Here is a 55,948-nt window from a genome sequence, read left to right on the forward strand (position 1 = left end):
ATCACGTCGGCTGCTACTACCACCTTCTGGAACTACCCCACGGACGCCAACGGCGACCCGACGCCAGAAACCAAGCAGTACAAAATCAACCTGATTGATACCCCCGGCCACGTTGACTTCACCGTAGAGGTTGAACGCTCGCTGCGGGTGCTCGACGGTGCCGTCGCTCTGTTCTGCGCCGTTTCGGGCGTAGAGCCGCAGTCGGAAACCGTATGGCGTCAGGCCGACAAGTACAAAGTGCCGCGCATCTGCTTCGTCAACAAGATGGACCGCGCCGGTGCTGACTTCTTCAAGGCCGTAACCGAAATCAAAGACAAGCTGGGCGCCAACCCCGTGCCCCTGCAGATTCCGATCGGTGCCGAAGACACCTTCAAGGGCGTAGTTGACCTGCTCACCGGCAAAGCCATCGTGTGGGACGACGCAACCCAGGGCAAATCGTACCACGAAATCCCGGTTCCCGAGGATCTGGTGGAGACGGTAGCCGAGTGGCGCCAGAAGCTGGTAGAAAGCGTAGCCGAATACGACGACGCCCTGCTGGAGAAATTCTTCGAAGATCCGGACAGCATCACCCGCGAGGAAATGATGGTCGTTATCCGCCAGGCGGTAATCGACATGAAGTTCTCGCCCGTAATGTGCGGCTCGGCCTTCAAAAACAAAGGTGTGCAGTCGATGCTGGACGGCGTAATGGCCTACCTGCCCTCGCCGCTCGACATGCCGGCTATCATCGGTACCAACCCCGACACGGGCGAGGAAGTAGAGCGTCACCCCGACAACTCGGAGCCGTTCACCGCCCTGGCGTTCAAGATTGCCACCGACCCCTTCGTGGGCCGTCTGTGCTTCTTCCGCTGCTACTCGGGTCAGCTCGAGTCGGGTTCGTACGTGTTCAACAACCGCACGGGCAAGAAGGAGCGCATCTCGCGTCTGATGCAGATGCACTCCAACAAGCAGAACCCCATCGACAAGATCCAGGCTGGTGACATTGCCGCCGGCGTGGGTTTCAAGGACATCAAGACCGGTGACACGCTGACGGAAGAGAAAGACCGTCTCGTACTCGAGTCGATGTCGTTCCCCGAGCCCGTAATCGGCTACGCTATTGAGCCGAAGACCCAGGCCGACGTGGACAAGATGGGTATGGCCATTGCCAAACTCGTGGAAGAAGACCCCACCCTGACGGTATTCACCGACCCCGAAACGGGCCAGACGGTACTGCGCGGCATGGGTGAGCTTCACCTGGAAATCATCATCGACCGGATGCGTCGCGAGTTCAAGGTTGAAATCAACCAGGGTGCTCCGCAGGTAGCCTACAAGGAGATGATTACCAAAACCATCGAGCACCGCGAAGTCTACAAGAAGCAGACGGGTGGTCGTGGTAAGTTCGCTCACATCGAGTTTGAACTGGGCCCGAAAGAAACCGAGCCGGAGAAACCCGGTCTGGAATTCGTCAACGGCATCACCGGTGGGGTTATTCCGCGCGAATTCATTGCCCCGATCCAGAAGGGTTTCGAAGAGGCCATGAAGAACGGCGTACTGGCCGGCTTCCCCATGGACTCGATGCGCGTGAAGATCTTCCACGGCTCGTACCACGATGTGGACTCGGACGCCCTGTCGTTCGAAATGGCGGCTCGTCTGGGCTACAAAGAGGCGGCCCCGCGCTGCGCGCCGAAGCTGCTCGAGCCCATCATGGCCGTTGAAGTAGTGTCGCCGGACGAGTACACGGGCCCGGTAACGGGTGACTTGAACCGTCGTCGTGGCATCATGAAAGGCATGGACACGAAGGCTGGTGCCCAGGTTATCAAGGCTGACGTTCCGCTGTCGGAACTGTTCGGCTACGTAACCGACCTGCGCACCATCTCCTCGGGCCGCGCTTCGGCTTCGCTTACCTTCTCGCACTACGAGCAGGTGCCGATGAACCTGGCCGAGGGCATCATCGCCAAAGTAAAAGGCGGTAAATAATCGTTGCTTTCCCAAGCTGACATCATGAACCAGAAAATTCGCATCAAACTGAAGTCCTACGATCATAACCTCGTCGACAAGTCGTCGGAGAAGATCGTAAAGGCGGTGAAAGCAACCGGTGCCATCGTAAGCGGCCCGATTCCTTTGCCCACTGAGAAAGACAAGTTCACCGTTCTCCGTTCGCCCCACGTGAACAAGAAGGCCCGTGAGCAGTTCCAACTCTGCACCTACAAGCGCCTCGTGGACATCTACTCGACTTCGTCGAAGACGGTAGACGCCCTGATGAAGCTGGAACTGCCCAGCGGCGTTGACGTAGAAATCAAAGTCTGAGGCTAGCTTAGCCCGATAGCAAAACACCCCGCTGGTTTTCCAGCGGGGTGTTTTTGTTTACAACCATTAGCCGAAAAGCGGACTCATGAGGCCGAGCCGGTTGGATCGGCGTACAACCGCTGGTCCGGCGGGCTGGCACGAAATAAGTAACTTGCGTTTCGTCTCACCCGTGCAGCCTGGGCTTCACGCTTTATGTCTTTGCTTATTTTCACTGCTTCTTCCGTTCCGCCCTGGTGGTCTGTTGAGCGCGTGCAACTGGCCGCGAGCATCAGCTGCGGCCTCATCATCACGGGGCTGTTCACCGTTCCGTTTTTCCGCGCGCTGTCCAGCATTGGCTTGGCGGCGCTGGCGCTGACGGGCATTGGGTACGCGGTGGTTTACCGGCAAATAGGTCAGCAGCAGAAGTGGCCGGTATACGCCGCCCTGGCTCTGGTATTTGCCTTGCACCTGCTCACGGGGCTGAACACCGAAGCCGCGCACGCCAAGCTGTTCTGGACCGACGTTGTACTGCAGCTGCCGTTTCTGCTGCTGCCCCTGGCTTTCTGGTTGTTGCCGCCGCTGCCCACTGCTCACCTGCGCCGACTTTACGGCCTGCTGCTGGCGCTTACCGTCTGCTCGGCGCTGGGCAGCACGGGCTATTACCTGTTGCACGCCCGGGAAATCAACGAGCTGTACACGCATTCGCAGGTAATGCCCACCGTGCCCGACCACATTCGGTTCAGCTTGCTGGTGGCACTTTCGATAGTGGTGGGGGCCGTGTTGCTGGAGCAGGGCTGCCTGGCGGGTCGGGCGCGGCAGTTGGTGCTGGTGGCTACGGCTTTTCTGGTCGGGTACCTGCACTTGCTGGCCGTGCGCAGCGGGCTGATGGCGTTCTACGCCCTGGCCAGCGTGGGCCTGCTGGTAGTGTTGCGGCGGCGCGACTGGCCGCGCGTACTGCGCCTGGGCCTGTTGCTGATTATGCTGCCGGTGCTGAGCTACTGGCTGCTGCCCACCTTCTACAACAAGTACCACAATACCCGCGAGGATGCCGGTAAGGTGGAGCACACGCGCTCGGCCAACAACTATTCCCTGGTAGGGCGGGTCTACTCTTATCAGGCAGCGCTGCACATCGTGCGCGACCATCCCCTGATTGGGGTGGGCAAGGCCGATATGGAAGCAGAAATGGCCGCCCGCTACCGTCGGTATTTTCCGCAGATCGGCGCCGAATCCTACATCAAGCCCCACAACCAGTTTCTGTACTACCTGGCTGCTTTCGGGGGGGTGGGGCTACTGGCCTGGCTGCTGTGCTTTTACTTTCCGCTGTGGTGGGTGCGCTGCCAGCCGGCTCCGTTGCTGCGGGCCCAGTACCTTATCGTTACCCTCTCGTTCTTGGTTGAGCCCACGTTGGAAACTCAGACGGGCATCACCTTCGGCTTGTTCTTCCTACTGCTGCCCTTGAGCAGCCTGCCGCCCCAGACCGCGGCCACGAACGGACCCGGCGGCGCCTGGCGCCCGGTTTAAAGGCCAGTGGGGCGGCTCCACAAATTATTGACCATTTCCGCGTTCGGCGCCGGCAGGGCCCATTGCCAACTGCGCCGGCCCACCACCGAACGTGCTGACTGCTAGCCGCAAGTCAGCCCCCGGCTCCTGGAAATTATTTCAGAAGCGGTTGCAATTTTGTCTTTACAATTGCCTAGCTTTGCACTCCCTTTCCGAAAACGCCATTCGGGCGTTTTCTACTGTGTCTTTTTCCCAAACCCCATTCGAATGCCTGGCATTATCGGTAAGAAAATCGGTATGACAAGCCTCTTCACTCCGGACGGCAAGAACGTGCCCTGCACGCTCATCCAAGCTGGTCCGTGCGTAGTGACGCAGGTGAAAACGCTCGAGAACGACGGCTACACGGCCGTTCAACTCGGGTACGGCGACAAGAAGCCCAAGAACACCAACAAACCGTTGGCAGGGCACTTCGCTAAGGCGGGCGTTACCCCCCGCAAGAAACTCGTGGAATTCCGCACCGACGACGTGGCTTCGTACACGCTCGGCGCCGAAGTGAATGCCGAGTACTTCGTTGAAGGCGACTTCGTCGACGTGGTTGGTACTTCCAAAGGCAAGGGCTTCCAGGGCGTTGTAAAGCGCCACAACTTCGCCGGTGTAGGCGGTCAGACCCACGGCCAGCACAATCGCGGCCGTCACCCCGGTTCGATCGGTGCCTGCTCCTGGCCCTCGCGCGTGTTCAAAGGCATGCGTATGGCTGGCCGCATGGGCGGCGACCGGGTGAAGGTGCAGAACCTGAAGGTGATGCGCGTGATGCTCGAGCACAACCTCATCCTGGTGAGCGGCTCGGTGCCCGGTGCTAAAAACGGTTACGTGATTCTGGAGAAATAGGCGCGATGGAACTCTCTGTATTGACGATCAAAGGTGAGGACACCGGCCGCAAGGTGACGCTGTCTGACGCCATCTTCGGGCTGGAGCCGAACGAGCACGCCATGTACCTCGACGTGAAGCTGTACTTGGCTAACCAGCGCCAGGGCACGCACAAATCGAAGGAACGTGCTGAGGTAGCCCGCACGACCAAGAAACTGAAGAAGCAGAAAGGCACCGGCGGTGCCCGTGCTGGTTCGATGAAGTCGCCGGTGTTCATCGGCGGTGGCCGCGTATTCGGTCCCAAGCCGCGCGACTACGGTTTCAAGGTGAACAAGAAAACCAAGCAGCTGGCCCGTCTGTCGGCCCTGTCGGTACTGGCCCGCGAAAACCGCTTGGCGCTGGTGGAGAACTTCAGCATCGAAACTCCCCGCACCAAAGACTTCCTCAACATCCTGAGCGGTCTGAAGCTGAACAACGGCAAGAAGACCCTGCTGGTAACCGGCGAAGTAAACAAGAACGTGGTGCTGTCGGCCCGCAACATTCAGAAGGTGAAAGTGGCTACGCCCGTTGCCCTGAACACGCACGACCTGCTGAACACGGACACCCTGCTGCTGTCGGAAGACGGCCTGCAGGCGCTCAACCAACTTTACACGGCCGCTGAGTAATGAGCACGATCAAGAAGCCCATCGTGACCGAGAAGGCCACGGCGCTGAACGAGAAAGGCCAGTACGCCTTCTCGGTAGAGCGTACCGCCAACAAGGTTCAGATCAAGAAAGAAATCGAGCAGCTGTACGGCGTGACGGTGGTGAGCATCAACACCATCCGCACCAACGGCAAGCTCAAGTCGAAGTTCACGAAGACGGGTGCTGTGATTGGCCGCCGTCCGCATGGCAAAAAAGCCATCGTGACCGTGAAGGAAGGCGACGTAATCGACTTCTACAGCGGCATCTAAGCAGCACCATCGTTTCGTGCGGGGACGCCCCCCGCAAGAGCATTTCAGCTAAGCAATGGCACTCAAAAAACTAAGACCAACATCACCGGGTCAGCGCTTCCGCATCGCCCCGGCCTTCGACGAGATTACCACGTCGACGCCGGAGAAGTCGCTGTTGGCACCCCTCAAAAAATCCGGTGGCCGGAATGATTCCGGAAAAATGACCAACCGCTACATCGGCGGTGGTCACAAGCAGAAGTACCGCGTAATCGACTTCAAGCGCAGCAAGCACGATGTGCCGGCTACCGTCAAGTCGATCGAGTACGACCCCAACCGCACGGCCCGCATTGCCCTGCTCAGCTACGCTGACGGCGAGAAGGCCTACATCATCGCTCCGGCTGGTCTGACGGTGGGCGCTACGGTAGTAGCTGGTCCCTCGGCTTCCCCGGAAGTGGGCAACGCCCTGCTGCTGCGCAACATGCCGCTGGGTACCATTGTCCACAACATCGAGCTGCAGCCCGGTGCTGGTGCGGTAATGGCCCGCTCGGCTGGCACCTACGCCCAGCTGGTGGCCCGCGAAGACAAGTACGCGACGCTGAAACTGCCCTCGGGCGAGATGCGCATGGTACTGGTTACCTGCATGGCCACGGTTGGCACGGTATCGAACGGCGACCACATGAACGTACGTCTCGGCAAAGCCGGCCGTAACCGTTGGTTGGGTGTTCGTCCGCGCGTACGTGGTGTGGCAATGAACCCGGTTGATCACCCGATGGGTGGTGGTGAAGGCCGCTCGAGCGGTGGTCACCCGCGCAGCCGCAAGGGTCTGCTTGCCAAGGGCGCCAAAACCCGCAACAAGAACAAGTACTCTGAGCAACTCATCGTTTCGCGTAAAGGCAAGAAGTAATGGCACGTTCGCTTAAAAAAGGCCCGTACATCGACTTCCGCCTGGAGCGGAAGGTGCAGGTGATGGAGGAGTCCAACAAGAAATCGGTGGTAAAGACCTGGTCGCGCCGCTCGATGATTTCGCCGGACTTCGTAGGGCATACCTTCGCCGTACACAACGGCAATAAATTTATCCCGGTGTACGTGACCGAAAACATGGTCGGTCACAAGCTCGGTGAGTTCGCGCCCACGCGCAACTTCCGCGGCCACGTCGCCAAAAAAGACAAAGGCAAGCGCTAAGACATGGAAGCAGTAGCCAAACTCCGTAATGTTCCGACCTCGCCGCGCAAAATGCGCCTCGTGGCCGGCCTCGTACGCGGCAAAAGCGTTACCCGTGCCTTGGGCTTGTTGAAGTTTGAGGCTAATTCGGGCGCCGAGCGCATCGAGAAACTGCTCCTGTCGGCCCTGGCCAACTGGCAGCAGAAGAACGAGGACGAGCGCATTGAAGACGCCAACCTCTACATCAAAGAGATTTTCGTGGATGAAGGCCGTCAGCTGAAGCGTCTGCGCCCCGCCCCCCAGGGCCGTGGCCACCGCATCCGCAAGCGCAGCAACCACGTCACGCTGATCATTGATTCGAAGGTGGAAGCCATTGGCAGCCGCCAGGGTCTGAAGGACGCCGCCGCCAAGCAGGAAACTGCGCCCGCCGCTGCCGTTGCTCCGGCTGCCGAAGAGGCTCCGAAGAAGACGACGCGTCGCTCGACCAAGAAAGCTGATACCCAAACCGCGGCCGACGCCACCGAATAAGTATTATGGGACAGAAAGTTAATCCGGTAGGTTTCCGCCTCGGCATCATCAAGGGTTGGGATTCGAACTGGTACGGCGGCAAAGACTTTGCTGACAAACTGGTCGAAGACGAAAAAATCCGCAAATACATCCTGGCGCGCATCCCCAAGGGCGGCATCTCGAAGATCATCATCGAGCGTACCCTCAAGCGCATCACCATCACCATCAACACCGCCCGTCCGGGCGTGGTAATCGGTAAGGGTGGTCAGGAAGTTGATAAGATCAAGGACGAACTCAAGAAGCTCACGAGCAAGGACGTTCAGATCAACATCTTCGAAATCAAGCGTCCGGAACTCGACGCCAAGCTGGTCGGCGAAAGCATCGCCCAGCAGCTGCAGGCGCGTATCTCGTTCCGTCGCGCCATGAAGCAAGCCATTCAGGCCGCCCTGCGGGTAGGTGCTGAAGGCATCAAGGTGCAGTGCGGCGGCCGCCTCGGCGGTGCTGAAATTGCCCGTTCGGAACAATACAAGGAAGGCCGCACCCCGCTGCACACCCTCCGCGCTGATATTGACTACGCCCTCTCGGAAGCCCAGACGGTGTATGGCAAAATCGGCATCAAGGTGTGGATCATGCGCGGTGAGGTATTCGGCAAGCCCGACTTGTCGCCCAACCAGCTGCTGACCCAGCAGCAGGGCCAGGGTGGCAACGACCGGGGCCCGCGCGGCGAGCGTGGTGACCGCGGCGAGCGGGGCGACCGTGGTGGCCGTGGCGGCGACCGGGGCCCGCGTGGTGGTGGTGACCGTGGCCCGCGTGGCGCCGGTGACAGCCGCGGCGGCTTTGGTGGCGGTGCCGGTGGCAACCGTGGCGGCCAGGGTGCCGGTGGCAACCGTGGTGGCAACCCGGGTGGTGGCGGCGCTGGCCGTGGCCCCCGTCGTTAGTCCTTCTCTTCCACTTCTTTTTCGAGACTAAGACATGTTACAACCGAAAAGAACCAAGTATCGGAAGATGCAGAAGGGCCGCGTACACGGCCTGGCCTACCGCGGTAGCTCCATCGACTTCGGTTCGTTTGCTATCAAATCCCTGGAGCAGGCCTGGATTACGGCCCGCCAGATTGAAGCAGCCCGTATTGCCATGACCCGCGCCATGAAGCGTGAAGGTCAGGTTTGGATCCGCATTTTCCCGGACAAGCCCATCACCAAGAAGCCCGCTGAGGTGCGTATGGGTAAGGGCAAAGGCTCGCCCGAGTACTGGGTAGCCGTAGTGAAGCCCGGCACCATCCTGTTTGAATCGGACGGTGTTTCGTTGGAACTGGCTCAGGAGTCGCTGCGTTTGGCAGCCCAGAAACTGCCGGTTCGCACCCAATTTGTGGTACGTCGCGACTACGTTGAGGCCAAGTAAAGATGAAGAACGCTGAAGTCCGTGCCCTTTCGCTCGAGGAGCTGAAAGAGCAAATTAAAAAGGAGCAGACGAACGGCCAGACCCTGCGGTTTGCCCACGCCATCTCGCCCCTGGAAAACCCGACCCGCATCAAGCACGGTCGGCGCAACATCGCCCGCTTGCTCACCGAGCTGAAGCGCCGCGAGCAGGAGCAAAACTCGTAGTAGCCGCTGATAAGTAAGCAATGGAAAACAACGCAGAACAGCAGGGCGTCGCTACGGAAGAGCGTAACCTGCGCAAAGAGCGCGTCGGCCGCGTAACCAGCAACAAGATGGATAAGACCATCGTGGTGGTGGTTGAAAGCAAAATGAAGCACCCGATTTACGGCAAATTCGTGTCGAAGTCGACCAAGTTCACCGCTCACGACGAAAACAACGAGTGCGGCGAAGGCGATACGGTGCGCATCATGGAAACCCGCCCGCTGAGCAAGCGCAAGCGGTGGCGTTTGGTTGAAATCGTAGAGCGAGCCAAGTAAGATGATCCAGCAAGAATCCCGTCTGACGGTAGCCGACAACAGCGGCGCCAAAGAAGTGCTCTGCATCCGTGTCCTCGGCGGCACCGGTAAAAAGTACGCTTCGGTAGGCGACAAAATTGTCGTAGCTATCAAGTCGGCCATCCCCTCGGGCAATGCCAAGAAGGGTGCCGTATCGAAAGCTGTGGTAGTTCGCACGAAAAAGGAAGTACGCCGCAAAGACGGTTCGTACATTCGCTTCGACGACAACGCCGCCGTGCTGCTCAACAACAACGACGAGCCGCGTGGCACGCGCATCTTCGGGCCGGTGGCCCGCGAACTGCGCGAGAAGCAGTTCATGAAAATCGTGTCGCTGGCTCCTGAAGTTCTCTAAGCAATGGCAACGAAACCCAAAGCAGCGCCCGTGAAGTTGCACGTGAAAACCGGCGACAACGTCCTGGTTATTGCCGGTGACGAGCGTGGCAAGACCGGCGTTATCAAGTCGGTAAACCGTACCACCCAGCGCGTAATCGTGGAGGGCCTCAACCTGGTGACCAAGCACAACAAACCCAGTGCGAAGGCTCCCCAGGGCGGCATCACCAAGATCGAAGCTCCGATCCACGTGAGCAACGTCAAGCTGGTTGATTCTAAGAAAGCCTAATCAGGCCCCAAGACAATGGCTCGACTCAAAGACATATACAACAAGGAGATTCGCCAGCAGCTGCAGGAGAAGTTCCAGTTCAAGAGCACCATGCAGGTGCCGCGCATTACCAAGATCTGCATCAACCGCGGCATTGGTAAGGCGGTAGCCGACAAGAAGCTGGTAGACAACGGCGTGGACGAGCTGACCATCATCACCGGTCAGAAAGCCGTGCCGACCATTGCCAAGCGTTCGGTGTCGAACTTCAAGCTGCGCGAAGGCATGCCCATCGGCGCCCGCGTAACGCTGCGCGGCGAGCAGATGTACGAATTTCTCGACCGTCTGCTGACCGTTGCCCTGCCCCGCGTACGCGACTTCAAAGGCATCAGCGACAAAGGCTTCGACGGCCGCGGCAACTACACCCTCGGTGTTAAGGAGCAAATCATTTTCCCGGAAATCTCGATCGACAAGATCAAGGAAATCTCCGGTATGGACATCACCTTCGTGACGACGGCTGAAAACGACGAGCAGAGCTACGAGCTGCTGCGCGCTTTCGGGATGCCGTTTGCCAACGCCAAGAAATAAGCTGAACAATGGCTAAGGAATCTGTAAAAGCAAGAGAGCGGAAGCGCGAGGCGCTGGTTATCCGGTTCGCCGAAAAGCGCAAGGCTCTGAAAGCGGCCGGTGACTACGAAGGTCTCGACAAGCTGCCCCGTAACGCCTCGCCCGTGCGCCTGCACAACCGCTGCAAGCTGACCGGCCGTCCGCGTGGCTACATGCGCAAGTTTGGCATCAGCCGTGTAACGTTCCGCGAAATGGCTTCGGCCGGCAAAATTCCCGGCGTAACCAAAGCCAGCTGGTAGTCCGCTACCGCTAGCAACGCTCAGCAAAACTGCTCAGCTGAAACTCTCCCGGGAGTTTGGGCTGAGCAGTTTTCTTGTTGAGGTGTTCGGACTAAGCTGCCGGCGAACTTTTTACCAATTAAGCACTTACGTCTATTGTTTTTCTCTCAGGCGGCTGCTTATCTTTGCACCCCTGAATGCTCTAGGGCCGTGGGGGACGCCCCACATCATTTGGCAGGTTGCCACAAGAAACCATTGGCTGCAGCGGCGACGCTGTGCAGGTCAAGTAGTCTTAACCGAGGATTTCGCTGTCATAGGTAGACTAACTTATGGCTGCGAAATTTTCTTACCTTTGCGGTTCCCTAAACGCGGGTGCCTTTTTAACATCCAAATGAACACAGATCCGATTGCCGATTACCTTACCCGGGTGCGCAATGCCATCAAAGCAAGCCACCGGGTAGTGGAGATTCCGGCCAGCAACCTCAAAAAGGAAATCACGAAGGTGCTCTACGAGAAAGGGTACATTCAGAGCTACCGTTTTGATGACTCATCGGTACAGGGCACGATCAAAATCGCGCTGAAGTACCACCCGGTCACCAAGAAGCCCGCCATCCAGAAGCTGGAGCGCATCAGCACGCCCGGTCTGCGGACGTACGCCCACGTGGAGAACCTGCCGCGCGTACTGAGCGGCTTGGGTATTGCAATTCTGTCGACCTCGAAAGGGGTGATGACGGAGAAGGAAGCCAAAACCCAGAACGTGGGCGGCGAGGTGCTGTGCTACGTGTACTAAGCGAGAGAGAAGAGAAGATATGTCCCGCATTGGTAAACTGCCGATCAGCCTGCCCACGGGCGTGCAGCTGACCGTCGGCAACGACAACGAAGTAACGGTGAAGGGCCCCAAAGGGGAACTGAAAACCACCGTAGACCGCGACATCACGGTGCGCACCGAAGATGGCAACATCCTGGTGGAGCGCCCCACTGAGCAGAAGCGTCACAAGGCCATGCACGGCCTGTACCGCTCGCTGATCAGTAATATGGTAAACGGCGTGAGCAACGGCTTCACCGAGCAGCTCGAGCTGGTTGGTGTAGGTTACAAGGCCACGGCTGCCGGCACCACGCTGGAGCTGGCCCTGGGCTACTCGCACAACATCTTCCTGGCTCTGCCCAAGGAAGTAACCGCAACGGCTGTGACCGAGAAGGGTAAGAACCCCATCATCACGCTGACCAGCATCGACAAGCAGTTGATCGGTCAGGTAGCCGCCAAAATTCGCTCGCTGCGCAAAGTTGAGCCTTACAAAGGCAAAGGTGTGCGTTTCGTGGGTGAGCAGATTCGTCGCAAGGCTGGTAAGACCGCCTCGAAATAACCGAGCACAATGGCTGTAACTAAAGCAGAGAGAAGACTTCGGATCCGGCGCCACATTCGTAGCAAGGTGGCCGGCACGTCCGAGCGCCCCCGCCTGTCGGTATTCCGCAGCAACACGGGCATCTACGCGCAGATTATCGACGACACCGCCGGCCGCACCATCGTGGCTGCTTCGTCGAAGCACGTAACCGCCGGCGAGACGCCGGTAGCTACGGCAGCTGCCGTGGGCAAGGAGCTGGCCTCCCGCGCCCAAGAGAAAGGTATCACGCAGGTAGTATTTGACCGTTCGGGTTACCTCTACCACGGCCGCGTGAAGTCATTGGCAGAAGGTGCCCGCGAAGGCGGCCTCAAATTCTAAGCTATGCGCGAGCAAAATAAACCCACGGTGAAGGCGGCTGAGTCGGATCTGAAGGAGAAAGTAGTTGCCATCAACCGCGTAGCGAAGGTGGTAAAAGGTGGTCGGCGCTTCAGCTTCTCGGCCATCGTAGTAGTAGGTGACGGCAACGGCACCGTAGGCCACGGCCTCGGCAAAGCCAACGAAGTAACCGACGCCATTGCCAAGGCAATCGACGACGCCAAGAAGAACCTGGTGAAGGTGCCGATGTACAAGCACACGGTGCCCCACAAAATGGAAGGCAAGTACTCGGGCGGCTTCGTCCTGGTACAGCCGGCCGCGGCGGGTACCGGCGTAATTGCCGGTGGTGCCATGCGTGCCGTGTTCGAAAGCGCCGGTATCAAGGACGTACTGGCTAAGTCGAAAGGCTCGTCGAACCCCCACAACGTGGTGAAGGCTACCTTCGACGCCCTGAATAAAATGCGCGACCCGATGCAAGTTGCCCAGCAACGCGGCATCAGCCTCGACAAAGTGTTTAACGGCTAAGCGACGATGGCACGGATCCAAATTAAGCAAGTGCGCAGCGTGATTGACCGCCCCGAGCGGCAGAAGCGCACGATGAAGGCCCTGGGCCTGACGAAAATCGGCGCCGTCCGCGAGGTGGAAAACACCGCGGCCGTAGCCGGCATGGTAGCCAAAGTTGGCCACCTGATTGAAGTAACCGCCCTGTAGACGACCTTTCGATCATGAATCTCAGCAATCTTAAGCCCGCTGAAGGCTCGGTACGCAACAACAAGCGTCTGGGTCGTGGTGAGGGCTCGACGCGCGGCGGTACCTCGACGCGTGGTCACAAAGGCGCCAAGTCGCGTTCGGGTTACTCCAAGAAGTCCGGCTTCGAAGGTGGCCAGATGCCCCTGCAGCGTCGCATTCCCAAGTTCGGCTTCAAGAACATCAACCGCGTCGAGTACAAAGCCATCAACCTCGATGTGCTGCAAGCTCTGAACGAGAAAGGCCAGACGGCCCTGATGGACTCGGAGTACTTCGTATCCAACGGTCTGGCGTCGAAAAACGCCAAGATCAAAGTTCTGGGCCGCGGCGAAGTTACCGCCGCCCTGGAAGTACACGCTCACGCTTTCTCCAAGTCGGCTATCGAAGCCATTGAGAAAGCCGGTGGCAAAGCAGTGACGCTGTAAGTCCGTTCGGCATGAACAAGTTTTTCACAACGGTTAAGAACATCTTTGAGATTCCGGACCTTCGGGCCCGGATTCTCAATACCTTGTTTTTCATTGCCATTTACCGGCTTGGTTCTTACGTTGTGCTGCCGGGCGTCGATCCGAGCCGTCTGGATTCGGAGTCGGGGGGAGTCTTTGGTTTGCTGGACACGCTGCTTGGCGGCGCGTTCAGCAACGCCTCCATTTTCGCCCTGGGCATCATGCCGTACATCTCGGCTTCCATCGTGCTGCAGCTGCTCACGATAGCCGTGCCGTATTTCCAGAAGCTCCAGAAGGAAGGCGAATCGGGCCGCAAGAAAATCAATCAGTACACCCGCCTGCTCACGATTCCCATCGTGCTGGCGCAGTCGGTGGGCTTTATTGCGACCATCAATCAGAACGCCATTGTTGACTCCGGGACTTTCTTTACGGTTTCGACGATGATCATTCTCACCGCCGGCACCCTGTTCTGCATGTGGCTGGGCGAGAAGATTACCGATAAAGGCATCGGCAACGGCATTTCCATGCTGATCATGATCGGTATCGTATCGCGCTTTCCCGGTGCTATCCTCGGTGAGGCGGCAGCCAAGGGTATGCGCGGCTCCCTGATTTTCCTGATTGAGTTGGCGGTGCTGTTCTTCGTGGTGATGGGCGTTATCATCCTCACCCAGGCCGTGCGCCGCATTCCGGTGCAGTACGCCAAGCAGGTGGGCGGCGTCAGCCAGCTGAACGCCCAGCGGCAGTTCATTCCGCTGAAGGTCAACGCAGCCGGCGTAATGCCGATCATCTTCGCCCAGTCGCTGATGTTCGTGCCCGCCATAGCGGCCTCGGCCTGGAGCCAGGAAAGCGAAACGGCTACCTACATCGGGCAGAAGTTCTCGGACTACACCTCGTGGCAGTACAACGTGGTTTTCGCCACGCTGATCATTCTCTTTACTTACTTCTACACGGCCATCAGCGTCAACCCCAAGCAAATTGCGGATGACCTGAAGCGCAGTGGCGGTTTTGTGCCGGGTGTAAAGCCGGGCGAAGCTACCTCGGAGTACATCGATGAGGTACTGACGCACATCACGCTGCCGGGAGCCATTGCCTTGGCCCTGATTGCAATTTTTCCGGCCATTGCGTTGTTGTTTGGCATCACTCGTCCGTTTTCCGCTTTCTACGGCGGCACATCGCTCATCATTATGGTAGGCGTGGTACTCGATACCATGAACCAGATTGAAAGCTACCTGCTCATGCGTCACTACGACGGCATGATGAAAACGGGCAAGCTGAAAGGTCGCGCGCAAAATATCGCGCTGGCTTCCTAAGCATGATACTGTACAAAACCGAAGAAGAAATCGACCTCATCCGAGCCAGCGCGCAAGTGCTGGCTCAGGCGCACGGAGAAGTTGCGGGCATGATTCGGGAAGGAATTACGACGCGTGAGCTGGACCGCCGCGCCGAGGAATTCATCCGGGACCATGGCGCGCAACCTTCTTTTAAGGGGTACAACGGCTTCCCGTTCAGCTTGTGCATCTCGCCCAACGAGGTGGTGGTGCACGGCTTTCCGGGCGACTACGTCCTCAAAAGCGGCGACGTCATTTCGGTAGACTGCGGCGTAAAGCTCAACGGCTACCACAGCGACAGCGCCTACACTTACCCGGTAGGGGAAGTGAAACCCGAAGTGACGGCTCTGCTGGAAGCCACCAAGGCGTCGTTGTACGCCGGCATCGAGCAAGCCGTAGCCGGTAACCGCATGGGCGACCTGGCCTTCGCTATCCAAGATTACGTGGAGAAGCGCGGCTATTCGGTGGTGCGGGAACTGGTGGGGCACGGCATCGGCAAAAGCCTGCACGAGCGGCCCGAGGTTCCGAACTACGGCAAGCGTGGCTCGGGGCTGAAGCTGCAAAGTGGACTGGTGCTGGCCATCGAGCCAATGGTAAACCTGGGCACCAAAGGGGTGTTTCAGGAAAAGGACGGCTGGACCATCCGCACCAAGGATCGGCAGCCCTCGGCGCACTTCGAGCACACCGTCGTAATCCGACAAAACAAGGCGGAGATTCTCACCTCCTTTGCTTACATAGAAAAAGCTTTACAGCAGCAACCGCAGCCATATGGCCAAACAGTCGTCGATTGAGCAGGACGGAACCATCTTGGAAGCCCTTTCGAACGCCATGTTCCGCGTGGAGTTAGAGAACGGGCACCAGTTAATTGCGCACATCTCCGGAAAGATGCGCATGCACTACATCAAGATTCTGCCTGGCGACAAAGTAAAGCTCGAAATGTCGCCCTACGACTTGTCGAAGGGCCGAATCGTGTACCGTTACAAATAACCCCGCGACATGAAAGTCAAAGCATCGGTCAAGAAGCGCAGCGCCGACTGCAAAGTGATTCGTCGTAAAGGCAAACTTTACGTGATCAACAAAAAGAACCCGCGTTACAAGCAGCGTCAGGGTTAAGCCACACTAGCAGCACAAGAACATGGCACGTATTGCAGGGGTAGACATCCCGGACAAAAAGCGCGGCGAAATCGCCCTCACGTACATCTTCGGCATCGGCCGTTCGGCCTCGCAGGCCATCCTCACCAAAGCAGGCGTTGACCTGAACAAAAAGGTGAGCGACTGGACGGAAGCCGAAGCTGGTGAAATCCGTAGCATCATTGCCGCGGAGTACAAGACGGAAGGCGTTCTGCGCTCGGAAGTACAGCTCAACATCAAGCGTCTGATGGACATCGGTTGCTACCGTGGCCTCCGTCACCGCAAAGGGCTGCCGGTTCGGGGTCAGCGTACGAAGAACAACACGCGCACCCGCAAAGGCAAACGGAAAACCGTTGCCAACAAGAAGAAGGCTACCAAATAAGCACTAGCGGGAATCGGTGCCCGGCCTTCCCTAATCCACGGGCACCAACACCTCTCGCCTTTTCTGCGATAACCAAATGGCACAAAAGAGAAAAGACAAAGCCAAGAAGCGCGTCGTCCAGGTGGAAGCCACCGGTCAGGTGCACATCAAGGCTTCGTTCAACAACATCATCATCTCGGTTACGAACAACAACGGCCAGGTGATTTCGTGGGCTTCGGCCGGCAAAATGGGCTTCCGTGGCTCGAAGAAGAACACCCCGTACGCTGCCCAAACGGCGGCCAACGACTGCGGCAAGGTTGCTTACGACCTGGGCATGCGCAAAGTCGAGGTGTTCGTGAAAGGCCCGGGCGCTGGCCGTGAATCGGCTATCCGCACGTTCCAGAACATGGGCATGGAGGTAACGACTATCCGCGACGTGACGCCGCTGCCGCACAACGGCTGCCGTCCGCCCAAACGTCGCCGCGTCTGAGTAACGGCAGACGCGTGGCTACGCTCGCCCCGTGAGGGAGCCAGCGCGCTGGCCAGGCAGTTCACTTTTCTTTCCAGAAAAATCACCTCTCTGAAATGGCACGTTATACCGGCCCAAAAACCAAGATTGCCCGTCGCTTCGGGGAAGCCATCTTCGGCCCGAGCAAGGCACTCACCAAGAAAGCATACCCTCCGGGCCAGCACGGCCGCGGCCGCCGCAAGAAGCAGTCGGAATACGCCGTGCAGCTGATGGAGAAGCAAAAAGTTAAGTACCTCTACGGGGTGCTGGAAAAGCAGTTCGCTAACCTCTTCGACAAAGCCGCTGGCAAGCCGGGCATCACCGGCGAAAACCTGCTGGCCTTCCTGGAGCAGCGCCTCGACAACGTGGTGTACCGTTTGGGCATCGCCCCGACGCGCCGCGCCGCTCGTCAGCTGGTGTCGCACAAGCACATCACCGTGGACGGCGAGGTGGTAAACATTCCCTCGTTCCACGTGAAGCCGGGTGCCATCGTGGCGGTTCGCGAAAAGTCGAAGTCGCTGGAAGCCATTACCACCAGCCTCTCGGTGCGCAACGCCCGGGCTTTCGGCTGGCTGGAGTGGGACGGCAAAGAGCTGGCCGGCAAGGTCATCTCGGTGCCGCAGCGCGACCAGATCCCCGAGAAGATCGAGGAGCAGCTGATCGTCGAACTGTACTCGAAGTAAGCCTGACAGTGAGCCGGTTGCTGCCCGAGAGCTTTCTTGGGCAGGGCCGGCTCCTGCATTGCCTGCTTCTTCCATTCAACATCCCTTACATCCGCATCTATGTCAATTCTCGCTTTTCAAATGCCGGAGAAGGTCGTGATGGAGAAATCCGACGACTTCTACGGAACGTTTGAGTTCAAACCGCTGGAGAAGGGTTACGGCGTGACGATCGGCAACGCGCTGCGGCGCATCCTGCTCTCGTCGCTCGAGGGCTACGCCATCACGTCGGTACGCACCAACAGCGTACTGCACGAGTTCCAGACCATCGAGGGTGTGATTGAAGATATGTCGGAAATCATCCTGAACCTGAAGCAAGTGAGGTTCAAGAAGGTCAACGACGTTATCGAAGACAAAATCACGGTGCGCATCAGCGGCCAGGATACCTTCGCGGCCGGCGACATCAACAAGTTCACCAACGGCTTCGAGGTGCTCAACCCCGAGCTGATCATCTGCCACGTGGACCCCAGCGTAACCTCGCTGGAGTTTGAGTTTACGGTGCAGAAGGGCCGCGGCTACGTGCCCGCCGAGGAGAACAAGCCCAACGACCAGATCTTCGGTCAGATTGCCATCGATGCCATCTTCACGCCCATCAAGAACGTGAAGTACTCTGTGGAAAACACCCGCGTGGAGCAGCGCACCGACTACGAGCGTCTGCTGCTCGAAATCCAGACCGACGGCTCCATCCACCCCGAGGACGCGCTGAAAGGCGCCGCCAACATCCTCATCCAGCATTTCATGCTGTTCTCCGACAACACGATGACCTTCGAGACTTCCAAGCCGGAAGAAGAGGAGAGCGTGGACGAGGAAACGCTGCACATGCGCAAGGTGCTCAAGACGCCGCTGCAGGACATGGACCTCTCGGTGCGTGCCTACAACTGCCTCAAGGCCGCCGACATCAAGACCCTGGGCGACCTGGTACAGCTGGACCTGGCCGACATGATGAAGTTCCGCAACTTCGGCAAGAAGTCCTTGACCGAGCTGGAAAACCTGGTGGAGGAAAAAGGCCTGCACTTCGGCATGGACGTGGCGAAATTCCGCCTCGAAGAAGACTAGCATTCAATGGTTGGATGACTGAATGACTGATTAATCAGCCGGCATTCAATCATCCAATCATTCTTTCATTCAACCCTTTTCATTCCGGGGTGCCCTCGGGGCGGCGGTTCAAATGAGGCTTCGGCCCGCCGTGGTCGTCGTCCGCAAGCACTCCACTAACTTTTCTTGACCAATGCGTCACGGTAAAAAAGACAACCACCTGGGCCGGACCACCGCCCACCGCCACGCGATGCTGTCGAACATGGCTTCGTCGCTGATCCTGCACAAGCGCATCACCACCACGGTGGCCAAAGCCAAGGAGCTGCGCAAGTACGTCGAGCCCATCCTGACCCGCTCGAAAGACGACACGACCCACTCGCGCCGCATGGTGTTTGCCCTGCTGCAGAACAAGGAGTCGCTGAAGGAGCTCTACGGCGACGTAGCGGCCAAAGTGGCCAACCGCCCCGGTGGCTACACCCGCATCATCAAGCTGAGCGCCGGCCGTGCCGGTGACAACGCCGACATGTGCGTGATGGAGCTGGTGGACTACAACGAAACCCTGCTCGAAGCCAAAACCGCTGGTGCCGCCAAAACGACCACCCGTCGTTCGCGCCGCAGCGGCAGCAAGAAGGCCGAAGGTGCTGCTCCGGTAGCCGCCTCGACCGAAGCTGCTACTACCAACGTGGACGCTCCGGCCGACACCCCCAAGGAGACGCTGAAAGAAGGCGAAACCCGCGAGGAAAAAAGCGAAGAAGCTGCTTCGTAAATGAGCGGTCTGCCCAGACACTGAGCACAAGGGGACGAATCCTGCGGGGTTCGTCCCCTTGTCTTTTTAGGCCGTTCGCAGCCGCTTGCGTTTCTTTGCCACACCGGGTGGCCCAAGCCCGGCTCCCCACTGGCCCCAAGTCACCGGCGGCTGCCCCAAGCCGCTGCAACCCTTCTCACTTTTCATCTTTTCTGACATGAGCATTATCGCTGCCATCAACGCCCGCCAGATTTTCGACTCGCGCGGCAATCCCACCGTGGAAGTAGACGTGACCACCGACAACGGCGTGGTAGGCCGCGCCGCCGTGCCCTCGGGTGCGTCTACCGGCAAGCACGAGGCTGTGGAGCTGCGCGACGACGACAAGAACAAGTACATGGGCAAGGGTGTGCTGACGGCAGTCGACAACGTGAACAGCAAGATTGCCGAGGAGCTGGTGGGCTTCTCGGTGTTCGAGCAAAGCCTGCTCGACCGCATCATGATTGAGTCGGACGGCACGCCGAACAAGGCCAACCTGGGCGCCAACGCCATTCTGGGCGTGTCGCTGGCCATTGCCCGCGCCGCGGCGCAGGAAGCCGGTATGCCGCTGTACCGCTACGTGGGCGGGGTAAATGCCTCCACGCTGCCGGTACCGATGATGAACATCCTCAACGGCGGCTCGCACGCCGACAACAGCATCGACTTCCAGGAGTTCATGATCATGCCGGTAGGGGCGGAGTCCTTCTCGGAAGCCATGCGCTGGGGCTCGGAGATTTTCCACCACCTCAAAAGCGTGCTCAAGAAGAAAGGCCTGAGCACCAACGTGGGCGACGAAGGCGGCTTTGCGCCTAACATCGAGTCGAACGAGGCCGCCATTGAAGTGGTGCTGCAGGCCATTGAGGCCGCGGGCTACAAGCCCGGCGACGACGTGATGATTGCCCTCGACGCGGCGGCTTCGGAGTTCTACTCCGACGGCCACTACCACTTCAAGAAAAGCTCGGGCGACAAGCTCACTTCGAGCGAAATGGCCACCTACTGGGCCGACTGGACCAAGAAATATCCCATCATCAGCATCGAGGACGGGCTGGACGAGGACGACTGGGCCGGCTGGAAGCAGCTCACCGACGCGGTGGGCAACCAGGTGCAGCTGGTGGGCGACGACTTGTTCGTGACCAACGTGAAGCGCATTCAGGAAGGCATCGACAAGGGCGTGGCCAACGCCATTCTCATCAAGGTCAACCAGATTGGTTCGCTCACCGAAACCATCGACGCCATCAACCTGGGCCGCCGCCACCAGTACAAGAGCGTAATGAGCCACCGCTCGGGCGAAACCGAGGACAGCACCATCGCCGACCTGGCCGTGGCGCTGAACACGGGCCAGATCAAGACTGGCTCGATGTCGCGCTCCGACCGCATGGCCAAGTACAACCAGCTGCTGCGCATCGAGCAGGAGCTGGGCGAAATTGCCTACTACCCTGGCCGCAAGATGTAGTGCTCGGTTATGGGTTGTTGGTTATCGGTGATTAGGCTGTTCTGTAGCAGACAAGGCACCAACAACCAACAACCAGCAACCAACAACCAATATTCCTCCATGCAGCTACCGGCTTTCTTCGACCGCATTCCGCGCTTTCTGCGCAGCTTCTACTTTCTCACGGGGCTGGCGTTTCTGGTGTGGATGGCCTTGTTCGACTCCAACGACCTGCTGAAGCAGTACGACATGTACGCCAAGTGGCAGGAGCTGCGCAACGAGCGCGACTACTACACCAACAAGATTGCCGAGGTGAAGAAGGACCGCGCCGAGCTGCTGAGCAGCCCCGAGATGCTGGAGAAGTTTGCCCGCGAAAAGTACATCATGAAGCGCCCGGGCGAGGACGTATTCATCCTGACTCCCCAGGAGCCGGAGGACTAACGGCCTTCATTCTGCGCTCAATCTGCCGCCAGCCTGCCCCGAACGCGTTTCGGGGCAGGCTGGCCTGCGTTTGGGCCACCCGCAGGATGTCCCACCAGGCAGTGGCAGTAGGGCAAAGGCCTCCGGGACTGTCCCGGAGGGCAGTGTAAGTAGTGCAACATGCTCTGGGACAGTTCCGGAGGGCAGTGTAAGTAGTGCAACGTGCTCCGGGACTGTCTCGGAGGCCTGTGTACGACGTGCAACGGCAAGCGAAACGCGGCGCAACGGGCCGGGGCAGGGGCGCTTGCAGCTGCCGAAAAGCGGTGCCGGGCGGCAAGTGGCCGGGGGCGAAACGGGCATGGAAAACCGGCCCGGGCACACCGGCGCCGGCTTCAAAAATTATTCATATGCAACCCTTTTCGGCTGCGCGGGCATCGTGTTAGATTTGTAGGCTGCGTTGCACTGACGCCCCAGGAAATACATCTTCTTACCCCTTTTTACTCTATGAAAAACCTGTACCCAGGGTGTTGGCTCAACGCGCTGCGGCTCACTGTGGCCGTGCTGCTGACGCTGGTCGCCAGTACCGCCGCGCAAGCGCAAACCTACCTGATGCCGGCCAGCGGCAGCACCACGCTCACCACCTGCAGCGGCGCGCTCTACGACGACGGTGGCGCCAACAACTTCTACTCGGCCAATGCCAACGGGGTGGTGACCATTAATCCCGCCGTGGCCGGCAACAAAATCCGCCTGCAGTTCACCCAGTTCGTGGTGGAGTCGGGCTACGACCGGCTGACGGTGTACGACGGCAACAGTTTGGCGGCCCCGCAGATCGGCGTGTTCGACAGCTCGAACCCGCCCGGCGTCCTCTTCGGCACCAGCAGCAGCGGCGCCCTCACCCTGCAGTTCACCAGCGACGGAATCGTGCAGCTCGACGGCTTCCGCGCCGACATCAGCTGCGTGACTACCGTGCCCCAGGCCGACCTGACGGTGCAGGCCGCGGCCGTACAACCCACCTCGGTAACGGCCGGCAGCCAGGTAACCGTCAGCTCGACGGTGATGAACATGGGCGCGCTGGCCAGCAGCAGCAACCTGGGCTACTACCTTTCCACTAACCAGACCCTGGAGCCGACCGACCAGCTGCTGGGCTCGTCGTTTGGCGGCAGCCTGGCCACGGGCGGCTCTTCGCCGCGCACCTCCCTGGTGACCGTGCCCGCCGGAACGGCCGTGGGCACCTATTACATCTTGTTCGTGGCCGACTACCAGGGCCAGGTCAGCGAAAGCAACGAGCAGAACAACGTGGCGGCCGCGGTATTCTCGGTGACCTCGCCCAGCGTGGACCTGACCATTCTGCAGCCCAACGTGAGCACCACCACGCCGGTGGCCGGCACGTTCCTGAACCTGAGCTGCAACATTCTCAACCAGGGCAACACCGTAGCGGCCTCGAGCAGCGTGGGCTACTACCTCTCCACCAACTCGACCCTCGACGCGGGCGACCAGCTGCTGGCTTCCTCGTTTGGCAGCAGCCTGGGGCCGGGCTTTCCCAGCTCGCGGTTTGCCGGCGCCACTTTGCCGGCCTCTACCACGCCCGGGACCTACTACCTGCTGTTCGTGGCCGATTACCAGAGCCAGGTAGCCGAAACCAACGAGCAAAACAACGTGGCCAGCCTGGTATTGACGGTGGTAACGCCCAGCGTGGATCTGCTGGTGCAGGCGCCGTCGGTAAACCCCACGGCCGTGCCGGCCGGGGCGCTGGTCAATGCCGACTATACCTACGTGAACCAGGGCACCACCCAGGCCAGCAGCTCGGGCGTCGGCTTCTTCCTCTCCACCAACCAAACCCTCGACGCCTCGGACGTGGCCATGAACCAATACCCCGGCCCGTCGCTGCCCGCGGGGCAGCCGCAGGTGCGCTGGGCCTCGTTTACGGTGCCAGGGGGCACGGCGCCCGGCAACTACTTCGTGCTGTTTATGGCCGACCCGCAGCAGCTGGTGGCCGAAACCAACGAGCAGAACAACGTGGTGGCCACGCCCCTGACGGTGCTGGCCCCGAGCGTGGACCTGCTGGTGCAGCAGGAGCAACTGGGTACCTCGACGGCTACCGCCGGTGCCATCGTGCCGGCCTACGCCTACATCCTCAACCAGGGTACCACCGTGGCGGCCTCAAGCAGCATGGGCTACTACTTGTCGACCAACTCGACCCTCGACGCGGGCGACCAGCTGCTGACCTCCGTGTTCGGCAGCAGCCTGGGCGCCGGGCAGAGCTCCTACCGCGGCACCAGCCTGCAGATTCCGGGCGGCACCGCCTCGGGCAACTACTTCGTGCTGTTCGTGGCCGACCACCAAAACCAGGTGAGCGAAACCAACGAGCAGAACAACGTGCGCAGCCTGCCGCTGACCATTGCCCCGGCCAGCGTGGATTTGCTGGTGCAGCAACCCGTCATCAACCCCACCGCCACCGCGGCGGGTAGTCTGGTGAACACCACCTACACCTACCTCAACCAGGGCACCACCGCGGGCGCCACGTCGGGCATCGGCTACTACCTCTCCACCAACCAAACCCTCGACGCTTCGGACGTGGCCATGGATCAGTACCCCGGCCCGTCGATTCCGGCCGGAGCGGTACAGGCGCGTTCGGCGCCGTTTACGGTGCCGGCGGGCACGGCACCCGGCAACTACTTCGTGCTGTTTATGGCCGACCCGCAGCAGCTGGTGGCCGAAACCAACGAGCTCAACAACGTAACCAGCACCCCCATCACCATCCTGCCCTCGGGCACCGACCTGGTGGTGCAGCAGGAGCAGCTGGCCGCTTCCTCGGCGTCGCCCGGCAGCGCCCTCGGCGCTTCGGCCTACGTGTTCAACCAGGGCAACCAGGCTGCCAGCAGCAGCGCCCTGGGCTACTACCTGTCGACCAACCAAACCCTGGATAGCAACGACCAACTCATCGGCTCGGCCTTCGGGGGCTTCCTGCCGGGCGGCCAGTCGGGCTTCCGCGGGGCTACCCTGCAGATTCCGGCGGGCACGGCGCCCGGCAACTACTTCGTACTGTTCGTGGCCGACTTCCAGGGCCAGGTGAGCGAGCTGAACGAAACCAACAACGTACGCAGCCTGCCGCTGACCATTGCCCCGGCCAGTGTGGATCTGCTGCTGCAGTTCCCCTCGGTAAACCCCACGGCCGTACCGGCCGGCGCCATGGTTAACACCAGCTACACCTACGTGAACCAGGGCACGACTACGGCCAGCAGCTCGGGCATCGGGTTCTACCTCTCCACCAACCAGACGCTCGACGCCTCGGACGTGGCCATGAACCAGTACTCCGGCTCCCCGCTGGCGGCGGGGGCCTCGCAGCAGCGCGGTGCTTCGTTTACGGTGCCGCTCGGTACGGCGCCGGGCAGCTACTACGCCCTGTTCGTGGCCGACGCCCAGCAGCTGGTAGCCGAAACCAACGAGCTCAACAACGTAGTGGCCGTGCCGCTGACGGTGCTGCCGCCCGGCATCGACTTGGTGGTGAGCCAACCCACTCTTTCGCGCTTCTCGGCTTCGGCCGGGGCTACCATCCAGGGCAGCGTGTTCCTGGGTAACCAGGGTACCAGCGTAGCGCCGCCCAGCATGCTGGGCTACTACCTCTCGAGCGACAGTCAGTTCAGCAGCAACGACGTGAGCCTGGCGCTGACGCCGGCCTCGCCGCTGGGGCCCAACAGCGGGCAGCAGTACGGCAGCAACCTGCTGATTCCCGCAGCTACCACGCCGGGCAGCTACTTCGTGCTGTTCGTGGCCGACGCGCAGAACACCGTCAGCGAAACCAACGAGCTGAACAACGTCATCAGCCAGCCCCTGACGGTGCTGGCGCCCTTCAACGGGCTGATAGTGCCCACCGCGGGTACGGCCACCGTGACGAGCTGCGGCACCACGGTGTATGACAACGGCGGCACCGACGACTACGCCAACGGCTCGAACGGTACGCTCACCATCAACCCCGCCACGGCCGGCGCCAAGGTGCGCCTGACCTTCACCCAGTTCAACGTGGAGTCGGGCTTTGACTACCTGCGCATTTACGACGGCCCCACGGCGCTGGCGCCCATGATTGGCACCTACAGCTCGAACAGTCCCGGCGTCATCACGGCCTCGGCCCTGAACTCCAGCGGCGCCCTCACCCTGGTGTTTACCTCCGACGGCGTGGTGACGGCCCCGGGCTTCCAGGCCACCGTGTCGTGCTTCTCGCCGGCACTGCCCGACCTGACGCTGACCCAGGCTTCGGCTACGCCCACCACGGTAGCCGCCGGCGGCCCGCTCACGGTAAACCTGACGGTAGCCAACCAGGGCCCCGGCGACGCCGCCTCGACCCCGGTAAGCTACTACCTCTCGGCCAACACCACGCTCGACGCCTCCGACCGCCTCATCGGCAACACCAACGGCGGCAGCCTGACCACCGGCCAGAGCCAGCCGCGCAGCAACACGCTGACCGTGCCCACCAACGTGGCTTCGGGCGCCTACTACCTGCTGTGCATGGCCGATGCCGGCAGCACCATCGTCGAAACCAACGAGCAGAACAACCTGGCCACGCCCATCAGCCTCACGGTAGTGGGGGCCGCGCCCGACCTGACGCTGACCTCGCCCACGGTGGCCCCGAACACGGTCCCCGCCGGCAACTCGGTGGTAACGACCTGCTTCTACGAGAACATCGGTCCGCTCGACGCCGCCGCGCACGGCATCGGCTACTACCTCTCGACCGACAACCAGCTCAGCAGCAACGACGTGCTCGTGGGCAGCTCCTCGCTGGCCGCTGGTTTGCCTTCGGGCGCCGGCAGCACCCGGGTGGTAAACGTGCAGATTCCGGCCAACACGGTACCGGGCAGCTACTTCCTGCTGTACGTAGCCGACCACCTGGGCCAGGTAGCCGAAACCAACGAGCAGAACAACCTGGCCGCCCGCCCGCTGACAGTAACCATCAACACGGCGGTGCGCGAGCAGACGGCCGGTTTTGCCATCAGCCTGTACCCCAACCCCACGGCCTACGGCAAAACCTTCCGCGTGCAGTTCGACGGTGCCGGCACGGCCTCGCGGGCCGAGCTAACCCTGCTCAACAGCGTGGGCCAGGTAGTGAGCCACCGCTCGGCCCAGCTGCGCACTGGGGCGCCGGTAGAGTTCAGCACCGAGGGGCTGGCCCGCGGCGTGTACACCCTGCGCATCAGCGGGGAAAACCTGCAGGCAGTGCGCCGGGTCGTTATCGACTAACTGCCTGAAGCACCCGCTTAGCGGCGGTATCGGTGGCGGGAGCAGCTCCCCAAGCCGGTGCCGCCGCTTTGTTTTGCCCCAACCTGCACCAAAGACCCACGGGCTACGTTGGCCCTACTGCCATGAAATCAACCTCACTCAGTCGCCTTTTCGCCGGGCGCCGCTTCCGCTGGCTGCCCATTGCCACGCTGCTGGTGCTACTGCTGACCGCGCCTGCCGTGGCGGCCACCCCGGGCGCCCAGGTGCGGGTGGCGCGGCAGTTTCTGCTGGCCGTGCTGCGTGCCGACTACGCCCAGGCCTACGCCCTGCTGGCCCCCGAAGTTCGCCGCGCAGTGCCGCCGGCCCGGTTCGAGCTGGCGGCGCGCCCGCTCTACCAGCAGGGCCAGCAGCGCGGCCCCACCATCGACCTGTACCGCCTGGGACTGCGCCTGAGCGAAACCGACCAGTCGCGGCTGTTCTACGCCTTCATGTTCCGCAGCGACACCGCCACCAGTATCCCGCAGGTGCAGCTCGACGTGACTTTCCGCGACTCGGCCGCCACGCAGATTCTGGAGTTTCGGCTGCTTCCCGCGCCGGTAAAGCGTTAGGTGCGCGCCCGGTAAGACAACTTAAGAAGGCAGGGAAATCTTGCCCAGGCTCACGGCCGGCACCCGCTGCCGCCCCGCCCCGATAGCCACGGCCGAGCCGCAGAGGGTTTCGTTGGCCAGCAGCGCAAACAGCACGGCTTCCTTGGCATCGGGGGCTACGCCCAGGGTTTGGGTATCGGCGAAGCGGCAGGCGGGCAGGTGGCGACGAATGGCCTGCATCAGCGTGGGATTGTGCATGCCGCCGCCGCTGGTGTACACCGCCGCCGCGGGCTCGGGGCCCAGCGCCAGCCGGGCGGCGCGCCCGATGCCTTCGGCACTCAGCTCGGTGAGGGTGGCTAGTAGGTCGGCAGAGGATAAATCAGCGGTGTGGCTGCGCTGCTGGGCGGCCCGCACGTAGTCGGGGCCGAACAGCTCGGGGCCAGTAGTTTTGGGCAGCTCGGCCGCGAAGAAGGGGTTGTCGAGCAGGGCGGCGAGCAGGCCCGGGTGCACGGTGCCCGCCGCGGCCAGCCGGCCGTCGGGGTCGAAGCTGTGCTCGGGGTAAAGTGTGCGCACCAAGGCATCGAGCAGGGTGTTGCCGGGGCCCACGTCGGTGCTGAACACGATGGCGGCGTCCTGCGAGGCGGGCAGGTAGGTGAAGTTGGCAATGCCGCCCAGGTTGAGCAGTAGCCGGTCTTCCTGCGGGCTCGAAAACAGCAGGTAGTCGCCGTAGGCTGCCAGCGGAGCCCCCTCACCGCCGGCGGCCACGTGCTTCTGCCGGAAGTCGCTGAGCGTGATGATGCCGGTGCGCACGGCCACGTGGTCGCCGTCGCCGAGCTGCAGGGTGGCGTTCAGCGGGTACTCCGGGCGCTGGTGCTGGTGCTGCGGGGAGTGGTAGACGGTCTGGCCGTGGCTGGCCAGGGCGTCGATTTCGGCTGGCGCCACGCCCCAGGCGTGCAGGCAGTCGAGCACCAGCTGGCCGTGCAGGGTGCCCAGCCAGGCATTGAGCAGCGTCAGCTCTTCCAGGTCCACCTGTTCGCGGGCAAACACCCGGCGGATGCGCTGGCGTACGTCGTCCGGGAAGGGCACCGTGGTAAACTGCTCCAGGGTGAGGCGAGTGCCCGGGCCGCTGCCTTCGAGTTGGCACAAGGCCACGTCGAGGCCGTCGAGGGAAGTGCCGGACATCAGGCCGATGATGCGGCGGCTGGGGCGCTGGGCCAGCTGGCAGAGGTGGGCGAGGTGAGCGTTCATCGGGGGCGAAGGTAGGGTGGGTCCGGCGGCTGGCGCGTATTTTTAGCGGCTACCAATGTACTGCGCCATGCCGCCGAAAACTTCCCTGACCGAACTGCCCCTGGTAACGGCGGCCGACCGCCAGCAGTGGCGGCAGTGGCTGGAACAACACCACGCTTCGGCCCGCGGGGTGTGGCTGGTGTACCACAAAAAAAGCAGCGGCCGGCCCAGCATCAGCTGGAGCGAGGCGGTGCAGGAAGCGCTGTGCTTTGGCTGGATCGATTCCAAGGCTAATACCCTCGACGCGCACCGCTACAAGCAGGTGTTTACCCCGCGCAAGCCCCGCAGCGTGTGGTCGAAAATCAACAAGCAGCACGTGGAAAACCTGCGCGCCGCGGGGCTCATGCGGCCGGCCGGGGAGCGGGTCATCGAGCTGGCCCAGCAAAACGGCAGCTGGACGGCCATCGACGCCGCCGAGAACCTGGAAGTGCCCGCCGACCTGACCGCGGCGCTGGCGGTTGATGCGGCGGCTGCCGGCTGCTTGGCCGCGCTCAGTCCCAGCCGCAAAAAGCAACTGCTGCAGTGGCTGCTCGCGGCCAAGCGTCCCGAAACCCGCGCCAAGCGGCTGGCCGGGATAGTACAGCAGATGCAGGAGCTGGTGAGCCGGCAAGCCAGGTCCTAACGAAAAGCGGCGCCGCAGCCCAAAGCCGCGACGCCGCCGCAAACAGCCGGGTGAAGCGAGCTAGATAATCTTCTTGCCCGTCATGGCCTGCTTGATGCTGATTTGCATTACGCGCTCGGCAAAGGGGCTGGTAAGCGCTTCCAAATCGTCGACGGCGCGGTAGATAGCGTCTTTGTCGCCGCTGCCGAGGCTCGCGCGCAGCACTTCGGCCTGGGCGCGGGTCTGGCTGATTTCCTCGGCGGTGAGGTGCTGGCCGTTGGTGTGCAGGAAGCGCTCCACCTGGTAGAGCATCTGCTCGGCGGCAGTGCGGGCCTCGATGACCATGCGCGTGGCCACGTCGGCCTGGGCGTGGGTGAGCGAGTCCATCAGCATCTGTTCGACCTGCTCGTCGGTGAGGCCGTACTGGGGCTTCACTTCAATGCTTTGCTTTACGCCCGAGCGCAATTCCAGGGCTTCCACTTTCAGGATGCCGTCGGCGTTGAGGATGAAGTTGACGTCGATTTTGGGCAGGCCGGCGGGCATGGCCGGAATGCCGCGCAGATCGAACTCGGCCAGCTTGCGGTTTTCGGCCACCAAATCCCGCTCGCCCTGGTACACCGAAATCTTCATGTTCACCTGCCCGTCGACCGAGGTGGTGTACTGGCGGCCGGCCTTGGTGGGAATCTTGGAGTTGCGCGGAATGATGGGGTCCATCAGGCCGCCCAGCGTTTCGATGCCGAGGGTGAGAGGCGTCACGTCCAGCAGCAGGATGTCGCGGCGATTGCCGGCCAGGATGTCGGCCTGAATGGCGGCGCCCAGGGCTACCACTTCGTCGGGGTTGAGCGAGTTGTTGGCCGGCTGCCCGAAAAACGCCGAAACCGTGTCGTACACCAGCGGAACGCGGGTGGAGCCGCCCACCAGCAGCACCGCGTCGAGTTGGGCGGCGCTGAGGCCGGCGTCGGCCAGGGCCTGGCGGCAGGAGACCATGGTGCGCTCAACCAGGGGCTGAATCAGCTGGTCGAACTGGACGCGGGTGAGCGTGAGGTTGGTGCGGGCGTCGAGGGCGGCGCCGAAGGTATCGGCCTGGCTGAGCTGGCGTTTGGCCTGCTCGGCCAAGAGGCGCAGGCGCTGCTTGAGCTGCGGATCGGCGGCCACGGCCGGGGCCAGGTCGTGCTGCTGCACCCAGTGGTTGACCACGGCGCGGTCGAAGTCGTCGCCGCCGAGGTAGGTGTCGCCGTGGGTGCTGAGCACTTCGAAGATGCCCTGGTGCAGGTGCAGGATGCTGATGTCGAAGGTGCCGCCGCCGAGGTCGTACACGGCCACGGTTTTCTCCTCGTCGGGCTGCAGGCCGATGCCGTAGGCCAGGGCGGCGGCGGTGGGCTCGTTGACGATGCGCAGCACTTCGAGCCCGGCCAGGCGGCCGGCGTCGCGGGTGGCCTGACGCTGGGAGTCGTTGAAGTAGGCCGGCACGGTGATGACGGCCTTGTTGACCGGCGTTTTCAGGGCGTGCTCGGCGCGGGCGCGCAGCTCCTTGAGAATCTCGCTCGACAGCTCGATGGGGGAGTAGAAGCGGTCCTGCACCCGGATTTTGACCAGGCCCTCGGAGTCGTCGTCGATAACCTTGTAGCCCAGCTCGCCGGCGTGGCTGCCCAGGTCTTTGTAGGATTTGCCCAGCAGGCGCTTGGCCGAGTAGATGGTGTGCTGGGGGGCGGTTTCGAGGTACTGGCGGGCTTCGTTGCCCACGATGGGCGGGGTGCCGTCGGGCGGGAAGTGGACTACGGAGGGCACCAGGGTGCCGCGGCCCTGGTCGTTGATGGCCACCGGCTGGCGGTTCTCGGGATGGATGTAGGCCACCAGCGAGTTGGTGGTGCCCAAGTCGATGCCCACAATGATTTCGGCCTGCTGCAGCGAGCCGGTCGACAGGTTGATGGAAACTTTGGCCATGAGAAGCGGGGATAGGAGGGTGGGGCCGGCGGACCGCAAAACTACGACGAAATGCGGCCGGGCGACGGGCTAAGCGGGGTGGGGCGCGTCGGCTCGCCGCAGGAGTGAGTAACAACGCAAGGGTGATTTGGTCAAGTCGGAGGGGGCTATCGTCAAGTGAGGCGGGGTTTGCGTCAAATAGCAGCGGGTTACAGTCAAGTCGAAGGGCGTTGCAGTCAAGTCGGAGACTGTTACGGTCAAGTCGCAGGGTGTTGCGGTCAAGTCGCAGGGTGTTGCGGTCAAGTCGTAGGGTGTTATGATCAAGTCGAAGGGTGTTATGGTCAAGTGCAGAGTAGTTATCGTCAAATGAATAGTGTTTTGCGTCAAGTGAATGCGGGTTTGCGTCAATCAAGGGAGGGTTTCGATCAAGTCAGGGGTGGATATGATCAAGTAGGGGGTCCGTGGTGTGCCAGCGGCGGGTACTACCCGTCGTGGGAGTAGCTGCCGGGGCGGGGTGACCGGGCGAATGGAAAACGGCTACTGACGGGTGGGAAAACTTATCGCCGACGCAGCAGTTGAAAAATAGATCTGCTAAATGTTCAAACCGGCAATCTGCCGGCGGCGGAATCCCGTAAGTGCCGTTCGAGAACTGGCTTGCCGCAAGGCAATTATTACTCGCTCGCGTTATCCTTTGGCCTTACTGCCACGCCTGGCAGTGGGGCGGCTTTTTTCCGCGAGCCGGGCGTCTGATTTACTATGCTTGGTGCCGGGCCCCCGAGCCCGGAGGTGGTTCCGTAGTCGCGCGTTCCGGGCGGCTTCCCCGCGCTGCTTAGGGCCGGGTTCGATTTTGCATTCCCCAATTTTTTTCCACAACCACAGCCGCCTGCCTAATGAAAAACCTTTTCCGTCCACTGGCTTTGCTGGGAATCACCTCGGCTACCATGCTGGCAGTGTTTACCTGGAGCGCCCAAAACGTGCCCCTGGAGGCCTCCAGCCACCGCGAAGCCCCGCTCATTGCCGACGACCCGCTGGCCGACAACACGGATCTGTACGCCTTCCGCAGCCCCGATGCGCCGAACACCGTCACCATTATTGCCAATTACATTCCGCTGGAGCTGCCGCAGGGCGGGCCCAACTACAACACCTTCGGCGAAAACGTCCGCTACGAGATTCACATCAAGAACGACCCTACCACTCCCGGCGACGACCTGCTCTATCGATTCACGTTTACCCGCACCAACCAGGACCCCAGTACCTTCTTCAACATCCGGCTGGGCCAGCAGAACCTGAAGACTACCTATAACCTGGACGCCATCCGGGGCAGCGCGACCACGCGCCTGGTGACCGGCGGCATCGTGCCGCCGCCCAACGTGGGGCCGCGCTCCATTGAGGGGGCTGCCGGGCTGAACGCTTCGAGCTACGAAGCGCTGATGATGGCTGCCGTGCAGACGTTGCCTAACGGCATGAAAGTATTCTGTGGACCAGTAGACGACCCGTTCTTCGTGGATTTGGGCGGCATCTTCGATCTGGGCGGCGTACGTACGGCCTCGGCCCGCGACGGGGTAGCGCGCAAGAACACCCACGCCATTGCCCTACAGATTCCTATTACGCTGCTGCAGAAGGACGGTCTGGCCGCGCCCACCGATCCGGCGCAGATTCTGAACTCCAACTACATCATCGGGGTGTGGGCTTCGGCCAGCCGCCCCGCCCTGCGCACGCTCAACGTCGACGGCACGCAGTCGCACACGGGCAACTACGTGCAGGTGTCGCGCCTGGGCATGCCGCTGACCAACGAGGTGGTAATTCCCATCGGGCAGAAGGATGCCTGGAACGCGGGCGACGCCTACGGGGCCGTGCCCGCGTTTGACGAACGCCTGATGAACCCGGAACTGGGCCTGTACATGGCCACGGGCACGGCCAACGGCCAGACCTACTTCGGGGCGGCCGTGCCGGGCTTGTCGATGCTGCGGGTGCAGGCCGCCTCGCTGGCCGGCCGCCCCGGTCTGCCCCCGGCTGGCTTCGACTTCCGCAACGGCGCCGACGGCCTCTCGGGCCTGGCCGGCAACGCGGCCCTGGCCGGCACCGCGCTGGCGCCGCAGGCGCAGGGCGGCTTTGGCGAGTACCTGCTGCGCGCCGACAAGCCCCGGTCGGTGGACCTGCTGCCGATTTTCCACACGGGCGTGCCCAACCTGCGGCCTTACCAGCTGGCTACCGGCAAAAATGGCAACCCGCTGGCGGCCGGCAAGCCCTTTATCAACAACTTCCTGCCCACCTTCGGCGACATGCTGCGGCTGAACATGGCCGTGCCGCCCACCCCGCGCAACTCGCCGGACTTTAGCTCCCAGGGCCTGCTGGCCGCCGCCGTGCTGGGCCTCACCGACGCGCGCTTCAACACCAGCGCCGCCCTGCAGAACATTCCGAACATGGACGGCTTTCCCAATGGCCGCCGCCTCGAAGACGACGTAACCCGCATCGAGCTGCAGGCCGTGGGCGGCGTGGTGCTGGCCGCTATTGGCCTGTGGTACGACGACTTCACGGCCAGCAGCACCAACCCGGTAACCCCGCAGCTGCAGAGCGTGCTGACCTTCCGCACCGGCGTGGAAGCCAACGACACCACCCTAAAGGCGGCCTTCCCCTACATGCAAACGCCCTGGAGCGGCACCAAGGCCCAGCGCCTGGCCCTGGCCCAGCGCAGCGGCACCGGCGGCCTGGGCCTGCAGACCCAGGTAGCGGCCCTCGACCAGAACTACCCGAACCCGTTCACCTCGCAAACCACGTTCAGCTACAAAGTGACCCAGCGCATGCCCGTAACGCTGACCATTACCGACCTGAACGGTCGGGTGGTAGCTACGCCGCTGCGCAACAAGATGGTGAACCCGGGCGCCTACGAGTTCAACTGGCAGCCGGGACGCCTGGCCGCCGGCCTCTACGTGGCCACCCTGTCGACGGGCAACACGACGCTGAACTCCATCAAGCTTTCTCATAACCGGTAACCGACCCGCTGCCGGCAAGGTCCGGGTCCGGTTGCTTTACGGCAGCCGGGCCCGGGCCTGGCGGCGGCTATCTTTCCCTGCGCCTCTGGTTTCTTTTTACTACGCTTCTCTAGCCCTGATGCCATGACTTTGGGTCGCCGCATTCTGTATTTTCTGCTGATAACAGGCTTCGTAGCCGCCGCGGGGGCACTGTGGCTGGGACGCCCGGCCCCGCCGGTACCGCAGCTGCAAGCCCGTAAAGGCGCCCTGTCCCTCGGGGGCGAGTGGCTGAACACCCGGAATGCGGTGAGCGGACTGCAGGCCCGGCTGCGCCAGAACCCGGCCGACCACGAAGCCCGTCTGCTGCTGGCCCAGGCCTACGTGCAGGAAGGCCGCATCACCGGCAACCACGCCTACTACGACGCCGCGGCCCTGCAGCTGGTGGATGCGGTGCTGGAGCACGAGCCGGACAACTTCGAGGGCCTGTGCACCAAAGCGGTGATTTGCCTGTCGCAGCACCACTTCTCGCAGGGGCTGGCACTGGCCGAAAAAGCTGCCGCGCTAAATCCCCGGAACGCCTTTGTGCAGGGCCTGCTCTGCGACGCGCACGTGGAGCTGGGGCATTACCCCGAGGCCGTGCAGGCCGCCGACCGGATGAACCAGCTGCGGCCCGACCTGCGGGCCTACTCCCGGGTGTCGTACCTGCGCGAAATTCACGGGGACGTGAACGGCGCGCGGGAGGCCATGCGCCTGGCCGTGCAAGCCGGGGCCCTGGGGCTGGAGCAAACCGAGTGGTGCCGCGTCATGCTGGGCCGCCTCCACGAAACCTACGGCGACCCGGTCCAGGCCGAGGCGCACTACCAGCAGGCCCTGGCCGCCCGTCCCCACTACGCCTACGCCCTGGCCGGCCTGGGGCGCACGGCCCGGGCCCGCGGCGACTACCCGGCGGCCATTAAGCAACTGAATGCGGCCCGCCAACTGGTGCGCGACTACGCCTTCATGGAAGATTTAACGGACGTGTACCGCCTGAGCCGCGACCCGCAGCGCGCCGACCAGATGGCCCGGGCAGTAGTGCAGGAGCTGGCTGCCGATGCCAACTCGGCCGACGAAGACGAGGCCCTGGGCCACTACTCGGACCGCGAATTGGCCTACGCCTATTTGGCGGTGAACCAGCCCGATAAGGCGCTGGCGCACGCCCGAATTGAATACGAACGTCGGCCCGACAACATCGACGTGTGCGAGGCCATGGCCTGGGTGCATTACCAGCGGGGCGACTACCGCCTGGCTCGCCAGTACATGCAGCGGGCCCGGCGCACCGGCAGCCGCAACCCGCAACTGCTGTACCGGGCTGGCCTGATAGCGCTGCGTAGCGGGCAGCGCGCCGAAGGACAGGCCCTGCTGCGGCAAGCCAGGACGCTGAACCCGCATCTGCCGATGGCCGCCGAAACCCAGCCGGCAATGCTGGCCGTGCGCCGCTAGCCCCGCTGCCATGAACTGTCCTACCCCGCTGCGCGCCGCCTGGAGCCGAAGCCGGTGGCTGCTGCCCCTGGCGGGGTTGCTGCTGGTTCCGCTGCTGGCCGAGGCCCACAAGCTCAACACCGACCTGAGCAAACTCTCGCGCACCGACATTGTGCTGGGCTACCTCGAAGTCGGGTTTACGCACATCCTGCCCCTGGGCCTCGACCACATCCTGTTCATCCTGGGCTTGTTTGTGCTTGACCCGCGCCTGAAACCGGTGCTCTGGCAGGCTACCGCCTTCACACTGGCCCACTCCATTACGCTGGGGCTGGCCGCGGCCGGTAAGGTGGCGCCGCTGCCCTCGGTAGTAGAGCCGCTGATTGCCCTTTCTATTCTGTTTGTAGCCGTCGAGAACCTGCTCACCGACCGGCTGCAGCCCTGGCGCGTGGCGCTGGTATTCGGGTTTGGGCTGCTGCACGGGCTGGGTTTTGCCGGGGTGCTGGCCGAAATAGGCTTGCCCAGGCATGCTTTTGCCGAAGCCCTGATCAGCTTCAACGTGGGCGTGGAACTGGGACAGGTTGCGGTGATTCTGCTGGCCTGGCTGCTGGTGGGCCGCTGGTTCGGGCGCAAGCCCTGGTACAAGCAACGCGTGCTGGTGCCCGTGTCGCTGCTGATTGGTGCCGTGGCGCTGTGGTGGACCGTCGAGCGGGTGTTTTTCGCCTGAGCCCGGGGTTCGCCTGGCAATTTCCTTAACTTCTCTCGCCCCCGCGCATGTTCCGGACCGGCTTGCTGCTGCTGTTGCTGAGCTACTACCTGCTGGTGGTGGGCGCAGGCCTGGTGGGCCGACCCGAGGTCCGGCGCCCGGCGACCAAGCCCTACACGCACAGCCTGACCTGTCAACTCGATAATTACCTGCGCCTCGACTGCTTCGACCGGTGCAACGGCGAAGCCGCGCTGCAACAGCATCTGCCCGCCGATTCCTGGCAGCACGTCCTCATCTCACTCAAAGGCCTGGACGTGCATTGCGCGGTCGAAACCGAAATGGCGCTGCTCCCGGTTGTGGTCGACCGTTGTGCCCGGAAGGTAGGGCCGGTGCAGGGCCCCCCGCTGACCGCCGGCAACCCCACTAGCTGGCCCCAGCCCCCACGCCAGGGATAATTCCGCGGCCCGCCGTCCTGCTGAGCAGGTACCGGGCGGGCCTTGCGGCCGCACTGCGCGGCGGCACCCGGTTTATTCTTTCTGGCTTGGCTGCTGGCTGCGCAATTGTGCGGTCCGCCGCCGCATTGGCTGCGGTATGTTCTCTACCTCTACCTGTTTTTGCTCGGCCGGGCTCGGCTGGCTGATGCTCTTTGGTGGCTTAATGCTGGCCGCAGAGCCGGCGCAGGCCCAACCTTCGCCGCCCCCCGCAGCCGTGGGGTACACCCCCGCGGCTGCTACTGCCACTTTGCGGGGCATGGTCACGGATTCGGCCTCTGGTCAGCCCCTGCCGGGCGTGGGCGTGCAACTCATCGGCCGCCCCGATGGGGCCTCCACCGATGCCCTGGGAAGTTTCCGCGTAAGTCGGCTGCCGGCAGGCTCGCACACCGTTCGAGTTACGGCTTTGGGCTACCGCATCCGCACCCTGACGGTGACGCTGGCCGCGGGAGAAACCAAAACCGTGGACCTGCCCGTGGTGGCTTCGGCCCTGGAGCTGGCGGAAGTGACGGTGGCCCAGCCCCGCGACCTGAACCAGAGCGTAGCTGCTATCAGCGGCATCGACCGCCAGCTGCGGCCCGTGAACTCGGCCCAGGACCTGCTGCGGCTGGTGCCGGGCCTGTTTATTGCCCAGCACGCGGGGGGCGGCAAGGCCGAACAGATTTTCCTGCGCGGCTTCGACGTAGACCACGGCACCGATTTCGCCGTGAGCGTCGACGGCATGCCGGTGAACATGGTGTCGCACGCCCACGGCCAGGGCTACGCCGATTTTCACTTCGCCATTCCCGAGACCATCGAGCAGTTGCGGGTGTACAAGGGGCCATACACCGCCCGATTCGGCGATTTTGCCACGGCCGGGGCCGGCGAGTTTACCACCAAAACCAGCCTGGGCCAAAGCCAGGCCAAGCTGGAAGTCGGCCGCTTCGACACCCGGCGGGCCCTGCTCATGGTTGACCTGACCGGGGCCGGCGGACACCTGCTTAGCCAAAGGCGCCGCGAAAGCGCCTACGTGGCCGCCGAATACTTTTTTACCAACGCCTACTTCGAAAGCCCCCAGCATCTGAACCGCTTCAACGGGCTGGCCAAGTACACCGGCCAGCTATCCGAGCGCACTACTCTGGCCGTGAGCGGCTGGCACTTTCATTCGCGCTGGGATGCTTCGGGGCAGATTCCGGAGCGCGCCGTGCGCGAAGGCTTGATTTCGCGCTTCGGCAGCATCGACGATACCGAGGGCGGCCGCACCGGCCGCAGCAGTGCCAATGCCCAGCTTACGGTAGACCTGCCCGCGGGAGCGGTGCTCACCCAGCAGCTGTACTACTCGCGCTACCATTTCAACCTCTACTCCAACTTCACGTTTTTCAGCGCCGACCCGGTCAACGGCGACCAGATCCGGCAGAACGAGGCGCGGCACCTGGCGGGGTACCGCGGTACCTACGAGCGCGACCTGGCACTGGGCCGCCGCACCCTGCGCTCCGTGTTGGGTGTTGGCTCGCGGGTCGATGACGTGGACCTGGCCCTGCGCCGCTCGGTGCGCCGGCAAGTAACCGATACCATCGTGAGTGGCCGGGTGCAGGAGCAGAACCTGCACGCCTGGCTCGACGAGACGCTGCCGCTGACCGAGCAGCTGACGCTGAACGCCGCCGTGCGCGCCGATTACTTTCGCTTCCGCTTCCGCGAAGACCGCGCCCCGCTGCTTTCCGGCCGGGGCCGGCAGGTGCGCGTCAGTCCCAAGCTCAATGCCTACTACCAGCTTACGCCGGCGGTGCAGCTGTTTGTGCGTTCGGGGCTGGGCTTTCATTCCAACGATGCCCGCGCCGTCGTGTCCGACTCGGCGCAGGCGCTGCCGCGGGCCCTGGGGTACGAGGTCGGCAGCAACTTCAAGCCCTGGCCCGCGCTGGTGGTCAACGTGGCGGCCTGGGCGCTGCACCTCGACGACGAGCTGGTGTACGTGGGCGACGAAGGCGTGGTGGAAAGCGCCGGTCGTACGCGCCGCTTTGGCCTCGACGTGGCTTTGCGCTACCAGCTCAGCGCCGTCTGGTTTGCCGATGTGGACCTGAATTTCAATCACGGCCGGCTGGTGGGCGCGCCTCGGGGCGAAGATTACATTCCGCTGGCGCCTTCGTTTACCAGCATCGGCGGCATCACGTTCAAGCGCCCCAATGGTCTGAGTGGCAGCTTGCGCTACCGCCGCATTGCCAACCGCCCGGCCAACGAGGATAATTCGGTGCGCGCCCGCGGCTACTTCGTAACCGACCTGCTGGCCAGCTACACCCGCAGGCGTTACCAGGTGGGCGTGAGCATCGAAAACCTGCTGAACGTCAACTGGAACGAGGCGCAGTTCGACACCCGCAGCCGCCTGGCCGGTGAAGCCGAGGACGTATCGGAGCTGCACTTCACGCCCGGAACGCCCTTTTTCGCCAAGCTCAACGCCAGCATCTTCTTCTAGCCTTTATCAGACCCGGCACGACACAAAAAAGCCCCGCCGGGGATGCGGCGGGGCTTTTCGGTGGGGCCGGCGGGGCTATTTCAGCACCAGCTTGCGCGAGAGGTGCAGCTCAGGCACCGTAAGCTGGTAGACGCCGGCCGCCAGCGGGGCGCGGGGCTTGAGGCGCAGCTCGTTGGAGCCGGGGTACAGGGTCAGGGGCTCCTGGTGCACCAGGCGGCCGGTGAGGTCGAACACCTGCACGGAGGCTTTCAGCTCGGCGGGGCTGCTGATGACCAGGTCCACGCGGTCGGAGGCGGTGGGGTTGGGGAACAGCAGCAGGTCGGCGGGCGCGTCGAGGCGGGTGCCGGCTGAGGTGAGTGTGGGCGCGGCCTCGCGGCCGGCGGTAGCGGTGTTGATGACGGCCGGGGCGGTGTAGGTAACCTTCACGAAGGCTTTCTGAGCAGGGTTGGTGGCCACGTTGTGGCGGGCGCGCAGGGTAATCCAGCCGTTGGCCGTGGGCGTGTAGGTGCCGGTGAGCGTGCCGGTGCCGCTTTTGCTGGTGAGCTGCGTGCCGGCGGCATTGAACAGGGCTACCACCAGGGACTTGCTGCCGTCGGAGGGAAACAGGTTGTAGCTGACGGTTTTGCCCGAGGCCACGTAGATGCGGCCGGCGGTGCGCCAGGCCGTGGAGTTGGCCGGCAGCTGGCCGCCCTGCTGCAGCGACGAGGCGTGGGAGTCGCCCAGGTCGTCGGCCAGCTCCCACTCCTGGGTGGTGGCCAGTGCGGGGCGCGAGTAGTTGGTGGTGGCGTTGACGGGCGCCCACACCGAGTAGCCGCGGCGGCCGCCGCTGGCCGTGCCGTTGCAGGGCGGGGTGTTGATGGCCACCGTCTGCGAGCCGCTCACCGTGACAGTGGCGGTGCCGTTGGCGCCGGAGTAGTCCTTGAGCACGGTGCCGGGGGCAAAATCACACGACACGGTGCTGTTCTGCCAGGCCGAGAAATTGTCGTTGATGCCGATGATGGCCTTGGTGCTGCGCTCGATGACGAGGTGGTCGGCGGCCTGCCAGCGCACCTTGTAGGCGCCGTCCTTGAAGCGCAGGTTCTGGTGGCACCAAATCAGGTTTTCCAGGTCGGAGCGGGTGGGCAGGTCGGTGGTGGAAGTGGGCCGGTGCGAGTAGCGCTTGCCGGTGCTGCCCACGTTGAACAGGTCCTCGAAGAAAATCTGGGGCGAGCCGTCGAGGGCCAGCGCGGCGGCGTAGGTAGCCGACAGGCGCGGATCGAAGGGGTCGATGTGGGGCGCCAGCTCCGAGCCGGTGTTCCAGCCGGTGTAGTTGCCGGTGCTGCCCACCTGCGGGCGGAAGGTGTCGTGGTTGTTCACGAAGGGCACGGTGCGGTGCACGTACTGCCCGCCGATGTTGACTACCCGCGTGCCCTGCTGGTAGCCCGGCAGGGAGCCCAGATCGAAGTTGCCGCCGCCGCTCACGATGCTGTAGAGGCCGTTGCGCAGGCCGAAGTCAAACGTGCCCGAGCGGTTCTGCACGTTGGTGCACCACTGGTCGAGCTGGCTGCCGCCGCCCACCCATTCGCCCACGGCGTACATGGTGGCGCCGCCCGAGGCCCAGCCGGCGTTGCTTTGCAGGTTGTAGAGGAAGTCCTCGGTGGCGAAGTCGGGAAAGTGCTTCACGGCATCGAGGCGCACGCCGTCGAAGCCCACCTGCTTTTTGTACCACACCAGCCAGTTGCGCATGTTGGTGCGCATGTAGTCGGCGCTCTGGCTGGGGTTGAAGGTGGCGTTGGAGCTGGTGCCGTACGAGCCGTTGTAGTAGCTCACGTCGGGCCCGAAATACACCGCGTTCCAGTCGCCGGAGGTGGAGTTGTTGCCGGGGTTGGGGTTGAAGTTCTGCCAGTTCTTAGGAAAGCGGCCGTTGCGGGCCAGGTAGTTGGCCGACGTCTCGGCCGAGGCCGGGGTGACGTAGCTCACGTAGCGGAAGTTCTTGTACTTGCTGGTGGTGTAGTCTTCCCAGGCGGCGGGGTCCTGGCCGCCGGCGCCGGTTTGCGAGCCGGCCCCGTCGACGTGGTTGAGCACCACATCCTGCACCACCTCGATGCCGTTGGCGTGCAGCACGGCCACCATGCGCAGCAGCTCGTCCTTGGTGCCCAGGCGGGTGCCCACGAAGCCCTTCTGGTACTTGTCGCCCAGGTCGTAGTGGTCGAAGGGAGAGTAGCCGTTGCCTTGGTTGCCGTTTTTGATGGACGGCGGAATCCAGACCGCGTCAACGCCCATGGCCTTGAGCCGGGGTGCCAGCTCGGCTAAATAATTAGCCCAGCCGTTGGGGTAGTTGGTGTTCCAATAGTCCCACCAGAAGCCCTGGAGAACAACTTTCTGAGCCTGGGCGGGCTGGGCCGTGAGGGCAGCCAGGCCCAGGGTAAGCAGCAGTCCCCAGCGGGAAGCTACGCGCCAAAGTTTTTGCATTGCGGGTAGAAGTGTTTTGGTTGGTGAAAGGGAGGAAAAGTGATGGAAAACCTTTCCGCAATCGATTGCGGGGCAAAAAATGCGGCAAGGGGTGTAAAAGGTAATGAAAATGCTACATCAGTCAACAGGATTATTCCGATTGACAGGGCCCAAGGAATTTTTCCGGACCTACCTGCTGTTGAGAATATAGCGCGCACCATATGGATGCTGTTTTGCGTATGCTACCGCAGCCCCGAAAACGTTACTTTCGGGCTGAGGCCCTGACCGAAAAAGCTGATTGCCATGGAAAAGCCGAATGTTGTTCACCGTTTGCGACTGAAAGTGCGGGCCCGCCGGGCTTTGCGCCGGGCCCTGCCGTTCGTAGCCTCGCTGTTTCTGGCTACGCCGCTGGCCTCGCCCGTGAGTTCGACTCAGGCCAAGACGCCGACGGTAGCCGCGCGCATGCCCTCGGTAAAGGAATTCGAGGCCATGACCTTCAGCAACGGGGTGCGCGAGCTATACCAGGAGCTGGGCGTGGCCAAAAGCGGCCTGCGCTACGAGGTGTTTGAGAAGGCTTACACGGGCTTCCTGAACCTGAAAGCGCAGGGCCAGCTCGACCAGGACCGTAACCTGCTCACGGTAGTCGATTTTGAGAAGCCCAGTACCGAAAAGCGGCTGTGGGTGCTCGATCTGGCCGACCGCAAGGTGCTGTTCAACACCCTGGTGGCCCACGGTCACAACTCCGGCGAGAACGTGGCCACCACGTTTTCCAACGAAAACGAGTCGAACATGAGCAGCCTGGGCTTCTACGTAACCCAGGGCGACTACTACGGCAAGCACGGCCGTTCGCTAAAGCTTCAGGGTGTCGACGAGGGCTACAACGACCGGGCCATGGAGCGTGCCGTGGTGATGCACGGCGCCGAGTACGTGAGCGAGGAATTCATTCGCCAGTACGGCCGCCTGGGCCGCAGCTTGGGCTGTCCGGCCCTGCCCATGGACCAGTACGCCGAGATTATCGACGCGGTGCAGAACCAGACCTGCCTGTTTTTGAATGGCCCCGATACCACCTACGAGTCGGAGTTTCTGAACACCGATATGGCCGCGCATCAATTTGTGGCTGAAGCCAACGATCAGTCCGCGTAATGCGTACAAGCCACAAAGCCAGTGGTTTTGATGAGGAGCAGAGCCCTGGATAGAGGGAGTTGAGAGCAACGCGCCCCCGGTGATAAGCCGGGGGCGCGTTGTGTATGGACCAAATCCGAGCAGCGGGTTGGGGCGCTACAGCACCAGGCCGAACCGCTCGCCCACGCTGCCCAGGTCGGCCACCACCTTTTCAAGCAGGGGAATGCCGTGGGTGAGGCGCTGCTCGGTCATGAGCCGCTCCGGGTCGCCGGGAATGAGCACCTGCTGGCCCGGTACGGCTTTGGCCTGACGGAAGGTCTGAATCCAGTTATCCATGTGGGCCTTGAACTCGTCGGCAGGCCGGAAGGCATCCACGCGCATCACCCCGAAGAAGTGGCCGATGCCCGCACCCACGGGGTTAGCCGGCGGCTGCAGAAAGGCTACGAAGGGCGGCACCCAGGGCCCGTAGTTGGCGCCCGACAGCACGGCCGACAGGATATCGACGGTGGCCCCCAGGCCATAGCCCTTGTGGCTGCCGGTTTCGCCGCCCAGGGGACGCAGCGCGCCGCCGTTTTTGGTTTCGGTAGGGTTGGTCGAGTCGTTGCCGTCGCGGTCCTGAATCCAGCTGGCCGGGGCAGGCAGGTTTTTGCGCTCCAGGATTTCCAGCTTACCGTTGGCGGCCGTGGTGGTGGCCATGTCGAGCACGAAGGCCGGCTGCTCGCCCGCCGGAATGGCCACTGAAATGGGATTGGTGCCCAGCAGCCGCTCCAGAGCGTAGGTGGGCGCTACCAGGGGCGAGGCGTTGGTGAGCGAAATGCCAATCATATCGTGGGGCAGGGCCAGCATGGCGTGGTAGCCGGCAATGCCGTAGTGGTTGGAGTTGCGCACCGCCACCCAGCCCGTTCCGGCGGTGCGGGCCTTCTCGATAGCCAGCCGCATGGCGTAGGGGCCCACTACCAGCCCCAGGCCCGCGTCGCCATCGACGACGGCCGTGCTGGGCGTTTCGTGCACCACGGCCAGCGCGGGCGTGGCATTCACGCGCCGGGCTTCCCACAGCCGCACGTAGCCACTGAGCCGGGCTACGCCGTGCGAGTCGACACCGCGCAGATCGGCCGAGAGCAGGGTTTCGGTGGCTTGGCGGGCGTGGTCTTCGGAGCAGCCCATGCCGCGAAACACGGCTTCGGCAAAAGCGAACAGGCGGGAGTAAGCGAAAGTCACGGGGACGATGATGGAATGGGTGAATGACTGAATGGGAGAATGACTGATGAATGATTGAGGCCAAAACGATATTAGGCCATTCAGTCATTCCATCATTCAGTCATTGGGAAGAAGCATTTCGAACAGCAGGCCCTCCTTGAGCGCGTAGGCCGAGGCCGTAATGCCGGTGAACGGGCCGCAACGCAGAATGAAGTCGATGAGCACGCAGGCCACCACAATCATGTCGGCGCGCAGGGGCGTCATGCCCGGCAGCTGCAGGCGCTCGGCGTGGGGCAGGCGCAGTAGCTGCTGGTAGCTTTCGTGGAAGCTCTCGAGCGAGATGTGGCGGGCGGGCGGCTGGTGGGAGTAATCCTCGCCGCGGCGGGCCGCCTGCAGGTCGCCCAGGGTATCGAAGGTGCCCGAGGCGCCTACCAGCGTGGCGGGCCGAAAGTGGTCGATGGCGGCCAGCAGCGGCGCCAGCGCGTCGCGCAGGTAGTCCTGCTGGGCCTGCACGTCGGCGGGTAGCAGCGGGTCGTGGCGGAAAAACTGGTCGAGCAGGCGCTGGGCCCCGATTTCAAAGCTCTGTTTCCAGAAAATCTGCTGGTCGTTGGCCACGATGAACTCCACCGAGCCGCCGCCGATGTCCATCAGGAGGTTGGGCTCCAGGCCCAGCGGCACGGCCTGCCGGATGCCCAGGCAAATCAGCTCGGCCTCGCGGGCACCGGCAATAACCTCGACGCGGATGCCGGTTTGCTCGAAGATGTCCTTGACCAGCTCGGGGCCGTTGCGGGCCACCCGCACGGCGCTGGTGGCCGTGGCGCGCACCTGCTGCACCTGGTGCAGCTCGATTTCTTCCTGAAACGCCTGCAGGGTGTGCAGGGCCCGGGCGTAGGCCGCGGGGGCAATTTCCCCGTGGCTGATGCCGCCTTCGCCCAGCTTCACGCCCACCTTGGTGCGCAGCAGCACCGTAGGCTCCTGGCCGCGGTCGGCGGGCAGCTCCACGATGAGCAGGTGAAAGGTATTGGTGCCCATATCGATGAGGGCCAGGCGCTGGTGCATGGTTTTTCGTTGTTGGTTATTCGTTTTTCGGCCGGTAGAATGGCAAGAAGTTGTTCCGCAACTGACCAGGCGCGTCCGAATGCCTAACCAGCGCAAATGCGGTATGGGCAAACGAGAAACGAGCGGCTAATTGGCAAACCGGCAGAAGGTGCCCAGCGGCAGCTTGCGCTGGCCCTGGTCGTGGAGGTAGATTTCCCCGATTTCGCGCTGCTGGCCGTAGGGCGGGTAGATGCTGCCGATCAGGTTATCCAGAATCAGGGCGGAGAAACCGATGGAGTACAGGTTGATGACGAAGAAGTGGTCCTGCGGGTCGAGCAGCTCGCGGCAGAGTTTGAGCATTTCGTTGAGCTGGTCTTCGAGCTGCCACTTCTCGCCGTTGGGCCCGCGCCCGTAGGCCGGCGGGTCCAGAATCAGGCCCTGGTACTTGTTGCCGCGCTTCACCTCGCGCTGCACGTACTTCCAGGCGTCTTCCACCAGCCAGCGCACCCCGTCGATGCCCGAGGCTTCCATGTTGTCGCGGGCCCAGAAGTTGACCTGCTTCACCGAGTCGAGGTGGGTGACGTCGGCGCCGGCGGCGCGGGCGGCCAGGGTGGCGGCCCCGGTGTAGGCAAACAGGTTGAGCACCCGGGGCTTCTCGGCGCGGCGCTTTTTGGTTTGCTCGTAGATGAACTGCCAGTTGGGGTCCTGCTCGGGAAACAGCCCTACGTGCTTGAAGGAGGACAGGCCCAGGCGAAATTTCAGCTGCAGGCCGTCGGGCCGCTCGTAGCCGATGTGCCACTGCTCGGCCATGCCGGGCTTGAGCTTCCACTGCCCGCGCTCCTGGCTGCCGGCTTCGCGGGTGAAGGTGGCGTGGGCGCGCTGCCACTCACTGGCCGGCAGGTGCGGGTCCCACACGGCCTGGGGCTCGGGCCGGCTGAGCACGTAGCGGCCGAAGCGCTCCAGCTTTTGGAAGTTGCCGCTGTCGAGCAGCTCGTAGTCGGGCCAGGGACTGGTGGTCAGGAAAGAGTACATGCGCTACCTTTGATGAGCCCCGCGGGGCGGGGCGGCAAAGGTACGCTACGCACGGTTTGCCGCTGGCCCCGGAGCTGCTGGTCGAACCGGGCCCGGGCCGGCTGGGTTTCAGCACTGACCCGAGTGCCCAACCGGCCGCGCATCGGCTTTCGCTCCTTGGCCTTTCTTCTGCTTCCGCGCATGACGATACATTTCTTCAAATACCAGGGCACGGCCAACGACTTCGTGATGGTGGACGACCGCGCCCGCACGTTTCCCGCCGCCGACCATGCTCTGGTGAACCGCCTCTGTGACCGGCGCCGCGGCATCGGGGCCGACGGGCTGATTCTGCTGCGCGAGGCGCCGGGCTACGACTTCGAGATGGTGTACTTCAACGCCGACGGCCACCTGGGCTCGATGTGCGGCAACGGCGGCCGCTGCACCGTGGCGTTTGCCCAGCAGCTGGGCGTAATCGGCGAGCAGGCCCGCTTTTTGGCCGCCGATGGCCCGCACGAAGCCAGTATCGACGAGGCCGGGCAAGTGCGGCTGCGCATGATGGACGTGGAGGGGCAGCAGGAGTGGCCCGAGGGCGTGTTCCTCAACACCGGCTCGCCGCACGTAGTGAGCTTTCTGCCCCCCGGCACCCTGGCCGGCTACGACGTGTACGGGCGGGGCCGCGCCGTGCGCTACGGCGACGCTTTTCGGGAGCGGGGGGGGACCAACGTCAACTTCGTGGAGGCGCCCGCGGCGGTGGGGCAGCCCTGGCAGGTGCGCACCTACGAGCGCGGCGTGGAAAACGAAACGCACTCCTGCGGCACCGGCGTAACGGCTGTGGCCCTGGCCGCCGCCCGGCGCGGGGCCCAAAGCCCGGTGCCCCTGCGCACGCCCGGCGGCGAGTTGAGCGTGTCGTTTGTGGCCCACGCCGACGGCTCGTTTACCGAGGTGTACCTGAGCGGCCCGGCCGAGTACGTTTTCGCGGGCCACCTCAATCTGTAGCGCCGTGCCCGCCGCCCTGCCGCCCCCGGCCGACGTAAGCCTGCGGGCTTTGGAAGACTCCGACCTGGACTTGCTCTACCAGCTCGAAAACGACGCCTCGGCTTGGGGCCTGGCCAGCGACACCCTGGCGCCCGTGTCGCGCTACAACCTGCGGCGCTACCTCGACAGCGCCGCCGCCGATTTCTACGAGGTGCGGCAGCAGCGGCTGGTCATCTGCGCCGCGGACGGGCGGCGGGCCCTGGGCACCATCGATTTGTTCGACTTTCACCCGCACCACCAACGGGCCGCGGTGGGCATTATGCTGCTGCCCAGCCAGCGCGGCCAAGGCTACGCCCGCGCGGCCTTGCGGGAGCTGCTGCACTACGCCCGGCACACCCTGCACCTGCACCAGCTGTACTGCACCGTGGCGGCCGGCAACGCGGCCAGCCTGAAGCTGTTTCGCCGCGCCGGCTTCCGGCGCGTGGGCGTGCGCCGCGCCTGGCTGCGCACCGCCCACGGCTGGCAGGACGCCGTGGAAATGCAGTGCCTGCTGACGGCGGAATAGAATCCCGGTTCGGGGAAAATCCACCGGCCTCGTACCCGCGCTTGCGTGCAGGGTACGGGGCCGGTATCCTTTTGGCGTGGGTGTGCGTATGCTATCTGCCGCGCTTGGTTGCCGGAGTTTGTGCGCAACCAGGTTCCCCTCCTTTTCCCGCACCACTGCCTTCGCCAAAACTTCTTTGACGCTTTTCCGCATGTCCTTACTCGACGCCCCTGGCCTGGAGCCGCAGTCTGCCGCCACCCAAACGGTTTCGCCCACTGCCGACATTGTCTCTCCCGAGCAAGACGTACCGGCCCATAAAACGCCGCTGCCCGACCTGGTTTGCTTTGCGCACCTGCACTGGGATTTTGTGTGGCAGCGCCCGCAGCACCTGCTTTCCCGCTTTGCCCGCCACACGCGGGTGTTCTACGTGGAGGAGCCCTGCACGCACTTCGAGGACACGCAGATGCAGCCCTGGCTGGAAATCAAGGACCGCGAGCAGGGGCATCTGAAAGTAGTGGTGGTGCACCTGCCCGGCGGCCTGAGCGAAGAAGCCGCCGACGCGGTCCAGGCCGAACTGCTCAACGAGTACTTCGAGCGGGAGAACATCCGCGACTTCATTGCCTGGTACTACTCGCCCATGTTCCTGGCCAAGTCGCGCCAGTTCCGGCCGGCCCTCACCATCTACGACTGCATGGATGAGCTGGCCAACTTCAAGGGCGCGCACCCCGAGCTGCGCAGCCGCGAGCAGGAATTGTTCGGGCAGGCCCAGCTGGTGTTTACCGGTGGGCAGAGTTTGTACGAGGCCAAGCAGAAGCAGCACGCCAGCGCGCACGCCTTTCCCAGCAGCATCGACAAGGCCCATTTCGGACAGGCGCGTACCGAGCTGCCCGAGCCGGCCGACCAGCAGCCTATTCCGCACCCGCGCGTCGGCTTTTTCGGCGTAGTTGATGAGCGCCTCGACATCGAGTTGTTGGGTGAGCTGGCCGCTGCGCATCCCGAGTGGCAATTCGTCATCATCGGGCCGGTGGTGAAAATCGACCCGGCTACGCTGCCGCAGGCTGCCAACATCCACTACCTGGGTGGCAAGAGCTACCAGGAGCTGCCGGCCTACCTGCGCGGCTGGGACGTGGCCACGCTGCTCTTCGCCGACAACGAAAGCACCAAGTTCATTTCGCCCACCAAAACGCCCGAGTACCTGGCCGCTGGCAAGCCCGTGGTGAGCACGCCCATCCGCGACGTGGTGCGCCCCTACGGCGAGCTGGGTCTGGTTCACATTGCCGCCGATGCCGACCGCTTCGGCCGGGCCATCGGCCAAGCGCTCGGCGAGGCCGACGACGCGGCCTGGCTGCAGCGCGTGGACGCTTACCTGGCCACCATTTCCTGGGACCAAACCTGGCAGCAGATGGTCGATTTGATGCAGGCCGAACTGCACAAAGTGGTTGTTCGCTGATTTTCTGCGTAGAAGCCCTACGGAGACCTAGTTTTTTCTGCCCTCTTTTTCACAACCATCCCACCATCCCCCGAGCTATGTTTGACTACCTGATCGTAGGAGCCGGATTCGCCGGCAGCGTGCTGGCCGAGCGTTTGGCTACGCGCTCCAACAAAAAAGTGCTGATCATAGACAAGCGCAACCACATTGGGGGCAATGCCTATGACCACTACAACGAAGATGGCATCATGGTCCATAAGTACGGGCCGCACATCTTCCACACCAACTCCAAGGAGGTGTTCGAGTACCTGTCCAACTTCACCGACTGGCGGCCCTACGAGCACTGGGTACTGGCCTCGGTCGACGGGCAGCACGTGCCCATTCCCATCAACCTCGATACCATCAACAAGCTTTACGGTCTAAGCCTGAATGCTTTTGAGGTAGAGCAGTTTCTGGAGTCGCTGGCTGAGCCCATCCCGGTCATTAAAACCTCGGAAGACGTGGTGGTGAGCAAGGTGGGCCGCGAGTTGTACGAGAAGTTTTTCCGCAACTACACCCGCAAGCAGTGGGGCCTCGACCCCTCGGAGCTGGACAAGTCGGTGACCTCGCGCGTGCCCACCCGCACCAACCGCGACCGGCGCTACTTCACCGATACCTACCAGGCCATGCCCCTGCACGGCTACACCAAGATGTTCGAGAAGATGCTCGACCACCCGAACATCAAGATTATGCTCAACACCGACTACCACGACATCGTGGACCTGATTCCCTTCAAGGAAATGATCTTCACGGGGCCGGTCGATGAGTACTTCGACTACAAGTACGGCAAGCTGCCTTACCGCTCGCTGGAGTTCAAGCACGAAACCCTCAACAAGGAGCAGCACCTGGAAGCGCCGGTGGTGAACTATCCCAACGAGCACCTCTACACGCGCATCACCGAGTTCAAGGCCCTCACCGGCCAGCAGCACCCCAAAACCAGCATCGTGTACGAGTACCCCAAAGCCGAGGGCGACCCGTACTACCCCATTCCGCGCCTCGAAAACGCCGAGCTGTACAACAAGTACAAGAAGCTGGCCGACGAAACGCCGAACGTGCACTTCGTGGGGCGCCTGGCTACCTACAAGTACTACAACATGGACCAGGTGGTAGCCCAGGCCCTGACGGTGTACAAGAAGATTACCGAAAAGGAAAAAGAGGAAAAAGGTACGGCCCTGCCCGCCAAACCGGCCATTACCGGCTCGGCGGCGCTCATGGAAAAGCTGGTGCCGCGCGACCCGGATAAAAAGCAAGCCTAACTTCTTCTGCCGCGACGCGGGGCCGGGTGATGCCGTGCCGGCCCCCGCCGCGTTTTTTCGTGTCCTCATGGCAACAGTTGAATTGTGGGGCGGGGTTGAATGCACCGTCAACCGCGTCGGCGAAGAATATATGGACCAGCTGGAGCAGAGCGGGCATAAAGCCCGCCTGACCGACCTGGACGCCATTGCCGAGCTGGGCCTGCGCCGCCTGCGCTACCCCGTGCTCTGGGAGCACGTGGCCCCCGAAAGCCTCGACCGGCCCGACTGGCGCTGGCCCGACGAGCGGCTGCCGCGGCTGCAGGAGCTGGGCATCGACCCCATTGTGGGGCTGCTGCACCACGGCAGCGGGCCGCGCTACACGGCCCTGCACGCCGACAACTTCGCCGACGGCCTGGCCCGCTACGCCCGCCTGGTGGCCGAGCGCTACCCCTGGGTGAACTACTACACGCCCATCAACGAACCGCTGACCACGGCGCGCTTCAGCGGCCTCTACGGCCTGTGGTACCCGCACGCCACCGACGACCGGGTGTTCGTGCGCATGATGATCAACCAGACGCAGGCCACCATGCGGGCCATGCGCGCCATTCGGGAAATCAACCCGAAGGCTAAGCTGGTGCAGACCGAGGACCTGGGCAAGGTGCACTGCACGCCGGCCCTGGCCTACCAGGCCGAGTTTGAAAATCACCGGCGCTGGCTCAGCTTCGACCTGCTCTGCGGCCGCGTCGATGATGCTCACTACCTGTGGCGCTTTCTGCGCGACAATGGCGCGAGCCGGGCCGAGCTGCTCGAGTTTGTAGCCCGGCCGCTGCCGCCCGATGTGCTGGGCCTCAACTACTACGTGACCAGTGAGCGGTTTCTCGACGACCAGCTGGAGTACTATCCGCCGCGCTGCCTGAGCAACAACCGCCGCGACATCTACGCCGACGTGGAAGCCGTGCGCGTGCTGCCCGTGGAAATGGCGGGCGTCAAGCAACTGCTGCGCGAAGCCTGGGAGCGGTACCAATTGCCCCTGGCCGTAACCGAAGCGCACCTGGGCTGCACCCGCGAAGAGCAGATGCGCTGGCTGCAGCAGGTGTGGAACGCCGCCAACGAGCTGCGCCGCGAAGGCGTAACCATGCGCGCCGTCACCGTCTGGTCGCTGCTGGGCGCCTTCGACTGGGACAGCCTGCTCACTCGCCGCGGCCACAGCTACGAGAGCGGCGTGTTCGACGTCCGCGGCGGGCAGCTGCGCCCCACCGCGCTGTTTAAAATGGTGCAGGGCTTGGCCCGCGCGGGCCGCTACCCCCACCCGCTGCTGGCGGGCCCGGGCTGGTGGCAGCGCCACGACCGTTTTGTGTACCGTTCCGAACCCATAAGCTAACTGGATGACGCACTTGCTAACCTATCCGCTGCCGCAACCGGTTCAGCCGCTGCTTGTCACGGGCGCCAACGGTACGTTAGGGCGGGCTTTCCGGCGCATCTGCCACCTGCGGGGCATCGAAGTGGTAGCCCTGAGCCGGGCCGACCTTGATATTGCCGATGCCGACCAGGTACAAGCGGTGCTGCGGCGCCACCGGCCCTGGGCCGTGGTGAATGCCGCCGGCTTTGTGCGGGTCGACGAAGCCGAAGCCGCCGCCGACCGCTGCTACCGCGAAAACACCACCGGCCCCAGCGTGCTGGCCGCGGCCTGCGCCGCCCACGGCGTGCAGCTGCTCACGTTTTCCTCTGATCTGGTGTTCGATGGCCGCCAGCAGCAGCCCTACGTGGAAAGCGACCGGGCGCTGCCGCTCAGCGTGTATGGCCAGAGCAAATTGCTGGCCGAGCAAGCGGTGTTGCAGCAGTTTCCCGAGGCGCTGGTAGTGCGCGCCAGCGCCTTCTTCGGCCCCTGGGACCAGTACAACTTCGTGCACCAGGTGCTGACCGCCGCCCAGGAAGACCGCGCCTTCGAGGCCGCCGACGATGCCTTTGTGTCGCCCACCTACGTGCCCGGGCTGGTACACGCCGCGTTGGATCTGCTCATTGACGAAGAGCGCGGTATCTGGCACGTAGCCAACCAGGGCTGCAGCAGCTGGGCGCAGGTGGCGCGCACGGTGGCCGAGGCCGCCAACTTCAACCCCGACTTTGTATTGGGCCGGCCGCTGGCGGCGCTGGGCCTGCCCGCCCCGCGGCCTCGGCAAAGCGCCCTGCAAAGTGAGCGGGCTGCCCTGCTGCCGGCATTTGAGCACGCCCTGCGTCAGTACTTGGCCGACATTGGGCACGTAGCCGCGGCCGACAAGGGCCGGCTGGCGACGGCCCGCCCGCCCAAGACCGCGCGGCCGGCCGAAGCTGCGTAGACTCTTGCGCCCCCGCCGGATTCCCGCCTGACAACATTGCTGCTTTGCCAAACCCCGCACTCTTTTTGGAGCGGCGGGGTTTGGCATTTCTGGGGCAATTCCGATTTCGGGCCGCACGTTTCCCCCAAACGCCTTAAATTTGAGTTGCGCTCCGGCGTTTTTCAGCAAACTACAAGCAGCATGTTCGATTTTATCGGGAAGGCCGTCACCAAAGTTTTCGGCACCAAGTCGGAGCGGGATTTGAAAGGCATCATCCCCTACGTGGCGACCATCAACGCCGAATACGCCAAACTGGCAGGCCTCTCCGATGACGAGCTGCGGGCCCAGACCGGGCAGGTGCGCGCCCGCATCAGTGAGCACCTCAAAGAAATCGACGCCCAGATTTCGACTCTGCACCAGCGTATTGCCGACGAGCCCAACCTCGATATTCAGCAGAAGGAAAGCCTGTTCGAGCAGATCGACGCACTGGAAAAGCAGCGCAACAAGGAGCTGGAAGTAGTGCTGATGGAGGTGATGCCCCAGGCCTTCGCCATTGTGAAGGACACGGCCCGCCGCTACAAGGAAAACGGCCAGCTGGTGGTAACGGCCACCGACCACGACCGGGAAATGGCCCGGGAGCGGCCGCACATCCGCCTCGAAGGCGACAAAGCCATCTGGCCCAACAAGTGGATGGCCGGCGGCGCCGAGATGACCTGGGAGATGCAGCACTACGACGTGCAGCTGATTGGCGGCCTGGTGCTGCACCAGGGCAAAATCTCGGAAATGGCCACGGGTGAGGGCAAAACGCTGGTGGCTACGCTGCCCGCCTTTCTGAACGCGCTGGCCGGCCGCGGCGTGCACATCGTGACGGTGAACGACTACCTGGCCAAGCGTGACTCGGAGTGGATGGGCCCGCTGTACGAGTTCCACGGCCTGCGCTGCGACTGTATCGACAAGCACCAGCCCAACACCGAGGCGCGCCGCAAGGCCTACCGCGCCGATATCACCTACGGCACCAATAACGAGTTCGGCTTCGACTACCTGCGCGACAACATGGCGCGCGAAACCGACGAGCTGGTGCAGCGCAAGCACCACTACGCCATGGTCGACGAAGTGGACTCGGTGCTCATCGACGATGCCCGTACCCCGCTCATCATCTCGGGGCCGGTGCCCAAGGGCGACGTGCACGAGTTTCTGATTCTGAAGCCGCGCATTCAGCGCCTGGTGGACGAGCAGAAAAAGCTGGTGCAGCAGTACCTGCTCGACGCCAAGCGCCTCATCAAGGAAGGCAACGACGGTCCCAAGGAAGGGGAGGGCGGCCTGGCCTTGTTCCGCGCCTTCCGCGGCCTGCCCAAGAGCAAGCCGCTCATCAAGTTCCTCTCCGAAACCGGCAACCGCGCCATTCTGCAGAAAGTGGAAAACCACTACCTGCAGGACAACTCGCGCCAGATGCCCCAGGCCGACAAGCCCCTGTTCTTCACCATCGACGAGAAGAACAACCAGATCGAGCTGACCGAGCGCGGCGTCGACCTGATTACCGGCCAGGGCGAAGACCCGAGCTTCTTCATCATGCCCGACATCGGCATGGAGCTGGCCGCCATTGAGGACAACAAAGCCCTGTCGGCCGACGACAAGCTGCACACCAAGGAGCGGGTGATGCTCGACTACCAGGAGAAGTCGGAGCGCATTCACACCATCAACCAGCTGCTGAAGGCTTACACCCTGTTCGAGCGCGACGACCAGTACATCGTGACCGACGACCACAAGGTGAAGATTGTGGACGAGCAGACCGGCCGCGTGATGGAAGGCCGCCGCTACTCCGACGGCCTGCACCAGGCCATCGAGGCCAAGGAAAACGTGCGCATCGAAGACGCCACGCAGACCTACGCCACGGTAACGCTGCAGAACTACTTCCGCATGTACCACAAGCTGGCCGGCATGACCGGCACGGCCGAAACGGAAGCGGGCGAGTTCTGGGAAATCTACAAGCTCGACGTGGTGGTGATTCCCACCAACCGCCCCATCTCGCGCAAGGACGAGCACGACAAAGTCTACAAAACCACGCGCGAGAAGTACAACGCCGTGGCCGAAGAAATCCAGGAGCTGGTGAAGGCCGGCCGCCCGGTGCTGGTGGGTACCACCTCGGTGGAAAACTCGGAAATCATCAGCCGCATGCTCAAGCTGCGCGGCATTCAGCACCAAGTGCTCAACGCCAAGCAGAACCAGCGCGAGGCCGAAATTGTGGCCGGCGCCGGCTACCCCGGCACCGTGACCATTGCCACCAACATGGCCGGCCGTGGTACCGACATCAAGCTCAAGGAAACCTCCAAGGAGGCCGGGGGGCTGGCCATCATCGGCACCGAGCGCCACGAGTCGCGCCGGGTCGACCGCCAGCTGCGCGGCCGCGCCGGTCGCCAGGGCGACCCGGGTACCTCGCAGTTCTTCGTGGCCCTCGACGACAACCTGATGCGCCTGTTCGGCTCCGACCGCATTGCGCGCCTGATGGACCGCATGGGCCTGGAAGAAGGCGAGGTAATTCAGCACTCGATGATTACCAGCAGCATCGAGCGCGCCCAGAAGAAAGTCGAGGAAAACAACTTCGGCATCCGCAAGCGCCTGCTCGAGTATGACGACGTGATGAACGCCCAGCGCGAGGTGGTGTACTCGCGCCGCCGCAACGCGTTGTTCGGCGAGCGACTGGAGCTGGACGTGCTCAACATGATCTTCGACGTGAGCGAGGACATCGTGACCGGCCACAAGATTTCCGGCGACTACGAAGACTTCAAGCTGGCCATCATCCGCGTGTTTGGCTACGACACGCACATCTCGCAAAGCGAGTTTGCGGGCCAGCCCGCGCCCGAGCTCACCCAGAAGCTCTACGGCGAAGCGCTGGGCTACTACCAGAGCAAGAACGACGTCATTGCCGAGTCGGCCCTGCCCCTGATCAACGACTTGATCAACCAGCAGGCGCCCTTTGAAAACATTGCCGTGCCCTTCAGCGACGGGCGCAAGCAGGTGCAGGCCGTGGCCAACCTGCGCCGCGCCCAGACCAGCGGCGGCCTCGAGCTGATTCGCGCCGCCGAGAAGGTGATTGTGCTGGCCCTCATCGACGAGGCCTGGACCCAGCACCTGCGCGCCATGGACGACCTCAAGCAGGTGGTGCAGAACGCGGTGTACGAGCAGAAAGACCCGCTGCTGATTTACAAGTTCGAGTCGTTTGAGCTCTTCAAGCGCATGATCGGCAAGGTCAACGAAGACACCGTCTCGTTCCTGTTCCGCGCCGACATTCCGGCCTCGCAGGCCGGCCCGATGCAGGAGCCCGAAATTCACTTCGAGGAAGCCGTGGCCGCCCCCCGCGCCCCGCAGCCCAAGCTGAAGGCCGAGAAGGAAGTGGCCTCGGCCTCGCTGGGCGCCGGCCCCGAAGACCTGGAGCAGGCCCACGAGCTGGGTTTGGAGCCGGTGGTAGCCGAAAAGCAGGTGCCCGCCCGCTCGCAGAAAGTGGCCAACCGCAACGACAAGGTGAGCGTGCAGTACATGGACGGCCGCATCGTGCGCGACGTGAAGTTCAAGAGCGTGGAAGACGACGTGCTGAACAACCGCGCCGTGCTCATCGACTAATCCCCGGATTCGTCCGGATTTGACGGATTTGGCTTCGCCTTCCTTCGGTTCACGGATTTTGTGGACGATTGCAGTGGTGCCCCGGCTCAAAGCCGGGGCAC

The 55,948-nt window shown here is 62.9% G+C and carries 55 protein-coding genes and 1 pseudogene (1 of these 56 running past the window's edge); 50 read left to right on the top strand and 6 right to left on the bottom strand.

The annotated features are described in order from the left end of the window. From fusA to ACE191_RS17315, 36 genes and pseudogenes are all read left to right on the top strand, one after another. Window positions 1-1,953 carry the 3' portion of an elongation factor G gene (gene fusA / locus ACE191_RS17140; protein ID WP_151078216.1) on the top strand. The gene continues 186 nt to the left of window position 1, outside the view, so only the last 1,953 of its 2,139 coding nucleotides appear in the window; the start codon falls outside the window, past its left edge; it ends in the stop codon at window positions 1,951-1,953. A 24-nt stretch (window positions 1,954-1,977) separates the two neighbouring features. Continuing rightward, on the top strand, window positions 1,978-2,283 hold the full coding sequence (rpsJ, locus tag ACE191_RS17145) for a 30S ribosomal protein S10 (protein WP_106930172.1): 306 nt from the start codon (window positions 1,978-1,980) through the stop codon (window positions 2,281-2,283). A 192-nt stretch (window positions 2,284-2,475) separates the two neighbouring features. Continuing rightward, window positions 2,476-3,783, top strand: a complete 1,308-nt coding sequence (locus ACE191_RS17150; RefSeq protein WP_400193466.1) for an O-antigen ligase family protein — start codon at window positions 2,476-2,478, stop codon at window positions 3,781-3,783. A gap of 246 nt (window positions 3,784-4,029) precedes the next feature. After that, window positions 4,030-4,650 carry a 50S ribosomal protein L3 gene (gene rplC / locus ACE191_RS17155; protein WP_400193467.1) on the top strand — a complete coding sequence of 207 codons (621 nt, stop codon included), beginning with the start codon at window positions 4,030-4,032 and terminating at the stop codon, window positions 4,648-4,650. A 5-nt stretch (window positions 4,651-4,655) separates the two neighbouring features. Further along, window positions 4,656-5,294, top strand: a complete 639-nt coding sequence (gene rplD / locus ACE191_RS17160) for a 50S ribosomal protein L4 (RefSeq protein ID WP_400193468.1) — start codon at window positions 4,656-4,658, stop codon at window positions 5,292-5,294. Next, a complete protein-coding gene (rplW, locus tag ACE191_RS17165) occupies window positions 5,294-5,581 on the top strand; it encodes a 50S ribosomal protein L23 (RefSeq protein WP_400193469.1) in 288 nt (95 codons plus the stop codon). The genes rplD and rplW overlap by 1 nt, the downstream gene beginning before the upstream one ends. A 55-nt stretch (window positions 5,582-5,636) precedes the next feature. After that, entirely contained in the window at window positions 5,637-6,464 is an 828-nt protein-coding gene (gene rplB / locus ACE191_RS17170; RefSeq protein WP_400193470.1) for a 50S ribosomal protein L2, read from the top strand. Beyond that, the gene (gene rpsS / locus ACE191_RS17175; RefSeq protein WP_078013193.1) at window positions 6,464-6,742 is read left to right on the top strand and encodes a 30S ribosomal protein S19; all 279 of its coding nucleotides are present in this window, start codon (window positions 6,464-6,466) and stop codon (window positions 6,740-6,742) included. The genes rplB and rpsS overlap by 1 nt, the downstream gene beginning before the upstream one ends. 3 nt (window positions 6,743-6,745) lie before the next feature. Then, window positions 6,746-7,249, top strand: coding sequence for a 50S ribosomal protein L22 (gene rplV / locus ACE191_RS17180; RefSeq protein WP_400193471.1), 504 nt, complete (start codon window positions 6,746-6,748; stop codon window positions 7,247-7,249). A gap of 5 nt (window positions 7,250-7,254) precedes the next feature. Further along, entirely contained in the window at window positions 7,255-8,166 is a 912-nt protein-coding gene (gene rpsC, locus ACE191_RS17185; protein WP_400193472.1) for a 30S ribosomal protein S3, read from the top strand. Between the two features lie 34 nt (window positions 8,167-8,200). Then, window positions 8,201-8,626, top strand: coding sequence for a 50S ribosomal protein L16 (rplP, locus tag ACE191_RS17190; RefSeq protein WP_151078208.1), 426 nt, complete (start codon window positions 8,201-8,203; stop codon window positions 8,624-8,626). A 2-nt stretch (window positions 8,627-8,628) separates the two neighbouring features. Further along, window positions 8,629-8,829 carry a 50S ribosomal protein L29 gene (gene rpmC, locus ACE191_RS17195; RefSeq protein WP_400193473.1) on the top strand — a complete coding sequence of 67 codons (201 nt, stop codon included), beginning with the start codon at window positions 8,629-8,631 and terminating at the stop codon, window positions 8,827-8,829. Window positions 8,830-8,849: 20 nt separating this feature from the next. Continuing rightward, a complete protein-coding gene (rpsQ, locus tag ACE191_RS17200; RefSeq protein ID WP_400193474.1) occupies window positions 8,850-9,140 on the top strand; it encodes a 30S ribosomal protein S17 in 291 nt (96 codons plus the stop codon). Window position 9,141: 1 nt separating this feature from the next. Next, window positions 9,142-9,510, top strand: a complete 369-nt coding sequence (gene rplN / locus ACE191_RS17205; RefSeq protein WP_110976717.1) for a 50S ribosomal protein L14 — start codon at window positions 9,142-9,144, stop codon at window positions 9,508-9,510. A gap of 3 nt (window positions 9,511-9,513) precedes the next feature. Continuing rightward, a pseudogene (gene rplX, locus ACE191_RS17210) lies at window positions 9,514-9,768 on the top strand (50S ribosomal protein L24); the annotation flags it as partial. Between the two features lie 24 nt (window positions 9,769-9,792). Then, complete coding sequence (rplE, locus tag ACE191_RS17215) at window positions 9,793-10,341, top strand: 50S ribosomal protein L5 (protein WP_151078204.1); 549 nt, start codon at window positions 9,793-9,795, stop codon at window positions 10,339-10,341. Between the two features lie 8 nt (window positions 10,342-10,349). Further along, complete coding sequence (rpsN, locus tag ACE191_RS17220; protein WP_400193475.1) at window positions 10,350-10,619, top strand: 30S ribosomal protein S14; 270 nt, start codon at window positions 10,350-10,352, stop codon at window positions 10,617-10,619. Window positions 10,620-10,989: 370 nt separating this feature from the next. Next, the gene (gene rpsH, locus ACE191_RS17225) at window positions 10,990-11,388 is read left to right on the top strand and encodes a 30S ribosomal protein S8 (RefSeq protein WP_400193476.1); all 399 of its coding nucleotides are present in this window, start codon (window positions 10,990-10,992) and stop codon (window positions 11,386-11,388) included. A 19-nt stretch (window positions 11,389-11,407) separates the two neighbouring features. After that, window positions 11,408-11,962: a 50S ribosomal protein L6 gene (gene rplF / locus ACE191_RS17230; RefSeq protein ID WP_400193477.1), complete on the top strand. Its 555-nt coding sequence runs from the start codon at window positions 11,408-11,410 to the stop codon at window positions 11,960-11,962. Between the two features lie 9 nt (window positions 11,963-11,971). Continuing rightward, complete coding sequence (gene rplR / locus ACE191_RS17235) at window positions 11,972-12,319, top strand: 50S ribosomal protein L18 (protein WP_400193478.1); 348 nt, start codon at window positions 11,972-11,974, stop codon at window positions 12,317-12,319. A 3-nt stretch (window positions 12,320-12,322) separates the two neighbouring features. Further along, window positions 12,323-12,841 (top strand): 30S ribosomal protein S5, encoded by a 519-nt coding sequence (rpsE, locus tag ACE191_RS17240; protein WP_400193479.1) that lies wholly within the window; start codon window positions 12,323-12,325, stop codon window positions 12,839-12,841. Window positions 12,842-12,847: 6 nt separating this feature from the next. Next, entirely contained in the window at window positions 12,848-13,027 is a 180-nt protein-coding gene (gene rpmD / locus ACE191_RS17245; protein WP_400193480.1) for a 50S ribosomal protein L30, read from the top strand. Window positions 13,028-13,041: 14 nt separating this feature from the next. Continuing rightward, the gene (rplO, locus tag ACE191_RS17250) at window positions 13,042-13,488 is read left to right on the top strand and encodes a 50S ribosomal protein L15 (protein WP_400193481.1); all 447 of its coding nucleotides are present in this window, start codon (window positions 13,042-13,044) and stop codon (window positions 13,486-13,488) included. Between the two features lie 11 nt (window positions 13,489-13,499). After that, entirely contained in the window at window positions 13,500-14,816 is a 1,317-nt protein-coding gene (secY, locus tag ACE191_RS17255; protein WP_400193482.1) for a preprotein translocase subunit SecY, read from the top strand. Between the two features lie 2 nt (window positions 14,817-14,818). Then, window positions 14,819-15,625, top strand: a complete 807-nt coding sequence (gene map, locus ACE191_RS17260) for a type I methionyl aminopeptidase (RefSeq protein WP_400193483.1) — start codon at window positions 14,819-14,821, stop codon at window positions 15,623-15,625. Further along, the gene (infA, locus tag ACE191_RS17265) at window positions 15,603-15,821 is read left to right on the top strand and encodes a translation initiation factor IF-1 (RefSeq protein ID WP_078013177.1); all 219 of its coding nucleotides are present in this window, start codon (window positions 15,603-15,605) and stop codon (window positions 15,819-15,821) included. The genes map and infA overlap by 23 nt, the downstream gene beginning before the upstream one ends. A gap of 9 nt (window positions 15,822-15,830) precedes the next feature. Beyond that, window positions 15,831-15,947, top strand: coding sequence for a type B 50S ribosomal protein L36 (gene ykgO / locus ACE191_RS17270; protein WP_034256541.1), 117 nt, complete (start codon window positions 15,831-15,833; stop codon window positions 15,945-15,947). A 22-nt stretch (window positions 15,948-15,969) separates the two neighbouring features. Continuing rightward, on the top strand, window positions 15,970-16,347 hold the full coding sequence (rpsM, locus tag ACE191_RS17275) for a 30S ribosomal protein S13 (protein WP_400193484.1): 378 nt from the start codon (window positions 15,970-15,972) through the stop codon (window positions 16,345-16,347). A gap of 76 nt (window positions 16,348-16,423) precedes the next feature. Further along, window positions 16,424-16,816, top strand: coding sequence for a 30S ribosomal protein S11 (gene rpsK / locus ACE191_RS17280; RefSeq protein WP_151078193.1), 393 nt, complete (start codon window positions 16,424-16,426; stop codon window positions 16,814-16,816). Window positions 16,817-16,911: 95 nt separating this feature from the next. Further along, window positions 16,912-17,517, top strand: coding sequence for a 30S ribosomal protein S4 (gene rpsD / locus ACE191_RS17285; protein WP_151078192.1), 606 nt, complete (start codon window positions 16,912-16,914; stop codon window positions 17,515-17,517). Between the two features lie 99 nt (window positions 17,518-17,616). Further along, the gene (locus tag ACE191_RS17290) at window positions 17,617-18,609 is read left to right on the top strand and encodes a DNA-directed RNA polymerase subunit alpha (protein WP_400193485.1); all 993 of its coding nucleotides are present in this window, start codon (window positions 17,617-17,619) and stop codon (window positions 18,607-18,609) included. Window positions 18,610-18,781: 172 nt separating this feature from the next. Next, entirely contained in the window at window positions 18,782-19,354 is a 573-nt protein-coding gene (gene rplQ, locus ACE191_RS17295; protein ID WP_400193486.1) for a 50S ribosomal protein L17, read from the top strand. Window positions 19,355-19,550: 196 nt separating this feature from the next. Further along, window positions 19,551-20,822, top strand: a complete 1,272-nt coding sequence (gene eno, locus ACE191_RS17300; RefSeq protein WP_400193487.1) for a phosphopyruvate hydratase — start codon at window positions 19,551-19,553, stop codon at window positions 20,820-20,822. Between the two features lie 99 nt (window positions 20,823-20,921). Then, window positions 20,922-21,239 (top strand): septum formation initiator family protein, encoded by a 318-nt coding sequence (locus ACE191_RS17305; RefSeq protein ID WP_400193488.1) that lies wholly within the window; start codon window positions 20,922-20,924, stop codon window positions 21,237-21,239. A gap of 483 nt (window positions 21,240-21,722) precedes the next feature. Beyond that, window positions 21,723-26,450: a CARDB domain-containing protein gene (locus ACE191_RS17310; protein ID WP_400193489.1), complete on the top strand. Its 4,728-nt coding sequence runs from the start codon at window positions 21,723-21,725 to the stop codon at window positions 26,448-26,450. A gap of 122 nt (window positions 26,451-26,572) precedes the next feature. Continuing rightward, window positions 26,573-27,037 carry a hypothetical protein gene (locus ACE191_RS17315; RefSeq protein ID WP_400193490.1) on the top strand — a complete coding sequence of 155 codons (465 nt, stop codon included), beginning with the start codon at window positions 26,573-26,575 and terminating at the stop codon, window positions 27,035-27,037. A gap of 21 nt (window positions 27,038-27,058) precedes the next feature. On the opposite strand, the gene ACE191_RS17320 is transcribed toward ACE191_RS17315, so the two are convergent. Then, window positions 27,059-28,264, bottom strand: coding sequence for an anhydro-N-acetylmuramic acid kinase (locus ACE191_RS17320; RefSeq protein WP_400193491.1), 1,206 nt, complete (start codon window positions 28,262-28,264; stop codon window positions 27,059-27,061). Between the two features lie 67 nt (window positions 28,265-28,331). Between ACE191_RS17320 and ACE191_RS17325 the strand changes: the two genes are divergently transcribed. Further along, window positions 28,332-28,925 carry a YdeI family protein gene (locus ACE191_RS17325; protein WP_400193492.1) on the top strand — a complete coding sequence of 198 codons (594 nt, stop codon included), beginning with the start codon at window positions 28,332-28,334 and terminating at the stop codon, window positions 28,923-28,925. Window positions 28,926-28,985: 60 nt separating this feature from the next. Here ACE191_RS17325 and hscA read toward each other — a convergent pair whose 3' ends face one another. Continuing rightward, window positions 28,986-30,848, bottom strand: a complete 1,863-nt coding sequence (gene hscA, locus ACE191_RS17330; RefSeq protein WP_400193493.1) for a Fe-S protein assembly chaperone HscA — start codon at window positions 30,846-30,848, stop codon at window positions 28,986-28,988. An 869-nt stretch (window positions 30,849-31,717) separates the two neighbouring features. On the opposite strand from hscA, the gene ACE191_RS17335 reads away from it, so the two are divergent. The 5 genes from ACE191_RS17335 to ACE191_RS17355 all read left to right on the top strand — a co-directional run bounded on the left by ACE191_RS17335 (window position 31,718) and on the right by ACE191_RS17355 (window position 38,897). Then, window positions 31,718-33,820 (top strand): DUF4331 family protein, encoded by a 2,103-nt coding sequence (locus tag ACE191_RS17335; protein ID WP_400193494.1) that lies wholly within the window; start codon window positions 31,718-31,720, stop codon window positions 33,818-33,820. Window positions 33,821-33,943: 123 nt separating this feature from the next. After that, window positions 33,944-35,278, top strand: coding sequence for a tetratricopeptide repeat protein (locus ACE191_RS17340; protein ID WP_400193495.1), 1,335 nt, complete (start codon window positions 33,944-33,946; stop codon window positions 35,276-35,278). Between the two features lie 10 nt (window positions 35,279-35,288). Further along, window positions 35,289-35,981 (top strand): HupE/UreJ family protein, encoded by a 693-nt coding sequence (locus ACE191_RS17345; protein WP_400193496.1) that lies wholly within the window; start codon window positions 35,289-35,291, stop codon window positions 35,979-35,981. A 47-nt stretch (window positions 35,982-36,028) separates the two neighbouring features. Further along, window positions 36,029-36,415, top strand: coding sequence for a hypothetical protein (locus ACE191_RS17350; protein WP_400193497.1), 387 nt, complete (start codon window positions 36,029-36,031; stop codon window positions 36,413-36,415). A gap of 295 nt (window positions 36,416-36,710) precedes the next feature. After that, window positions 36,711-38,897 carry a TonB-dependent receptor gene (locus ACE191_RS17355; RefSeq protein WP_400193498.1) on the top strand — a complete coding sequence of 729 codons (2,187 nt, stop codon included), beginning with the start codon at window positions 36,711-36,713 and terminating at the stop codon, window positions 38,895-38,897. A gap of 75 nt (window positions 38,898-38,972) precedes the next feature. Here the strand turns inward: ACE191_RS17355 and ACE191_RS17360 are convergent, their stop codons facing one another. Continuing rightward, the gene (locus ACE191_RS17360) at window positions 38,973-41,348 is read right to left on the bottom strand and encodes an alpha-amylase family glycosyl hydrolase (protein WP_400193499.1); all 2,376 of its coding nucleotides are present in this window, start codon (window positions 41,346-41,348) and stop codon (window positions 38,973-38,975) included. Window positions 41,349-41,630: 282 nt separating this feature from the next. Between ACE191_RS17360 and ACE191_RS17365 the strand changes: the two genes are divergently transcribed. Continuing rightward, window positions 41,631-42,470 carry a murein L,D-transpeptidase catalytic domain family protein gene (locus ACE191_RS17365; protein WP_400193500.1) on the top strand — a complete coding sequence of 280 codons (840 nt, stop codon included), beginning with the start codon at window positions 41,631-41,633 and terminating at the stop codon, window positions 42,468-42,470. Between the two features lie 135 nt (window positions 42,471-42,605). Here the strand turns inward: ACE191_RS17365 and ACE191_RS17370 are convergent, their stop codons facing one another. From ACE191_RS17370 to ACE191_RS17380, 3 genes are all read right to left on the bottom strand, one after another. Beyond that, entirely contained in the window at window positions 42,606-43,667 is a 1,062-nt protein-coding gene (locus tag ACE191_RS17370; RefSeq protein WP_400193501.1) for an Ldh family oxidoreductase, read from the bottom strand. Window positions 43,668-43,763: 96 nt separating this feature from the next. Then, complete coding sequence (locus tag ACE191_RS17375; RefSeq protein ID WP_400193502.1) at window positions 43,764-44,705, bottom strand: phosphatase; 942 nt, start codon at window positions 44,703-44,705, stop codon at window positions 43,764-43,766. Window positions 44,706-44,831: 126 nt separating this feature from the next. Beyond that, the gene (locus ACE191_RS17380; protein ID WP_400193503.1) at window positions 44,832-45,716 is read right to left on the bottom strand and encodes a class I SAM-dependent methyltransferase; all 885 of its coding nucleotides are present in this window, start codon (window positions 45,714-45,716) and stop codon (window positions 44,832-44,834) included. Window positions 45,717-45,896: 180 nt separating this feature from the next. On the opposite strand from ACE191_RS17380, the gene dapF reads away from it, so the two are divergent. The 7 genes from dapF to secA all read left to right on the top strand — a co-directional run bounded on the left by dapF (window position 45,897) and on the right by secA (window position 55,847). Beyond that, window positions 45,897-46,691, top strand: a complete 795-nt coding sequence (dapF, locus tag ACE191_RS17385; RefSeq protein WP_400193504.1) for a diaminopimelate epimerase — start codon at window positions 45,897-45,899, stop codon at window positions 46,689-46,691. Window positions 46,692-46,695: 4 nt separating this feature from the next. Next, window positions 46,696-47,235: a GNAT family N-acetyltransferase gene (locus ACE191_RS17390; RefSeq protein WP_400193505.1), complete on the top strand. Its 540-nt coding sequence runs from the start codon at window positions 46,696-46,698 to the stop codon at window positions 47,233-47,235. A gap of 190 nt (window positions 47,236-47,425) precedes the next feature. Beyond that, window positions 47,426-48,664: a glycosyltransferase family 1 protein gene (locus ACE191_RS17395; protein ID WP_400193506.1), complete on the top strand. Its 1,239-nt coding sequence runs from the start codon at window positions 47,426-47,428 to the stop codon at window positions 48,662-48,664. A 77-nt stretch (window positions 48,665-48,741) separates the two neighbouring features. Beyond that, window positions 48,742-49,938, top strand: coding sequence for a UDP-galactopyranose mutase (glf, locus tag ACE191_RS17400; protein ID WP_400193507.1), 1,197 nt, complete (start codon window positions 48,742-48,744; stop codon window positions 49,936-49,938). 67 nt (window positions 49,939-50,005) lie between these two features. Further along, window positions 50,006-51,298, top strand: a complete 1,293-nt coding sequence (locus ACE191_RS17405; RefSeq protein ID WP_400193508.1) for a family 1 glycosylhydrolase — start codon at window positions 50,006-50,008, stop codon at window positions 51,296-51,298. A gap of 4 nt (window positions 51,299-51,302) precedes the next feature. Further along, window positions 51,303-52,250: a dTDP-4-dehydrorhamnose reductase gene (gene rfbD / locus ACE191_RS17410; protein ID WP_400193509.1), complete on the top strand. Its 948-nt coding sequence runs from the start codon at window positions 51,303-51,305 to the stop codon at window positions 52,248-52,250. A 180-nt stretch (window positions 52,251-52,430) separates the two neighbouring features. Then, window positions 52,431-55,847, top strand: a complete 3,417-nt coding sequence (secA, locus tag ACE191_RS17415; RefSeq protein WP_400193510.1) for a preprotein translocase subunit SecA — start codon at window positions 52,431-52,433, stop codon at window positions 55,845-55,847. Window positions 55,848-55,948 lie beyond the last annotated feature (101 nt).

The organism is Hymenobacter sp. B81 (genome assembly GCF_044628455.1).
GTDB lineage: Bacteria > Bacteroidota > Bacteroidia > Cytophagales > Hymenobacteraceae > Solirubrum.

What these genes read in the sequence shown, in the direction of transcription:
- rpsJ (WP_106930172.1), top strand. Translation starts at nt 1,978, where the DNA reads ATGAACCAGAAAATTCGCATCAAACTGAAGTCCTACGATCATAACCTC.
- ACE191_RS17150 (WP_400193466.1), top strand. Translation starts at nt 2,476, where the DNA reads ATGTCTTTGCTTATTTTCACTGCTTCTTCCGTTCCGCCCTGGTGGTCT.
- rplC (WP_400193467.1), top strand. Translation starts at nt 4,030, where the DNA reads ATGCCTGGCATTATCGGTAAGAAAATCGGTATGACAAGCCTCTTCACT.
- rplD (WP_400193468.1), top strand. Translation starts at nt 4,656, where the DNA reads ATGGAACTCTCTGTATTGACGATCAAAGGTGAGGACACCGGCCGCAAG.
- rplW (WP_400193469.1), top strand. Translation starts at nt 5,294, where the DNA reads ATGAGCACGATCAAGAAGCCCATCGTGACCGAGAAGGCCACGGCGCTG.
- rplB (WP_400193470.1), top strand. Translation starts at nt 5,637, where the DNA reads ATGGCACTCAAAAAACTAAGACCAACATCACCGGGTCAGCGCTTCCGC.
- rpsS (WP_078013193.1), top strand. Translation starts at nt 6,464, where the DNA reads ATGGCACGTTCGCTTAAAAAAGGCCCGTACATCGACTTCCGCCTGGAG.
- rplV (WP_400193471.1), top strand. Translation starts at nt 6,746, where the DNA reads ATGGAAGCAGTAGCCAAACTCCGTAATGTTCCGACCTCGCCGCGCAAA.
- rpsC (WP_400193472.1), top strand. Translation starts at nt 7,255, where the DNA reads ATGGGACAGAAAGTTAATCCGGTAGGTTTCCGCCTCGGCATCATCAAG.
- rplP (WP_151078208.1), top strand. Translation starts at nt 8,201, where the DNA reads ATGTTACAACCGAAAAGAACCAAGTATCGGAAGATGCAGAAGGGCCGC.
- rpmC (WP_400193473.1), top strand. Translation starts at nt 8,629, where the DNA reads ATGAAGAACGCTGAAGTCCGTGCCCTTTCGCTCGAGGAGCTGAAAGAG.
- rpsQ (WP_400193474.1), top strand. Translation starts at nt 8,850, where the DNA reads ATGGAAAACAACGCAGAACAGCAGGGCGTCGCTACGGAAGAGCGTAAC.
- rplN (WP_110976717.1), top strand. Translation starts at nt 9,142, where the DNA reads ATGATCCAGCAAGAATCCCGTCTGACGGTAGCCGACAACAGCGGCGCC.
- rplE (WP_151078204.1), top strand. Translation starts at nt 9,793, where the DNA reads ATGGCTCGACTCAAAGACATATACAACAAGGAGATTCGCCAGCAGCTG.
- rpsN (WP_400193475.1), top strand. Translation starts at nt 10,350, where the DNA reads ATGGCTAAGGAATCTGTAAAAGCAAGAGAGCGGAAGCGCGAGGCGCTG.
- rpsH (WP_400193476.1), top strand. Translation starts at nt 10,990, where the DNA reads ATGAACACAGATCCGATTGCCGATTACCTTACCCGGGTGCGCAATGCC.
- rplF (WP_400193477.1), top strand. Translation starts at nt 11,408, where the DNA reads ATGTCCCGCATTGGTAAACTGCCGATCAGCCTGCCCACGGGCGTGCAG.
- rplR (WP_400193478.1), top strand. Translation starts at nt 11,972, where the DNA reads ATGGCTGTAACTAAAGCAGAGAGAAGACTTCGGATCCGGCGCCACATT.
- rpsE (WP_400193479.1), top strand. Translation starts at nt 12,323, where the DNA reads ATGCGCGAGCAAAATAAACCCACGGTGAAGGCGGCTGAGTCGGATCTG.
- rpmD (WP_400193480.1), top strand. Translation starts at nt 12,848, where the DNA reads ATGGCACGGATCCAAATTAAGCAAGTGCGCAGCGTGATTGACCGCCCC.
- rplO (WP_400193481.1), top strand. Translation starts at nt 13,042, where the DNA reads ATGAATCTCAGCAATCTTAAGCCCGCTGAAGGCTCGGTACGCAACAAC.
- secY (WP_400193482.1), top strand. Translation starts at nt 13,500, where the DNA reads ATGAACAAGTTTTTCACAACGGTTAAGAACATCTTTGAGATTCCGGAC.
- map (WP_400193483.1), top strand. Translation starts at nt 14,819, where the DNA reads ATGATACTGTACAAAACCGAAGAAGAAATCGACCTCATCCGAGCCAGC.
- infA (WP_078013177.1), top strand. Translation starts at nt 15,603, where the DNA reads ATGGCCAAACAGTCGTCGATTGAGCAGGACGGAACCATCTTGGAAGCC.
- ykgO (WP_034256541.1), top strand. Translation starts at nt 15,831, where the DNA reads ATGAAAGTCAAAGCATCGGTCAAGAAGCGCAGCGCCGACTGCAAAGTG.
- rpsM (WP_400193484.1), top strand. Translation starts at nt 15,970, where the DNA reads ATGGCACGTATTGCAGGGGTAGACATCCCGGACAAAAAGCGCGGCGAA.
- rpsK (WP_151078193.1), top strand. Translation starts at nt 16,424, where the DNA reads ATGGCACAAAAGAGAAAAGACAAAGCCAAGAAGCGCGTCGTCCAGGTG.
- rpsD (WP_151078192.1), top strand. Translation starts at nt 16,912, where the DNA reads ATGGCACGTTATACCGGCCCAAAAACCAAGATTGCCCGTCGCTTCGGG.
- ACE191_RS17290 (WP_400193485.1), top strand. Translation starts at nt 17,617, where the DNA reads ATGTCAATTCTCGCTTTTCAAATGCCGGAGAAGGTCGTGATGGAGAAA.
- rplQ (WP_400193486.1), top strand. Translation starts at nt 18,782, where the DNA reads ATGCGTCACGGTAAAAAAGACAACCACCTGGGCCGGACCACCGCCCAC.
- eno (WP_400193487.1), top strand. Translation starts at nt 19,551, where the DNA reads ATGAGCATTATCGCTGCCATCAACGCCCGCCAGATTTTCGACTCGCGC.
- ACE191_RS17305 (WP_400193488.1), top strand. Translation starts at nt 20,922, where the DNA reads ATGCAGCTACCGGCTTTCTTCGACCGCATTCCGCGCTTTCTGCGCAGC.
- ACE191_RS17310 (WP_400193489.1), top strand. Translation starts at nt 21,723, where the DNA reads ATGAAAAACCTGTACCCAGGGTGTTGGCTCAACGCGCTGCGGCTCACT.
- ACE191_RS17315 (WP_400193490.1), top strand. Translation starts at nt 26,573, where the DNA reads ATGAAATCAACCTCACTCAGTCGCCTTTTCGCCGGGCGCCGCTTCCGC.
- ACE191_RS17320 (WP_400193491.1), bottom strand. Translation starts at nt 28,264, where the DNA reads ATGAACGCTCACCTCGCCCACCTCTGCCAGCTGGCCCAGCGCCCCAGC.
- ACE191_RS17325 (WP_400193492.1), top strand. Translation starts at nt 28,332, where the DNA reads ATGCCGCCGAAAACTTCCCTGACCGAACTGCCCCTGGTAACGGCGGCC.
- hscA (WP_400193493.1), bottom strand. Translation starts at nt 30,848, where the DNA reads ATGGCCAAAGTTTCCATCAACCTGTCGACCGGCTCGCTGCAGCAGGCC.
- ACE191_RS17335 (WP_400193494.1), top strand. Translation starts at nt 31,718, where the DNA reads ATGAAAAACCTTTTCCGTCCACTGGCTTTGCTGGGAATCACCTCGGCT.
- ACE191_RS17340 (WP_400193495.1), top strand. Translation starts at nt 33,944, where the DNA reads ATGACTTTGGGTCGCCGCATTCTGTATTTTCTGCTGATAACAGGCTTC.
- ACE191_RS17345 (WP_400193496.1), top strand. Translation starts at nt 35,289, where the DNA reads ATGAACTGTCCTACCCCGCTGCGCGCCGCCTGGAGCCGAAGCCGGTGG.
- ACE191_RS17350 (WP_400193497.1), top strand. Translation starts at nt 36,029, where the DNA reads ATGTTCCGGACCGGCTTGCTGCTGCTGTTGCTGAGCTACTACCTGCTG.
- ACE191_RS17355 (WP_400193498.1), top strand. Translation starts at nt 36,711, where the DNA reads ATGGTCACGGATTCGGCCTCTGGTCAGCCCCTGCCGGGCGTGGGCGTG.
- ACE191_RS17360 (WP_400193499.1), bottom strand. Translation starts at nt 41,348, where the DNA reads ATGCAAAAACTTTGGCGCGTAGCTTCCCGCTGGGGACTGCTGCTTACC.
- ACE191_RS17365 (WP_400193500.1), top strand. Translation starts at nt 41,631, where the DNA reads ATGGAAAAGCCGAATGTTGTTCACCGTTTGCGACTGAAAGTGCGGGCC.
- ACE191_RS17375 (WP_400193502.1), bottom strand. Translation starts at nt 44,705, where the DNA reads ATGCACCAGCGCCTGGCCCTCATCGATATGGGCACCAATACCTTTCAC.
- ACE191_RS17380 (WP_400193503.1), bottom strand. Translation starts at nt 45,716, where the DNA reads ATGTACTCTTTCCTGACCACCAGTCCCTGGCCCGACTACGAGCTGCTC.
- dapF (WP_400193504.1), top strand. Translation starts at nt 45,897, where the DNA reads ATGACGATACATTTCTTCAAATACCAGGGCACGGCCAACGACTTCGTG.
- ACE191_RS17395 (WP_400193506.1), top strand. Translation starts at nt 47,426, where the DNA reads ATGTCCTTACTCGACGCCCCTGGCCTGGAGCCGCAGTCTGCCGCCACC.
- glf (WP_400193507.1), top strand. Translation starts at nt 48,742, where the DNA reads ATGTTTGACTACCTGATCGTAGGAGCCGGATTCGCCGGCAGCGTGCTG.
- ACE191_RS17405 (WP_400193508.1), top strand. Translation starts at nt 50,006, where the DNA reads ATGGCAACAGTTGAATTGTGGGGCGGGGTTGAATGCACCGTCAACCGC.
- rfbD (WP_400193509.1), top strand. Translation starts at nt 51,303, where the DNA reads ATGACGCACTTGCTAACCTATCCGCTGCCGCAACCGGTTCAGCCGCTG.
- secA (WP_400193510.1), top strand. Translation starts at nt 52,431, where the DNA reads ATGTTCGATTTTATCGGGAAGGCCGTCACCAAAGTTTTCGGCACCAAG.